Source organism: uncultured Campylobacter sp. (assembly GCF_938039205.1).
Classification (GTDB): domain Bacteria; phylum Campylobacterota; class Campylobacteria; order Campylobacterales; family Campylobacteraceae; genus Campylobacter_A.
The window spans coordinates 113,801-168,791 of the sequence record NZ_CALHVM010000056.1 but is presented as its reverse complement, the minus strand read 5'-3'; the positions used below and the strand labels follow the sequence as shown (position 1 = coordinate 168,791).

At 42.6% G+C, this 54,991-nt stretch carries 65 protein-coding genes and 1 tRNA gene (1 of these 66 only partly in view); 39 read left to right on the top strand and 27 right to left on the bottom strand.

What is annotated here, in order from left to right; all coding sequences use genetic code 11:
* The 11 genes from Q0394_RS08760 to Q0394_RS08710 all read right to left on the bottom strand — a co-directional run.
* Positions 1-596: the 5' portion of a leucine-rich repeat protein gene (locus tag Q0394_RS08760; protein WP_298946870.1), read on the bottom strand. Its footprint begins 79 nt before the window's first position; 596 of the gene's 675 nt are visible here — the first part of the coding sequence; the start codon lies at positions 594-596; the stop codon falls past the left edge of the window.
* Positions 596-1,579, bottom strand: coding sequence for a hypothetical protein (locus Q0394_RS08755; protein ID WP_298946868.1), 984 nt, complete (start codon positions 1,577-1,579; stop codon positions 596-598). The genes Q0394_RS08760 and Q0394_RS08755 overlap by 1 nt, the downstream gene beginning before the upstream one ends.
* A 26-nt stretch (positions 1,580-1,605) precedes the next feature.
* Entirely contained in the window at positions 1,606-2,247 is a 642-nt protein-coding gene (locus tag Q0394_RS08750) for a hypothetical protein (protein ID WP_298946866.1), read from the bottom strand.
* Between the two features lie 38 nt (positions 2,248-2,285).
* Positions 2,286-3,212, bottom strand: coding sequence for a DUF5309 family protein (locus Q0394_RS08745; protein WP_298946864.1), 927 nt, complete (start codon positions 3,210-3,212; stop codon positions 2,286-2,288).
* Positions 3,213-3,227: 15 nt separating this feature from the next.
* On the bottom strand, positions 3,228-3,761 hold the full coding sequence (locus tag Q0394_RS08740) for a hypothetical protein (RefSeq protein ID WP_297938213.1): 534 nt from the start codon (positions 3,759-3,761) through the stop codon (positions 3,228-3,230).
* Complete coding sequence (locus Q0394_RS08735) at positions 3,761-4,294, bottom strand: hypothetical protein (RefSeq protein ID WP_298946862.1); 534 nt, start codon at positions 4,292-4,294, stop codon at positions 3,761-3,763. Before Q0394_RS08735 ends, Q0394_RS08740 begins: the two co-directional genes overlap by 1 nt.
* Positions 4,295-4,396: 102 nt before the next feature.
* Positions 4,397-6,079 carry a hypothetical protein gene (locus Q0394_RS08730; protein ID WP_298946860.1) on the bottom strand — a complete coding sequence of 561 codons (1,683 nt, stop codon included), beginning with the start codon at positions 6,077-6,079 and terminating at the stop codon, positions 4,397-4,399.
* A 64-nt stretch (positions 6,080-6,143) separates the two neighbouring features.
* On the bottom strand, positions 6,144-7,187 hold the full coding sequence (locus tag Q0394_RS08725; protein WP_122871288.1) for a hypothetical protein: 1,044 nt from the start codon (positions 7,185-7,187) through the stop codon (positions 6,144-6,146).
* Positions 7,188-7,211: 24 nt separating this feature from the next.
* Positions 7,212-7,652, bottom strand: coding sequence for a thermonuclease family protein (locus Q0394_RS08720; RefSeq protein ID WP_298946859.1), 441 nt, complete (start codon positions 7,650-7,652; stop codon positions 7,212-7,214).
* 15 nt (positions 7,653-7,667) lie between these two features.
* Positions 7,668-8,195 carry an excalibur calcium-binding domain-containing protein gene (locus Q0394_RS08715; RefSeq protein WP_298946857.1) on the bottom strand — a complete coding sequence of 176 codons (528 nt, stop codon included), beginning with the start codon at positions 8,193-8,195 and terminating at the stop codon, positions 7,668-7,670.
* On the bottom strand, positions 8,196-8,585 hold the full coding sequence (locus Q0394_RS08710; protein WP_298946855.1) for a helix-turn-helix domain-containing protein: 390 nt from the start codon (positions 8,583-8,585) through the stop codon (positions 8,196-8,198).
* Positions 8,586-8,715: 130 nt separating this feature from the next.
* Here Q0394_RS08710 and Q0394_RS08705 point away from each other — a divergent pair, with 130 nt between their 5' ends.
* From Q0394_RS08705 to Q0394_RS08640, 14 genes are all read left to right on the top strand, one after another.
* The gene (locus Q0394_RS08705; protein WP_298946852.1) at positions 8,716-8,976 is read left to right on the top strand and encodes a helix-turn-helix domain-containing protein; all 261 of its coding nucleotides are present in this window, start codon (positions 8,716-8,718) and stop codon (positions 8,974-8,976) included.
* Positions 8,977-9,086: 110 nt separating this feature from the next.
* Positions 9,087-9,473 carry a hypothetical protein gene (locus tag Q0394_RS08700; RefSeq protein WP_298946850.1) on the top strand — a complete coding sequence of 129 codons (387 nt, stop codon included), beginning with the start codon at positions 9,087-9,089 and terminating at the stop codon, positions 9,471-9,473.
* Complete coding sequence (locus tag Q0394_RS08695) at positions 9,473-12,391, top strand: phage/plasmid primase, P4 family (protein ID WP_298946848.1); 2,919 nt, start codon at positions 9,473-9,475, stop codon at positions 12,389-12,391. The genes Q0394_RS08700 and Q0394_RS08695 overlap by 1 nt, the downstream gene beginning before the upstream one ends.
* Positions 12,392-12,823: 432 nt before the next feature.
* Complete coding sequence (locus tag Q0394_RS08690; protein ID WP_122871280.1) at positions 12,824-13,405, top strand: hypothetical protein; 582 nt, start codon at positions 12,824-12,826, stop codon at positions 13,403-13,405.
* Positions 13,386-13,556, top strand: a complete 171-nt coding sequence (locus Q0394_RS08685; RefSeq protein ID WP_163026397.1) for a hypothetical protein — start codon at positions 13,386-13,388, stop codon at positions 13,554-13,556. Before Q0394_RS08690 ends, Q0394_RS08685 begins: the two co-directional genes overlap by 20 nt.
* Before the next feature lie 10 nt (positions 13,557-13,566).
* The gene (locus tag Q0394_RS08680) at positions 13,567-13,740 is read left to right on the top strand and encodes a hypothetical protein (protein ID WP_163026396.1); all 174 of its coding nucleotides are present in this window, start codon (positions 13,567-13,569) and stop codon (positions 13,738-13,740) included.
* Between the two features lie 13 nt (positions 13,741-13,753).
* On the top strand, positions 13,754-13,954 hold the full coding sequence (locus tag Q0394_RS08675) for a hypothetical protein (RefSeq protein WP_122871279.1): 201 nt from the start codon (positions 13,754-13,756) through the stop codon (positions 13,952-13,954).
* A gap of 4 nt (positions 13,955-13,958) precedes the next feature.
* Positions 13,959-14,228, top strand: coding sequence for a hypothetical protein (locus Q0394_RS08670; protein ID WP_298946846.1), 270 nt, complete (start codon positions 13,959-13,961; stop codon positions 14,226-14,228).
* Complete coding sequence (locus Q0394_RS08665) at positions 14,225-14,596, top strand: hypothetical protein (RefSeq protein ID WP_298946844.1); 372 nt, start codon at positions 14,225-14,227, stop codon at positions 14,594-14,596. The genes Q0394_RS08670 and Q0394_RS08665 overlap by 4 nt, the downstream gene beginning before the upstream one ends.
* 9 nt (positions 14,597-14,605) lie before the next feature.
* Entirely contained in the window at positions 14,606-15,055 is a 450-nt protein-coding gene (locus Q0394_RS08660; protein WP_298946842.1) for a hypothetical protein, read from the top strand.
* A gap of 11 nt (positions 15,056-15,066) precedes the next feature.
* Positions 15,067-15,318, top strand: a complete 252-nt coding sequence (locus Q0394_RS08655; protein WP_298946840.1) for a hypothetical protein — start codon at positions 15,067-15,069, stop codon at positions 15,316-15,318.
* Entirely contained in the window at positions 15,305-15,718 is a 414-nt protein-coding gene (locus tag Q0394_RS08650) for a YopX family protein (protein WP_298946838.1), read from the top strand. Before Q0394_RS08655 ends, Q0394_RS08650 begins: the two co-directional genes overlap by 14 nt.
* A gap of 172 nt (positions 15,719-15,890) precedes the next feature.
* The gene (locus Q0394_RS08645; protein ID WP_298946836.1) at positions 15,891-16,343 is read left to right on the top strand and encodes a hypothetical protein; all 453 of its coding nucleotides are present in this window, start codon (positions 15,891-15,893) and stop codon (positions 16,341-16,343) included.
* Entirely contained in the window at positions 16,340-16,540 is a 201-nt protein-coding gene (locus Q0394_RS08640) for a helix-turn-helix domain-containing protein (RefSeq protein WP_122871271.1), read from the top strand. Before Q0394_RS08645 ends, Q0394_RS08640 begins: the two co-directional genes overlap by 4 nt.
* On the opposite strand, the gene Q0394_RS08635 is transcribed toward Q0394_RS08640, so the two are convergent.
* Both Q0394_RS08635 and Q0394_RS08630 read right to left on the bottom strand, forming a co-directional pair.
* Positions 16,537-17,736: an integrase arm-type DNA-binding domain-containing protein gene (locus Q0394_RS08635; RefSeq protein ID WP_298946834.1), complete on the bottom strand. Its 1,200-nt coding sequence runs from the start codon at positions 17,734-17,736 to the stop codon at positions 16,537-16,539. The genes Q0394_RS08640 and Q0394_RS08635 overlap by 4 nt on opposite strands.
* A gap of 234 nt (positions 17,737-17,970) precedes the next feature.
* Positions 17,971-18,047, bottom strand: a tRNA-Arg gene (locus Q0394_RS08630).
* A 389-nt stretch (positions 18,048-18,436) separates the two neighbouring features.
* On the opposite strand from Q0394_RS08630, the gene Q0394_RS08625 reads away from it, so the two are divergent.
* Genes Q0394_RS08625 through Q0394_RS08610 form a run of 4 tightly spaced genes read left to right on the top strand, consistent with a single transcriptional unit; the run spans position 18,437 to position 21,690 of the window.
* A complete protein-coding gene (locus Q0394_RS08625) occupies positions 18,437-19,903 on the top strand; it encodes an acetyl-CoA carboxylase subunit A (RefSeq protein WP_002950241.1) in 1,467 nt (488 codons plus the stop codon).
* A complete protein-coding gene (locus Q0394_RS08620; RefSeq protein ID WP_002947719.1) occupies positions 19,896-20,117 on the top strand; it encodes a hypothetical protein in 222 nt (73 codons plus the stop codon). The genes Q0394_RS08625 and Q0394_RS08620 overlap by 8 nt, the downstream gene beginning before the upstream one ends.
* The gene (locus Q0394_RS08615) at positions 20,111-20,833 is read left to right on the top strand and encodes an arginyltransferase (protein ID WP_298946832.1); all 723 of its coding nucleotides are present in this window, start codon (positions 20,111-20,113) and stop codon (positions 20,831-20,833) included. Before Q0394_RS08620 ends, Q0394_RS08615 begins: the two co-directional genes overlap by 7 nt.
* A 35-nt stretch (positions 20,834-20,868) precedes the next feature.
* Complete coding sequence (locus tag Q0394_RS08610) at positions 20,869-21,690, top strand: adenylosuccinate lyase (RefSeq protein WP_298946830.1); 822 nt, start codon at positions 20,869-20,871, stop codon at positions 21,688-21,690.
* Positions 21,691-21,875: 185 nt separating this feature from the next.
* Here Q0394_RS08610 and Q0394_RS08605 read toward each other — a convergent pair whose 3' ends face one another.
* Genes Q0394_RS08605 through Q0394_RS08590 form a run of 4 tightly spaced genes read right to left on the bottom strand, consistent with a single transcriptional unit; the run spans position 21,876 to position 24,502 of the window.
* On the bottom strand, positions 21,876-23,138 hold the full coding sequence (locus Q0394_RS08605; protein WP_298946828.1) for an RNA polymerase factor sigma-54: 1,263 nt from the start codon (positions 23,136-23,138) through the stop codon (positions 21,876-21,878).
* Entirely contained in the window at positions 23,138-23,866 is a 729-nt protein-coding gene (gene lptB / locus Q0394_RS08600) for an LPS export ABC transporter ATP-binding protein (RefSeq protein WP_002947715.1), read from the bottom strand. Before lptB ends, Q0394_RS08605 begins: the two co-directional genes overlap by 1 nt.
* Positions 23,859-24,260, bottom strand: a complete 402-nt coding sequence (gene tsaE / locus Q0394_RS08595; protein ID WP_298946826.1) for a tRNA (adenosine(37)-N6)-threonylcarbamoyltransferase complex ATPase subunit type 1 TsaE — start codon at positions 24,258-24,260, stop codon at positions 23,859-23,861. The genes lptB and tsaE overlap by 8 nt, the downstream gene beginning before the upstream one ends.
* Entirely contained in the window at positions 24,257-24,502 is a 246-nt protein-coding gene (locus Q0394_RS08590; protein ID WP_124851202.1) for a S4 domain-containing protein, read from the bottom strand. Before Q0394_RS08590 ends, tsaE begins: the two co-directional genes overlap by 4 nt.
* Before the next feature lie 166 nt (positions 24,503-24,668).
* Here Q0394_RS08590 and Q0394_RS08585 point away from each other — a divergent pair, with 166 nt between their 5' ends.
* From Q0394_RS08585 to Q0394_RS11980, 15 genes are all read left to right on the top strand, one after another.
* Positions 24,669-25,892: an argininosuccinate synthase gene (locus Q0394_RS08585; protein ID WP_009494474.1), complete on the top strand. Its 1,224-nt coding sequence runs from the start codon at positions 24,669-24,671 to the stop codon at positions 25,890-25,892.
* A 13-nt stretch (positions 25,893-25,905) separates the two neighbouring features.
* Positions 25,906-26,352 (top strand): 50S ribosomal protein L9, encoded by a 447-nt coding sequence (gene rplI, locus Q0394_RS08580; RefSeq protein WP_002945216.1) that lies wholly within the window; start codon positions 25,906-25,908, stop codon positions 26,350-26,352.
* Positions 26,353-26,886, top strand: coding sequence for an ATP-dependent protease subunit HslV (gene hslV / locus Q0394_RS08575; RefSeq protein WP_002947707.1), 534 nt, complete (start codon positions 26,353-26,355; stop codon positions 26,884-26,886). It abuts the gene before it with no gap.
* A gap of 7 nt (positions 26,887-26,893) precedes the next feature.
* Positions 26,894-28,216: an HslU--HslV peptidase ATPase subunit gene (hslU, locus tag Q0394_RS08570; protein ID WP_298946824.1), complete on the top strand. Its 1,323-nt coding sequence runs from the start codon at positions 26,894-26,896 to the stop codon at positions 28,214-28,216.
* Positions 28,213-29,082 (top strand): GTPase Era, encoded by an 870-nt coding sequence (era, locus tag Q0394_RS08565; RefSeq protein WP_298946822.1) that lies wholly within the window; start codon positions 28,213-28,215, stop codon positions 29,080-29,082. Before hslU ends, era begins: the two co-directional genes overlap by 4 nt.
* 107 nt (positions 29,083-29,189) lie before the next feature.
* Positions 29,190-30,701, top strand: a complete 1,512-nt coding sequence (locus Q0394_RS08560) for a hypothetical protein (protein WP_298946820.1) — start codon at positions 29,190-29,192, stop codon at positions 30,699-30,701.
* Positions 30,701-31,351 (top strand): type 4a pilus biogenesis protein PilO, encoded by a 651-nt coding sequence (pilO, locus tag Q0394_RS08555; protein WP_298789456.1) that lies wholly within the window; start codon positions 30,701-30,703, stop codon positions 31,349-31,351. The genes Q0394_RS08560 and pilO overlap by 1 nt, the downstream gene beginning before the upstream one ends.
* On the top strand, positions 31,330-31,758 hold the full coding sequence (locus Q0394_RS08550) for a hypothetical protein (RefSeq protein WP_298789458.1): 429 nt from the start codon (positions 31,330-31,332) through the stop codon (positions 31,756-31,758). The genes pilO and Q0394_RS08550 overlap by 22 nt, the downstream gene beginning before the upstream one ends.
* The gene (gene mshL / locus Q0394_RS08545; protein ID WP_298946817.1) at positions 31,736-33,337 is read left to right on the top strand and encodes a pilus (MSHA type) biogenesis protein MshL; all 1,602 of its coding nucleotides are present in this window, start codon (positions 31,736-31,738) and stop codon (positions 33,335-33,337) included. Before Q0394_RS08550 ends, mshL begins: the two co-directional genes overlap by 23 nt.
* The gene (locus tag Q0394_RS08540) at positions 33,327-34,148 is read left to right on the top strand and encodes an ATP-binding protein (RefSeq protein WP_298946815.1); all 822 of its coding nucleotides are present in this window, start codon (positions 33,327-33,329) and stop codon (positions 34,146-34,148) included. The genes mshL and Q0394_RS08540 overlap by 11 nt, the downstream gene beginning before the upstream one ends.
* The gene (locus tag Q0394_RS08535) at positions 34,141-35,040 is read left to right on the top strand and encodes a transformation system protein (RefSeq protein WP_298946813.1); all 900 of its coding nucleotides are present in this window, start codon (positions 34,141-34,143) and stop codon (positions 35,038-35,040) included. Before Q0394_RS08540 ends, Q0394_RS08535 begins: the two co-directional genes overlap by 8 nt.
* 40 nt (positions 35,041-35,080) lie before the next feature.
* The gene (locus tag Q0394_RS08530; RefSeq protein ID WP_298946812.1) at positions 35,081-36,838 is read left to right on the top strand and encodes a GspE/PulE family protein; all 1,758 of its coding nucleotides are present in this window, start codon (positions 35,081-35,083) and stop codon (positions 36,836-36,838) included.
* Entirely contained in the window at positions 36,835-38,082 is a 1,248-nt protein-coding gene (locus Q0394_RS08525) for a type II secretion system F family protein (protein WP_298791492.1), read from the top strand. Before Q0394_RS08530 ends, Q0394_RS08525 begins: the two co-directional genes overlap by 4 nt.
* Positions 38,083-38,106: 24 nt before the next feature.
* The gene (locus Q0394_RS08520; protein WP_002947680.1) at positions 38,107-38,610 is read left to right on the top strand and encodes a PAS domain-containing protein; all 504 of its coding nucleotides are present in this window, start codon (positions 38,107-38,109) and stop codon (positions 38,608-38,610) included.
* Positions 38,611-38,620: 10 nt separating this feature from the next.
* Positions 38,621-39,883: a methyl-accepting chemotaxis protein gene (locus Q0394_RS11980; RefSeq protein ID WP_314786330.1), complete on the top strand. Its 1,263-nt coding sequence runs from the start codon at positions 38,621-38,623 to the stop codon at positions 39,881-39,883.
* Between the two features lie 382 nt (positions 39,884-40,265).
* Here the strand turns inward: Q0394_RS11980 and Q0394_RS08510 are convergent, their stop codons facing one another.
* Positions 40,266-40,703: a GatB/YqeY domain-containing protein gene (locus tag Q0394_RS08510; protein WP_298791494.1), complete on the bottom strand. Its 438-nt coding sequence runs from the start codon at positions 40,701-40,703 to the stop codon at positions 40,266-40,268.
* Between the two features lie 130 nt (positions 40,704-40,833).
* Here Q0394_RS08510 and Q0394_RS08505 point away from each other — a divergent pair, with 130 nt between their 5' ends.
* On the top strand, positions 40,834-42,378 hold the full coding sequence (locus Q0394_RS08505) for an inorganic phosphate transporter (protein WP_298946809.1): 1,545 nt from the start codon (positions 40,834-40,836) through the stop codon (positions 42,376-42,378).
* Positions 42,379-42,822: 444 nt separating this feature from the next.
* Here Q0394_RS08505 and brnQ read toward each other — a convergent pair whose 3' ends face one another.
* Positions 42,823-44,154 (bottom strand): branched-chain amino acid transport system II carrier protein, encoded by a 1,332-nt coding sequence (gene brnQ / locus Q0394_RS08500; RefSeq protein WP_298946807.1) that lies wholly within the window; start codon positions 44,152-44,154, stop codon positions 42,823-42,825.
* 174 nt (positions 44,155-44,328) lie between these two features.
* Between brnQ and radA the strand changes: the two genes are divergently transcribed.
* The 3 genes from radA to Q0394_RS08485 all read left to right on the top strand — a co-directional run bounded on the left by radA (position 44,329) and on the right by Q0394_RS08485 (position 47,298).
* Positions 44,329-45,669 carry a DNA repair protein RadA gene (gene radA / locus Q0394_RS08495; protein WP_298946805.1) on the top strand — a complete coding sequence of 447 codons (1,341 nt, stop codon included), beginning with the start codon at positions 44,329-44,331 and terminating at the stop codon, positions 45,667-45,669.
* A 47-nt stretch (positions 45,670-45,716) separates the two neighbouring features.
* The gene (locus Q0394_RS08490) at positions 45,717-45,971 is read left to right on the top strand and encodes a hypothetical protein (protein ID WP_298946804.1); all 255 of its coding nucleotides are present in this window, start codon (positions 45,717-45,719) and stop codon (positions 45,969-45,971) included.
* A 376-nt stretch (positions 45,972-46,347) separates the two neighbouring features.
* On the top strand, positions 46,348-47,298 hold the full coding sequence (locus Q0394_RS08485; protein WP_298946802.1) for an acyltransferase: 951 nt from the start codon (positions 46,348-46,350) through the stop codon (positions 47,296-47,298).
* Positions 47,299-47,338: 40 nt separating this feature from the next.
* Here the strand turns inward: Q0394_RS08485 and Q0394_RS08480 are convergent, their stop codons facing one another.
* From Q0394_RS08480 to ybaK, 5 genes are all read right to left on the bottom strand, one after another.
* Positions 47,339-47,950, bottom strand: coding sequence for a sugar transferase (locus Q0394_RS08480; protein WP_298946800.1), 612 nt, complete (start codon positions 47,948-47,950; stop codon positions 47,339-47,341).
* Positions 47,947-49,068, bottom strand: coding sequence for a glycosyltransferase family 4 protein (locus tag Q0394_RS08475; RefSeq protein ID WP_298793130.1), 1,122 nt, complete (start codon positions 49,066-49,068; stop codon positions 47,947-47,949). The genes Q0394_RS08480 and Q0394_RS08475 overlap by 4 nt, the downstream gene beginning before the upstream one ends.
* An 11-nt stretch (positions 49,069-49,079) precedes the next feature.
* A complete protein-coding gene (locus Q0394_RS08470; RefSeq protein ID WP_298946797.1) occupies positions 49,080-50,423 on the bottom strand; it encodes a mannose-1-phosphate guanylyltransferase/mannose-6-phosphate isomerase in 1,344 nt (447 codons plus the stop codon).
* A 2-nt stretch (positions 50,424-50,425) separates the two neighbouring features.
* Positions 50,426-51,826, bottom strand: a complete 1,401-nt coding sequence (locus Q0394_RS08465) for a phosphomannomutase/phosphoglucomutase (protein ID WP_298946795.1) — start codon at positions 51,824-51,826, stop codon at positions 50,426-50,428.
* Between the two features lie 67 nt (positions 51,827-51,893).
* The gene (gene ybaK, locus Q0394_RS08460) at positions 51,894-52,367 is read right to left on the bottom strand and encodes a Cys-tRNA(Pro) deacylase (protein WP_298946793.1); all 474 of its coding nucleotides are present in this window, start codon (positions 52,365-52,367) and stop codon (positions 51,894-51,896) included.
* 60 nt (positions 52,368-52,427) lie between these two features.
* On the opposite strand from ybaK, the gene fliL reads away from it, so the two are divergent.
* Together fliL and acpS are read left to right on the top strand one after the other, a co-directional pair.
* Entirely contained in the window at positions 52,428-52,961 is a 534-nt protein-coding gene (gene fliL, locus Q0394_RS08455) for a flagellar basal body-associated protein FliL (RefSeq protein ID WP_298793137.1), read from the top strand.
* A complete protein-coding gene (gene acpS / locus Q0394_RS08450) occupies positions 52,958-53,311 on the top strand; it encodes a holo-ACP synthase (RefSeq protein ID WP_122873853.1) in 354 nt (117 codons plus the stop codon). Before fliL ends, acpS begins: the two co-directional genes overlap by 4 nt.
* A gap of 149 nt (positions 53,312-53,460) precedes the next feature.
* On the opposite strand, the gene Q0394_RS08445 is transcribed toward acpS, so the two are convergent.
* The 3 genes from Q0394_RS08445 to Q0394_RS08435 all read right to left on the bottom strand — a co-directional run bounded on the left by Q0394_RS08445 (position 53,461) and on the right by Q0394_RS08435 (position 54,960).
* Complete coding sequence (locus Q0394_RS08445) at positions 53,461-53,778, bottom strand: DUF1963 domain-containing protein (protein WP_298946790.1); 318 nt, start codon at positions 53,776-53,778, stop codon at positions 53,461-53,463.
* Between the two features lie 204 nt (positions 53,779-53,982).
* Positions 53,983-54,306 (bottom strand): DUF1963 domain-containing protein, encoded by a 324-nt coding sequence (locus tag Q0394_RS08440; RefSeq protein WP_298946788.1) that lies wholly within the window; start codon positions 54,304-54,306, stop codon positions 53,983-53,985.
* Between the two features lie 42 nt (positions 54,307-54,348).
* On the bottom strand, positions 54,349-54,960 hold the full coding sequence (locus Q0394_RS08435; protein WP_122873850.1) for a TRIC cation channel family protein: 612 nt from the start codon (positions 54,958-54,960) through the stop codon (positions 54,349-54,351).
* Positions 54,961-54,991 lie beyond the last annotated feature (31 nt).

Sequence of the window (54,991 nt, the reverse complement as noted above, 5' to 3'; positions counted from 1 at the left end):
ATTTGACTTAAGGATGTTAAGCCTTTAAAATTATTCGCCCCACTAATTTTTACTAATTTCCTCATCGTCAAATAAAATACGTTAGATAGGTTGCAAAAATTACCTGCCCCGGTTATAGTATGCAAGCTTGGAAACGTAAAATCATTGACCGTCATAGAGTTGTTTGAAAAGCAGGTATTCTTAACGGTTTCTAGCAAAGGCGCGTCTATCTTTGTTAGCGCAGTTGTGGAAAAACTGTCATTCGCTTCTCTTAGCAAGGGGACTTTCAAGGTTCTTATATCCCCGCTTAGATTGTTAAAGCAGCTAGCCCCAAGCGTCTGTAACGCTTTTAAATTTAGCTCCGTCATACCAGGAGCGACCAAAATTAGAGAAAAATTATTAAAATTGTTTGCCCCGATTTTCGTAAATTTGCTAAAGTCTAGTTTGTTTTTGTGGTAGTTAGGAGCCTCGCAAATGTTTTGATACGTCCGCGTAAAACTATTCGGAACCTCCTTCCCCCACAAAACATAGTCTAGCCCGCCTTCTTTGACTATCTTTGTTACTTCGGGGTAGGATGCCTCGCCCCCGCCCCCGAAAAAAAATGCGCCTTTTAACATTATGCGGCCTTTATGAAAGAAATTAGCACTTTGTTGTCGCCTGGGCGCACAAAGTAGCTAAAAAATACATATCCTTGCCCATATGTCGCTTCGCTTGGGTTTAGGATTACAAAGTCGCTTGAAAAGCCGGATACGCCGTTGCCGCTAATATACACTAGCCCGCTTTGACCCGCCTCTCTAGACCCTGCCGTTATTTGCCCGCTTACGCTACCCGTGAAATTTACGCCTTGCATAAAATCTATCGTATTACTCGCGATGTTTTGCGCTTTGGTGTATTTATTTAGCGCAGTCTGCGTGACGGCTGCGGCGGCGAGCGTAGATATTTTGTTCTCAAATGCCGTTGCAAGCCCCCCAATGGCAGAGTTTAATGTAGTTGTATCTATTTTATTGCTTACAGCATTAGTTACATCAAGCTTGGTTGCTAGTGTTTTTTTATCTTCCTCGTATATAGTTGTCGATAGTTTGTCCGCCAGCTCATCTTTGTTTGCCAAATTTGCAGCTTTTGCGTCGATTAGCTCGTTTACTTTAGCCTCGTCCACCCCGCTACTTACAGATTCGCCTTTTTTGAGAAAGGTATCCTCTATCTTTTTGCTTGAATACGTTTTATCTACCGCCGCAGCCGCGTCGTCGATAGGCGTTTTTTGCTTTAGCTCTTCTACCGCACTCGCGAGCTCGCTCACGGCCTCGTTTATTAGTTGTTTTGCCTTTTCCTCGCTTACGCCGGCGCCGCCGTTTTCTTTGATTTTAGCGAGGATCTCTTCAGCCTTGGCCAAAGACTGCTTTAGCGGCTCCAGCCTTTGGGCTACGGCGTTAAATTCGGCTATCTTTGCGTCCATCTCGCCGCTTTTGTCGTCAAAGCTGTTTTTAGCCAGCTTTATCTCCACCGAGATCGTTTCCAAGCGGCTCAAATTTAGCTCTTTAACCTTCTCGCTAAGAGCCAAAATTTCCTTACAAATTTGCGTAAATTCTTTTTCGTTTTGCATTTTTTCTCCTTGTGTTTTTTGGGCGGCTACGGTCTTATCCTTGCCCTCATTACTCTGTCCAGATCTGCTAGATCGGCCCTGTCTTGATATTTGCCGTTTTGAAAATCCATAAATTTGTATATGAACTTTCTACAACTTAGGCCTTTACATTTCACGCGGTCGGCCATATAAAAGTCTAAATTATTTAAAAACTCCTCATCCCAAAGAAAATACGTCCCGACTTCGGAACCTATCTCGTACGGCTTAGCATACCCTTTGGCTCCGAGCGCGCTTTCCAGGTCGCAACTTAGGTCGTCAAAGTTGCTTGTTTCGTATTCGCAAAGAGATTCGAGATATAGTTTGTTAAATCTGAGACGATCCTTGTCGTCTCCGGCTCTTGCCGCGGCGATGCCGTAGCCTAGAGCCGCCAGCAGGCTCTCGTCTTCGTAGTCCATCTCGTCCGTCCCTGCGCGAGGAGGACGAAATTTAGCTACGAAGTATTTTTTTGAGAGATAGTAGTCTACGCCTATGTTTCTATCGTCCGTTTCTATTTTTTCCAGGACGGTTATGGCGCGGTGTATTTTTGCGGCCGTCCGGGCCATTAGTAGACGAAATTCATCGTCGCCGCATATTTTTACGCCGCGACGAGTATTGATTTCGTATATATTTTTGAACTCCGAAAAAGTCATCTTTACTCCTCAGCCAAGCCAAGACCGTCGGCCTCCGCTTAAACTTTCAGATTTTTAAGCCAAGCAAACGCTACCGGCGTGCACACGCGAAGCGTAAGCTCGGTTAGTATTTCTTTTTTGATCTCGTCGTTCTCGGTAGGCAAGTCTTTTTTCTTCGTCATTCTCCAGTAAACTGCGTAAATATCCTCGGATCTATAGGCTATTATCTCGTTGTTCGCGAGCTCCGGCGACAAAAGTAGCTTTACATTCTCGCCGTATTGGGAGTTTATCGCCGTAATCTTGTCGTGCAGATATTCTACGGTGTAGTTGGCTTGCTTGTATTTATCGAGCAGATCCATCACTCTATCCATTTGTTTATCGGGCAAAAGTATAAAATCGTAAGGCAGACCCCTTAAATGTCCGATCTTAAGCAGATCTCTAATAAACTGCATAGACATATCCGCCCCTGTGGCGTCAAAGGTATTGGTCGCGGTAGTAAAGCTTTTTAGTCCGCCGAGCTTTCCTTCTTTTTTAACGCCGGTATTGACCCTTTGAACAGCAGTTTGATCGGAAAGCAGTATCTTTTCTAGCGTTTTTTTATGCCTGATCGCCTCCATCTCGCCGTTTTTGGTTAGGATCAAATTTCCGTCCACCCTTTTGCTATCCTCTTCCGTACCCGAAACGCCGTAAGTATTTTTTACGATTTGGTATTGGTTTTTTAGCTGTCCGCCGGTAGCGTATTTCAAAGCGGCCGGAGCGCCGCCCTCTAAGTGCGCGTTATCGGCTTCGCCGTCGGGCGTTTCATCGTAAAACCACGTGTGCCCGGCCGCCGCGTTCGTGCTCCTATCTACCGGAGCGCCATTTTGGATAGACGTCAAAAACGGCGTCTGCTTCCACCCCATCTCTTTTATCGTGTTCCAAAACTCGGTGCCTCTTCTTCCGAAAGCCTCGTCGCTGGTCATTATTCCTTGTCTAACAATAGGCATCTTTTATCTCCTTTTTTAGTTAAAAATTTTGCTTAAATACGCGTATTTTTCGCTCTGGCTTATTTCGCCTTTGTTTATGCGTCTCATCATCTCCGATCTGTCGACGCCGCCGCCCGTTCCTCGCGCTATGTCGAATTCATCCTCCGTCTGCTCCTGCGCCTTACCGTGGAAAAATTTTAGATAGACGTTTTCAAGCCCGACAGGAGTAAGTAGCGCGTCGCCTGCGCCGGGGTTTTTCTCGTCGATCTCTAAAATCTTATCCGTGATTTTTTGCATATCAAAATCGGGATAGCTCTTCCTAAAATCCGTCTCCATCTGCGAAAGTTGCGCAGCTTGACGCATTCTTTGAAAGTCCGCGTACTCTTCTTTATTGAGCTTTACGGAGTCGTCCGTGCTCGCCTCGGCTCGCGACTGGGCCTGGGCGGACGTTTTGTTTTCCGCCTGTACCTGTGGTTTGTCCGCGGCTTTTACGGCTGCCTGGGCTTCTTGCGCTTGCGTCTCCTCTGCGGCCGCTAGCCCCTCCAAATCCTGATCATATACGTCCGGCATTATTCGTTACCTCCTAAATTTAGACCTTGCGGCTCATTTGCCTTAGGCGCATTATCTTTGCTCTTCTCTGCCTTCTTGGCCGCCTCTTTTAGCTTTTTATTCTCGGCCTCAAGCTGCGAGACTTTTTGCGACAGCACCATATTTTCGCCTGCAGCTTCGCTTATGCGGTCTTGCAAATTTGCGCACTCCTCTTTGAAACGCTCCGCCTCGCCTTTGGCCTCTAAAATTTCAGCCTTCAAGCGTTCGATCTCGTTTTTGGCTTTAGCTAGCTCGGGAGCGAGATTTTTCGCACCGGATGCGGCTTGCTTCATCTCGGCCTCGGCGGCCTCGTTTTGCGGCATAGCTTCCCACTCCTGCTCGCCTATGATGCTCACGGAGGCAAAGCCATCCTCGCCCTTAGTCCTAACCACGATATCGCCGATGCTTCCGCCGCTGATTTGCCCTTCGTCATCGCCTTTTTTGTAGACGCTAAGCCCGTTCGTGGCCAAAGCGACGATAACGCCCAAAACCTCGTATTTGTCCCTATACGCCATGTCTTCTCCTTTAAAATTTTTATTATTTTATTTATCGCCATCCTAAAAAACATACAAAAACTCCTCGCGCGAATATGTTTCGCACTTAGGGCAAGGCCTGCCCTAAATCCCGCCGTTTGCCAAAGCCGCCATCTCCATCTCCTCCTCGCTAACTTCGCTTTGCGCCTGTTCTTCTTGCCCCGCTTGTTCCTGCGCCATTTGCGCCCGCTCTATAGCCTGAGCTTGCATCGCCGACATCTGAGCCATAGCCTCGTCCACCTGCTCTATCGGCGCGTTTTCGCCCAGGATCAGAGTTAGCACCTCTTTGATTATTTCGCCCGTTATTTGCGGTGAGCTTATTTGATTTTGGGCCAGCACACCCAGTAGCCCGTTTAGTTGATTGATCTTTACTTCGTTTGCTATCGTCGTGCCGAAATTTACCGAAACGTCAAAATCCAGGCGGTTCGCCTTTCTTTGCGCAAGCGTGCCGATCACGTCTATCACGTTCTCGTCTTCGGTGATTTTTACGAATTCGTCGTCGCTTACGAAGCGATACAGCAGCTCTACGAAATGCTGCGCATAGCTTGAAAGCATAGTTTCTAGCAGGGTTTGCATCATGCTTTCTATTCTCATCGAGCTCGCGGCGTTTACCGTTTGTAGCGCGCCCATAGCGCGGCGATCGCTCGGGCTGGTTTGCCCAGTCATTACGCTATTTACGCCGGTTGCTATCTCGTACTCTTTGCCGAGCATATTTATCTCTTCGCTTAGCTGATACGTAGGCGGCACAGGAAACGGCATTATCACGTCGCTCACTCTAGCGCCCATGTCCGTTTCTACCCTGATGACCTTTTTCTTTGCCATCACGTCGCTTACTGCCACCGCCCCCCTGGTTTTATCTACCACAAACGACGGGTCTATCTGATTTTCGGTGATGTCGATTTTTTGATTACGCTTGATGTTGTATTCTTCTTGGATCTCTTTGACGATTTCCGGCACGCACGAGCCGTATACGGCGTTTTCTTTTTCACGCATGCTCTCCTCGACGCTAGGCATCGCGTCTATGCAGTAGCCGAAGTGAAACGGCAGAGTCGAAAATTTCGTCTCTCTTACCAAGAAGTCATTAGCGAAGCTCTTTAGCTCCCACATCTGACGGCCGTTTACATAGACCTTTTTGTAGATATCTTTCATCTGCACTCGCTGGCTCCACTCTACCTTTGAGCCCAGGATGAGATCTTTGTCTTTGCCTTTATAAAATTTCGTTTTGATTTTTTCTTCGACCTGGCGCACGGATTGACGCCATTTGTAGCAGACGTATTCTATGTCGTTGATGTCGCTTGCGTATTTGTCAAAGGCTAGATCAGTGATAGGGATGAAGCGTGTAGCGATGTCGCCCTGCTCTTTGTCGTAGAAAAGATTTACTATGCCCAGAGGCAGATATAGCGCGCTTAGGACTGCCTTACTGAGCCCTACGCGGTGCTCTTTTTTCTTCCAACGGTTTTTTAGTACCGCCGTGAGTGCGTTTTGCAGGACTAGATCGTCGTCGCTTCTGCGTCCGACGCGAGTGATCTCGATCGGGCAGCGATCACTCATAAAGCTTGTTTTAAATATCGCATGTATGATAAAAACGGTAGTTTTGATTAGCGGTACGTAGAGTTTAGAACGGCTGCGCTCGGAGTTTTTGAGCTTGCTCGTTCGTTTGTCGTCTTTGTATGTGGCGAGAAACGCCGCTTCGCATTTTAAAAATCTATCTTTGTGGGTTTCAAGATCTCTAAATGCTTTTTCGATTAAATTTAAGTCGTTATCCATCTAAACTCTCCGCTTTTTTTGCGGATAGTTTAGATTATGAGTTTCCTAAAAAACGTATAAATCGCTAATTTTTTGCGATATTAAGAATATCACTTATCTTGTCATGAAGCTTTTTTAGCAACTCAAGAGGTAGCACGTCGACAATTCCTTCCAAAAAAGTCAAAGTTGGTATATTGCCTCCAGATGAGCCTATTTTATCGCTAGGATTTATTTTTATAGCATCAAAGGTCATATCTAGTAGTTTTTGCTTTCTTTCTTCATCTTCTTCTCCATCTTGCCTGTACACTTCTTTTCTCCAGCCTATATATGCCGTGCTTAGAGACTCTTTATATCTATATTCGGTTGCTATTCTTTTGTATTCAGATATTTGCTTTGTAGAATAATAAATAAAAAATCCGCTAAAAACCCAAAGCGGCAACACTCTTAAAAAGCTACTAAAGTTAAAATCCTTATTGAATGTCATTATAAAATATAAAAAGCATATCACAACAAACACTATATTGGAAGTTGTAAAAATTTTATTCCATGTTTCTAAAAGTTTTTCAGTATCTTCTCTCTGTTCTCTAAAAGATTTTCCTAATTCTGCCGCCGCTATTCCAGGCAATATCTTTTTTGCATCCTCGAATACTTTATTACATTCTTCTTGCAAATTTTTACCAATATTTCGAACGCCTTCAGCCAATTCTTCAGCCTTGGACTTATTGTTCTCCATATCTTGTATGGTTTCGTGCATTTTTTCAACGCAATCCTTACCACCACTGGTTCCATATAAAACATTATGGTATTCTTCAATTTTTTGTATTTTTTGTATTATTTGAGCGTCCATCAAATCATTTAAAATCAATTGCAGTGCATTGCGCTTATCTTCACTTTGCAACAACTCATAAAACTGTATAAACTCATGCGATCTAATAACGTCATTAACCTTATCCTGCAAAGATACTCCATTTACTTCTTTGTTGATTACCCTGTAGTCGTCCAATACTTCTTTTAAGGTCATCACATCTTCTATATTTGCAACATTCAAAACAGCCTCTAGTGCCTTTGCCTTATTTTCATCTTTAAGTATCTCCGAAATCCTATCTAAAACTATTTTTTCTTCTTCCATTTTTTCTCCTTTGAAATTTTATTTTTATATAGTTTTTCGCCAAATTTCAGGCTTTATCGGATTTTTATCACGCCACAATCCAAGCCCTTTGCTTCGCGCTTTCCACTCTTGCGATTCATAAATTTTGGAGTATTTCGTAAAAGCCCATGCGTAACCGTTTAATACCAAAATTTCGTTTACGTCTTTACCGTTCAGATACACGATCCCCAAAACACGCTTATACCTATCCTTACCAAGCTCCTCTATTTGCACGGTTTTACCGACGATCAGATCCGACAAATATCGTTTTGCGGCTGTGCCGTAAGGTTGCTTTTTCTCCGGCGCATCTATGCCATATAGCCTCACTTTGATTTGCTGCCGCTCGAATGTTAAAATTTTGACCGTATCGCCGTCCGTTACACTTATCACTTTGCCCTCGAGCGCAAACAAAAAAAGAGGCACTAAAAAAATGGCCAAAAATTTCACACTCTCACCCTATTATTACCTACATAAATTTTCACAAGGTATTCCATCTTTATCTCTGTCAAGGCTAGAACATCCGCATTGGTTTAGTAAAAAATACGCCTCCGCACAACTTTTTATTTCACTGCAATATTTGCAACCACTGCATTCTATTCTCCTGCCATCAATAATCTTTGAAGGTTTTTCTTCTACCATTTCTTTAACAGCCATAAATATTACAAAAAGCGTTATCGCTAGCCCCAATACGTTCATTATTTTATTAATCGGCTCTTGTTCGCTAAAATTTTCAAATAAACCTCGAAAAAAAACAAACCCTAGTAAAATAGCTATGCATCCTATAAAAATTATAAACACCCATGATTTAAAAAAAAATACCAGCAACACAAATATAAATCCACATATTATATCAGGGCGTTTTTTCAAAAAACTTGCTACACTATCGCCGGTTACGTATTCTATAACTAGCCAAACCAATGCAACAACCAGCACAAAAATAACAACACAAAGTATGACTATAGGTATGGCGTTGCTGTTGTCCACATACATTTATTTCTCTATTATTTCTTTAATTTTTAATAAACTCTCCGTCCATTGTTTTAGCAATTCGCTATTGCCGTATTTTTTAAACAGCTCCGCAAATTCCATAAATTCGTCGCTTACTTTTACCTGATGCCCATTTACTATACTTCCGTTATTGCTGCCGTTTACGACTACGGAGTTTGTATTGTTTGATATGTTTACTCCGCTTTCTAAATACTCGGTCGTTACGTTTAGTTTGGTGGCGATTTCCAAAAACCTTCCTTTTGGAATTTTTTTTCTAACCTTCCACATATCCAATGTGCCATAAGGAATATCAAGAATTTCGCACATTTGTTTATCCGTTTTTACCCCGAGCACGGCACGCATTCTCGCCAAAACAGCCTCCAAATTTTCCATTTTTTATCCTTTTAAGGTAAAATTTGTTAGTATAACCATTGACATTACAAACAATTGTTGGTATAATCACAACATTATTTAACCAAAACGTTAAAATGCTTTAACATTATAGCGTAAAAAGGGTTTTTAAATGGATAAAAAACAAAACACGGCGTGCGATATCGTAGCGGTTACGCAGCGTATTGATACAGCCAGGAGGCTGCTTGACTACGGCAAAAACGACTTCGCAAAGCGAGTGCTTAACACCACCAGAGTTTCTTACTGGAGCATTATCAAAGAAAACAGACCGCCTTTATCGTGGATAATACTGCTTGCGGATCAATATGGCTTTTCGATCAAGTGGTTGTTATTCGGCGAAGGCGAAATTTTTACAAAAAAGGATAGATTATGACTATGCAACTTACACTTAGCATTGTCGCTATCGCGGTTTGCTCCTTCACTGGAGGGGCTATTTTGGCTTTGGCCGCAACGGGGCTGTTTATGCCCAAAGAGGACTAGACTATGACTGCGACGAGGGATTATGTCCGCGTAGACCACGCTAGCATTCTTGAAACTTGCAAGAAAAACCTACAAAATTTAAGCTACCTAGACCGCAAAAACGACCGTCACGATCGTTTTTTGATTTTGGAGCATGCCCTCTTCGTCAAGCAAAACTACCTTTGTCCGCACTTTGACGAGGTAGCTGATTGGTATTACAAGGCTCTTGAATGCGCCGCCAGCGAAAGCGAGCTAGCGGCCTACGTAGCCAAACATACCGGCAAAAGCAAGCTTACGATCTATTTCTATTTTAGGCGTTTTCGTTTCAAAAACCCCGATTTCGCACGCGAAGTCGTGGAAATTTTAAAGAAATTTATTAGAGAAAATAACCTTTTTGCGGATGTGGAATAATGAGCGGCGATAGCATTTTTCAAACAATAAAGCAAACGGTATCGAAACACGATTTTAAAGATTTTATCCAGAGCGTTTATAACATCGAGTTTAAAGGCGGCAATGCGTTTTGTCCGTTTCACGATCACGGCCATGCCACGCCTAGCCTAGGCATTAACTCCGACGCTAGCGGCGCGTATTTCAAGTGCTTTGCTTGCAATACTAGCGGCGATATCGTGAGATTCGTCGAGCTAAAAGAGCAAATTTCGCCGCTTCAAGCAGCCAAAAGGGTTTGCGATCACTTCGGCATTCCAAATGCGATAAACGCAAAAGAGATGACCGAAGAAGAAAAGAAGGCCTACGAAGCGCACCAAGCCCTGCTAAAAGCTGAAAATGAAGCTCGCATGAAAAAAGAAGCCGCCGAGCGCGCGAACAAGGAAGCCAAGCTTAAATTTAGGTTGTCCAAAACCGCTCCGCAGCTTGTAGAAAATAAGCTAAAAAATTATGATTTGATCAAAGATCAAATTTTGGCTCTATTTCCGACGCCTAGCGATATCTTTGATGCATATAGCCGCGAACTTATCGGTTATAGCTTCGAGCACAAAAGCCTGGTTATCATCATCAGAGACGCGGACGGCGCGCCCGTGAACGTAAAATATAGAGAGAAATTTACTTACGATGCGGGAAAAGGCGAGCTAACTAGCGAGCGAATGCCCGGCAAATGGATCGGCGAGAGCGGCGCACATGCTAGCCCGTTCCCGCTAAATTTTTACACCGACTACAAAGGCGATAAAGTAGTTATTTGCGAAGGAGAAAAAGACGCATTAAATTTGATGTGTTTTGGTATATGCGCTTTGACTCTTGGCGGCGTAACGGCAAGCTGGGAAGAACACAAAGAGCTTTTGCTAGACAAGCACGTTTTTATCTGGTTTGACCACGATGAGGCGGGCTACGAAAACGCTATCAAGAAATTTTACGAGCTAAAAGACGTGGCCAAAAGTATCCGCATCGTACTCTTTTATATGATAGGCAAGAACTTTTCAAAGGGTTACGATATTAGCGACTATCTTTACGAACACGCTTTTAAATTTCAGGACGCTAGCCCACTCGACGTCGTTGCCTTTAGCTGTTTTGAACCGACCAACGTCGTCATTGACGAGATATGTGAATACTTCCCGAATCTTTCGGCAAAGCTAGATAAATTTAAACAAAACCTGCCTGTCAAAGAATTTCGCCAAATCAAAGCCGAGATAATGGCGCAAGATATCGAAGGCAACTTCATAAACATTTTCCCGGTCAAGGGCGAGCTCGATGACAAATACGTCGACGAGGTGCTAAACGCAGCAAAAGAGCTGGAAAGAAAAATGGGCGATCGATACGAGGAATTTAAAAAAGCCTATATCCAAAGTTTCCTTTTGACTGAGCAAGAGGAGCAAAATTTCGAGCGTTTTTCAAAGGCTTTTAGCGATGCCTTCCGCATAAACAAAACTATGCGCACGAACTATCACCAAACGCACATCACAGATATGACGGCAAGTTTAAATCAAACGTTTTTAAAACTAGGCTATCGCCTTGGCGAGTATAAAAAGAATTTGCACGTCTGGGCTAGCAACCACTTCATGCAGATAGATACCAATGCGCTAGCCAAATTTATCCACACGCACTGGATGGTTGCGGCATACGTAGATAAGAAAAAGCAAAGCCGCGAGAACGTAAATAAAATCGTAGAGGATCTAACAAGCCTGTCGCTAAATTTAGACGAGATCAAAGCACACGAACCGCGCCGCGTCATAAATTTGCTAAACGGTACGATCTTTATCAGCAAAAACGGCGTCATCACCTTTAAAGAAAAGCACGACTATAAAGACGCCGCGACGAATATCTTAAAATTTAACTACGATACCTCGGCCAAATGCCCGAAGTGGACTAAATTTTTGCGCGATATAATGAGCGACGAGGATGACATAAAAACGCTTATGGAGTTTATCGGCTACTGCTTTATGCCTAGCCACGAATTTGAAAGCTTTTTGTTCCTCTACGGCAAAAGCGGCGCAAACGGCAAGAGCGTTATACTTGATACCATCAGAAACTTTTTTGGCGAGGACAACGTCTCATCCCTGCAGCTTCAACAGTTTGAAGGGCACCAGCTTTGCGCGCTTACAAATAAACTATTAAATATCGGCTCAGAGATCGACAAAAACGGCACCGACAAGGGACAATTAGCAAATCTTAAAGCTATCGTTAGCACCAAAGACGCGATTACCATAAACCCAAAAAACGAAGAGCCTTATTCACTACTTCCTAGCGAAAAGCCTAAGCTTGCGTTTGCCGGTAACGAAAAGCCAAAAAGCGGCATCGATAACGGCGTATTTAGGCGCATGCTGCTTATAGTATTTGATAAAGAGGTAAAAGATAATCAAAAGATACGCGGCCTTAGCGATCGCTTCAGCGATGAGTTGGCCGGCATTTTCAACATGGCACTCGAGGGGCTAAAACGCCTCATTAAACAAAACAAATTTACCCGCTCTAAACGTATGCAAACAGAACTCGAAGAGTACAAAGATAGCGTAAATCCGCTTCGCACATTCGTTAAAGACGCGATCATTGCGGACGCAAACTACTTCGTGCCGTCGGTAGCGCTTTATAAAATCTATCTAGCGTATATGAATGATAAAGGCGGCAAGCCTATAGCGCAAAAAAACTTTGCCCAGGCTCTACGCGACGAGCTTACGCTTGCGGGTATCGGCTGCTCTTACGGCCAAAAACGAATGCCGGTAAATTATGCAGGCGTAGGAGAAAGGCCTAGGTGCTTTTTCGGTTTTAGGGTTAGCAGCGACAATCTCGACTTTGACAGCGTAAAGATAGAAAACGGCGGCGAAATCATAATAAATCAAATGAGCTATTATCAAGCAGGCGGAGCTAAATCCGATGAAAACTAATATTTCTTTGTGGCTCACGATGATTTTAACTAAAAATATCTACAAAGCGTCCTATTTTAGGGCGTTTGATAGATGTTTTACATCTGGGTGGCTCACTTCTGGCTCACGATTTTTATTTTTCTTGAGCCAACGAAAAGCTGTATTTTTGGGGCTTGGCGTGCTGTTGGCTCACAATCTCGCCATTTTTGCCCCTATATCGGTTTGAAATCGTTTTTGTTTTTCAAAAATTTTTTTTAGAACCTATATATAAAAAAAATGGTGAGCCAAAGAGAATTCTTAAACTATTAAACATCGATAAAATCGGGTTTAACTGCTGGCTCAAGTTGTTTAAACTTATGAGCCAAAGAGTTTATAAGATTGCGTATTTTAGGGGCTTGGGGCGGCTCACGGTTTTTTGAGGATTATGAGCCACGCGAGACAAAAAGGAAAATCATGAAACAGATGAACGAAACGCAACAAAAAGCCTTCGAGATATATCTTGATAGCGCGACGTTTGAAACGGACTATAAACCCATCAGCGAGGAGCAGCTAGCCTCAAAGTTAGACGCGCTAGGGCTAAAAGGCTCTAGCAGTTCGATAAATCGCTGGAAAAAGGATTTTAACTGGGCGCAGGCCCTGCAAAACAAAGTTACTCTAGCTATGAGCGAGGACAAGCAAACTAGAAATTTATTGCAAAAGTCAAGCTTAGAAACCGTGGTTAAAAACACCAAGGTAGATATCGAGCGAAATAACGTCTTGCTAGCAGCTAGCTACGAGATCATGGAGGGCGAGGCGCGCCGTATCGTAGCTAGGCAGCGAGAGACGGGCATGGTTAGCGCCGATGACTTTGAGAGGGCAAAATTTATCTCTACGCTTTCAGCGGGCAGAAGCGACAAGATGCTAGACCGCATGGCCATCATGCCACCAGAGGCCGTATCAGCTCAGCAAATTTTATCTCGTTTAAATGGGATTAAGGTTGAGTTCGAGGATGATGTCATTGACGCAGAGGTGCAAGATGAAAAAAGTAGCGATTAGAATTTACGACGCCGCTGGCGTGCCGCGCCGCGCTCTGGGCAGCCCTCCGTCTTTGGGGCGCGTTTTGTTTATCCGTGGGGCTAAAAGGTTTTTAGCGGCCTTGGGGTTGGTTTTAGTTTTAGCGATATGTCAAAATTTAGCAAATTTATAAAGGAGAAGATATGAGCATTGTTTTAAAAGTGCTTTTATGGGTCACAGTCGTATTTTTTGTCCTAAGAATAATTGGGCAATTCAGAAATTCAGAGATAATTAGGCTTGCAGGACTAAAACTAACCTTTGCAAGGGATTGGGCATTAGTGCTATTGTGCCTTTTTGGAATATATTTTATTGGCTAAAAAGGAGAAAAAGATGGTTTTACCTATTTTAAAGATACGCCCTAGCGGCCAAAAACTCGTTTACGATGTTTTGATGCTGGACTTAGCGGCAAAGAGGGTTAAATTTATGCTGGATCCAAAAAAAGAGATGTCTATGGAGCGCGCCATCGAGGACGGCGACGAGATATTCATGGATGCCGCGGCGCCAAAAGAACGAAGCTTATTTGAGGAGTAAGAAGATGACTGTAATCAAAGAGATAGGCGTAGAAGTCGATATAGACGATATTATAGACGACTGTGGTGCACAAGAAGTATTAAAAAAGGTGGATGTGGACGATATTATAAATTTTATTGCTGACCAGGATATGGATGATTTTGCAGAGAGTATCGGCGATAAGATAAACAACTTTAGTGAAGACGCTCTTAAAATGATAGCTTGCCAACTTAGCGACGAAACGGCAGCAACTCTTATCAACGCCATTACAATTTATCATAGGGATTTTGCATGAGAGGCGTTATTAAAATTTACATTTGTAGCCCATATTCGGTATTCGGCGACGATAAAAAAACAGCGCGCGAAGTAGCGATCAAAGCTCTAGCCGAAGCCAACGAGTTTTTTAACGGTGACGAGAAATACGAGCTATTTAGCCCGGTACTAAACAATGCGCGATATAGAAACCTAGACTATGACGAAGTTATGAAAATTTGCCTAAAGCAGCTTGATTCTTGCGGCGCGATATTTGTGCCTAGCCAGAAAACCTGCGACCCCGACATCATACAAGATTCAAAAGGTATTTTGATGGAGATGAATCACGCTTTGCTAAACGGCTATGTGATTTACGACCCTGGCGCGCTATTTGGGGCGATTGAGATATAGGATGAAGTGATGACCACGGCGGAACTAAAAGACGCGGCTATTTTTGTTATGGCATACAGCTATCTAAAAAGGGATAGCTCGCAGGAATTAGGGCTATTCATAAACAAAAAGGCGAGTAAATTTATCGACGAGCTTTTAGCGGCGATGTTTCCTATCGTTGAGTACTACTACGAATACAAGAAACGTATCGACATACAAACTGATGCGCTTAGCAACAAAGCCGCCGTTAGAAAAGAAAACTTCGGCACGACAGCCCCACAGCTAGCCTGCGATCTGCTTTATCTGCGTTTCGCGCCGAACGAGCGCAAAGGGCAAAAGCTAGCTCCGATACTAGCCGAGTTTTACGCGCTCAATAAGGACAAAATAGCATACATAGCAAACAAAAGCTACGACACGAAGTATCGCAAAGAGGCGGAGGATAGCCAACGCCTGGCGTATTTTTACATTGAGAATATTTAAAGGGCGCAAATATGTTTTGGCGAAAAACTGATAAAGAGAAGCTAGTAGAGCTTTTGGAGTGGTTTTTAGGCCACGATTGGAAATTTCTAAAAAGTGATTATAGAAAACTACAAGATTTAAACACGTTGCTTTTAAGATTTGACACCCAGCCAACTTGGATAAATTTTTCGCTTTATAATTGCTTTTACCTCAAACAAGAAGAGCGAGAAAGGCTACTTGAGGCATACAAAAAATTAAAAGGCAAAAACAATGAGAGAGATTAAATTTAAAGCTTATTATAAAGCAGATAAAAGGATATACGAAGTTTTATATCTTGACTTTGCAAACAATGAATTAGGGCTATGGGATGAGGAGACGGAGATTGATTTCGAGTGCTCTTTTGAAGATGTCGAGCTTATGCAATACACCGGCTTGAAAGATAAAAACGGCGTTGAGATTTACGAGGGGGACCTTTTTAGGCCAGGGCCAGGTTACAACGAACATTCTTTTAGAGTGAATTGGGAAGATGAAGATGCAAGATTTCTCGGAATTGGGTATGGCAAAGACTCAGAACGTGCACCTGGTGAGAAATATGTCTGCTATGTAGGCGTGTATAACAAACTTAAAAACAATACAGTAGAAGTTATAGGCAATATCTACGAAAATACCGAGCTTTTGCAATGAACAAAATAGTGCAAGATTTGCGAGCAATAATCGAGGAATTAGCTACTCTTGAAAAGCGGCTCGACGCGCTAAAGCTAAAGATAGATTTGGCGCACGGGGCAAACAGAGAGCCGTACAAGTCCTGGATAGAGGACGTAAAAGAAATAAAAGAAATAATTGAAAGGATAAGACGATGAATACAGACGAAATGATCGAAGTAATGCAAGCCCACACAAGGGGCGAAGCGATAGAGTTTTGCGATCTTGATCGCCCCGATATTTGGTTTGATGTAACCGATACCCCGCAATGGGCGTGGGATTTAAATAGCTACCGAGTGAAGCCTAAAAAGCCGAAATTCAAGGATACTGATTTTGATTTAATGATTTGGAAGACAAGCGAAGCTGAACCACTGCACCCGAAAAACGATTTTTATCAGAGCTCATACATAAAAGAAAGAGGCGATAAAGATGTAAATAACTATGTTTATTTTGACGACGTGCTTTGGTATTGGGAATTCAAGATGTCCGACGGCTGGCATATCAGCCAAACAAGGATGACGAGAGCGCAGGCGCAGGCATTTGTCGGCCAGAGCGTAGAAATCGCCCCGCTTTATGTGCTTGGGTTTAGAGCGAAGGACACGAAATGATAGGACAAGAATACATCACCACCAAAGAAGCAAAAGAGATGCTAGGCGGAGTTTGCGACGCTACGCTTTGGCGCTACGTCAAAGAAGGATATATCGAGAAGCTCAAGTTAGGAAAGAAAACGGTAGTTTATCCTAGGGCTAGCATCGAGAATTTTATAAAAAGCGCGGTCAAAACCGCCCCTATGCAGACGGCTTAAGCGATTAAGCCGTCTAAATAATCCGCCCACCACTGCATCAAACCTTTCATATGCGACAAATTTGCCGCCCTATTATACGCCGCCCTTACCGAGTTTGCGTCTTTGTGCGCTAGACATTTTTCGATGATCGCTTCGGAGTAGCCGTGAACGTGCGTGTTTTCGTTGCAAACGGTGCTAAAGCTTGAGCGAAACCCGTGATATACTATCTCGTCTTTGGTATAGCCCATGCGCCTAAGCGCTACGTTTAGCGTATTTTCGCTCATATACTTCGTTTTGCTAAAGTGGTTAAAAAATAGATAATCGCTGCGCCCGGCAAATTTGCGGTATTCAAGCAGCAACACCTTAACCTGCCTAGATATCGGGAGTTTAAAAACTTCATCCTGCTTCATCTTCCCCGCTTCTATACTCCAAATTTCTTTGTCGAAATCAAACTCGCTCCACTGCGCCGCGCGTATGTTAAACGACCGAGCCGCCGTATAAAGCCCGAGTTTTAGCGCGACCTTTGTTTTATACTCGCCGCCGTATTCGTCGATAGCCAGCACCAGCGCGCGTAGATCGTTATCGTCCGTTAGCGCCGGGTAGTTTTGCTGCTTTTTAGTCTTAAACGTGTATTTAAAATCTATATCCGCGATGATGTTGTGAGACGCTTTGCCGCTAACTACGGCGTATCGCCATAGTTGCCCGCAAAATTGAAATAGCTTTTTTAACACGCTTAGGCTGCCGCTGCTCTCGACTTTTCGCAGGACTTCGATTATTTCGGCGGCCGTAATGCCCGATATATCTCTTTTACCGAGATACGGGAATAGATATTTTTGCGCGTTTCTAGTTTGATTTTGTGCCGTCCACTCTTTGATTATTTCGCTTTTTTTATCTATCCACTCCATGGCCAAACGCTCAAAATTTCTACTCGTATCGCTACTTTTTGCGTTGAGAGGATCGACTCCGTCGTTTATTTGGCGCAAAAGCTCCATCCTTAGCTCTCTAGCCTTGGCCAAAGTCAAAAGCGGATAGTTACCCAAAGCCATGCGCCGCATCTTAAGCGTGAGAGGGCTTTTATATTCAAGCGCAAAAAATTTACGCCCGCCCGGCTCAATAAATATAAACAAATTTTGTCCGTCGGATTTTTTATAAATTTTGTCCTTAGGCTTTAAATTTTTTATGGCCGTGTCGGTTAGCGGGGGATTGATCTTTGGCATTTTTATCCTTTTGTATATCCGCAAGCCCCTAAAAATCAAGCAAAGATTTTTTACGGACAAAAGTTAACGGATAGAGATTTATCTGTAAAATTATCCGTTAAAAATCCTTAAAAGAAAAGAAATGAAAAGAAAAGCAAAGAAAACAAAAGAAAAGCAAAAATCAGGATAAAACCCGATAAAAACGAGCTTCGTGAAAAGAAAAGAATTAAAAAGAAAACTTAAGAAATGAATAAATGGTGCGCTCGAAGGAATTCGAATCCCTGACCTTTTGAACCGCAATCAAATGCTCTATCCAGCTGAGCTACGAGCGCACTTTAAAAGAAATGTGAAGTATAGCCAAAGGTTTCTTAAATCTTTCTAATTTTTGATATATTTGCAAAAATTTCGTTTTTTACCCACCCTACTACATCAAAATTTGCCGTAAGGCCATCAAATTTCAAATTTATGTACTAAATTTGCCACATTTAACCATCTATAAAAATCTTTATGTTATCTTATGTAGCAAATTTAATTAAAAACAAGCGCGCCTGGCTACCGAGCATTAAAATATATAGATAAAGGCAGTACAAGCTAAAAATTTAATAGCAAAAATAGCGAATTTAAAGACTGCATGCAAAGATCATGTTCTAAAAAAGCAAATTTCAAGCATCAGCAAGCAAAAAAGAGTAAAATTCAAAAAACGATAAGAAAGGAAAGCCAAGTGATACATAAAATTTTGATCGCAAACCGCGGAGAGATAGCCGTTCGCGTTATCCGTGCCTGCAAAGACTTACACATCAAAAACGTCGCCATTTACACCAAGCCCGACCAAGACTGCCTGCATGTCAAGATAGCCGACGAAGCCTACCAGATCGGTATCGATCCGATCAAGGGCTACCTAGACGCCAAGCGCATCGTTGAGGTAGCAAAAGCTTGCGGCGCAGACGCCATACACCCGGGCTACGGATTTTTGAGCGAAAACTACGAATTTGCCAAAGAGGTCGAGGATGCGGGTCTAGTTTTCATCGGGCCTACCGCCGACGTCATCCGCAAAATGGGCAACAAAAACATCGCTCGCTATCTGATGAATAAAAACGGCATCCCTATCGTGCCCGGCACCGAAAAGCTAAACAACGAAACGATAGAAAATATCAAGCTCTACGCCGAACGCATCGGCTATCCCGTCATCCTAAAAGCTAGCGGCGGCGGCGGCGGCCGCGGCATCCGCGTCGTGTGGAAAGAGGAGGAGCTAGAGTCTAGCTTTGAAAGCTGCACGCGCGAGGCTAAGGCATTTTTTAATAACGACGAAGTTTTCATGGAAAAATACGTCGTAAATCCGCGCCACATCGAGTTTCAGATTTTAGGCGACAAATACGGCAACATCATCCACTTAGCAGAGCGAGACTGCTCGATCCAGCGCCGCCACCAAAAGATCCTCGAGATCGCGCCCAGCCCAACTATGAGCGAAAGTCTGCGAAAGAGCATGGGCGTGACCGCAGTCGCCGCAGCAAAGGCAGTAAACTACACCAACGCCGGTACGATCGAGTTTTTGTTAGATGATTACAACAACTTTTATTTTATGGAGATGAACACTCGTATCCAGGTCGAGCACGGCGTGACCGAGGAGATCACGGGCGTGGATCTCATAGTGCGCCAGATCCGTATCGCGGCGGGCGAGATCCTCGACATGGAGCAAAGCGACGTCATCACGCAAGGCTTTGCTATAGAGGCGCGTATAACTGCAGAGGACGCGTGGCAAAACTTCATCCCAAGCCCTGGCGAGATCACCGGCTACTACCCTGCTCTGGGCCCTTCCGTGCGCGTCGATAGCCATCTATATAAAGACTATCAGATACCGCCGTTTTACGATAGCTTGCTAGCTAAGCTCATAGTCCGAGCCCCTAGCTACGATCTAGCCGTAAATAAACTAAAACGCGCTCTAGATGAGTTTACGATCGAAGGCAGTGTCAAAACCACGATCCCGTTTTTGCTCAGCATTAGCAAGGAGCGCGACTTTAGGCGAGGATTTTTCGATACGTCATACGTCGAAAACAAGATGCCTACCCTGCTAGAAAAGATGAAAACCAAAGACAACGAGGATAATGAAGAGGTGATCGCTGCAATCGCTGCCGCGATACAAAGGGTAAAAGACGCTAGAAAATTTAAAGAGGAGCACGCGGATGAATGATTTTTTCGATAGTTTAAAGGATATAAAAAAAGAGCTTCAAAAAGAGCAAAATGCAAATTTGAGCTCAAATTCAGCCGCCAAAAACGCCGCGAAGCAAAATTTAAAGCCTGAACCAAAAACCTTCAGCAAAGAAGAAGCCATCGCGCACAAAGAGCAAATTTTGCGCGACGAGTTTCTAGCCTACGTCAAGGACGCGGATATCAAAAAGTGCTAGTCGTGCCGTTTTCCACCCTGCCCAGCCCCTGCCCCTACCTAAAGGACAGGGACTCGCGCATGGAGTATCGCTACGTGGACGGCTGCGACTTTGCCGTAAACGACGCTCTTGCCAGGCGCGGCTTTAGGCGTTTTGGCAAGTATTTTTCCAAGCCAAACTGCGCGGGTTGCCACGAGTGCGTAAATATCAGGGTTGATGCGCTAAATTTTAAATTTAGCAAATCAGCCCGCCGCACGATGCGTAAAAACGAAAATACCAAAATCATCCTAACAAAGCCGCTCATAGACGACGCGCACGTGGCGCTATACAAAAAATACCATAAATTTATGCAAGAAAAGCGCGAGTGGAAGTACTACGAGCTGGACTTTCGCCGCTACTACGAGCTCTACGTCGCGGGGCACGCAGAGTTTGGCAAGGAGATAGCGTATTTTGCCGGCGGCCGGCTCATCGGCGTCGATCTCGTCGATATCCTTAGCGACGGTATCTCGGCGGTTTATTGCTATTACGATCCTGATTTTGCAGATCTTAGCATCGGCAGATACTCGCTCTATCAGCAAATTTTACTAGCAAGGCAGCTAAATTTACGCTGGATATATCTAGGCTACTACGTCAAAGACTGCCCTAGCCTAGCCTACAAGGCCGACTACAAGCCCTACGAGCGCCTGCGCGAATACGTCCCGCTAGACGAAACGCCCGTGTGGGAAAAAACGGAATAAAAAATGCTTTCAAATGCGTTTTATAAAGGCAAAATTTGATAAAAGTAAGTCAAAATCTAGAATCTCTAAGCATAGAAACATCAGACGCCGATCTATTTTTCGAGCTGCAAGCGCTCATAAAGCGAAACTTCGCCAAGACGCTGGGGCAAAAAGGCAAAGTGATGTCGTTTTACGACGAAAACGAGAAGGTTCAGCGCAAATATTTCGTCAAATTTCTAAAAAAACTCTGCCAGAGGTACGAGCTAAAAAACGTAAATTTAAACTTCGCCGAGTATAAAACGATCAAACTCCACTACATCCAACCAAACTCGCTAAAAGCCATGGTTTTCGTCGACGTCGCCTTCGTACGTGGCGGAGCGATATTTAGCTTTGATCGCTCAAACGAGTACTTTATCTCGCACATCATCAAGGGGTTTGAATCAAAGCAAATTTTATCCGCCGAGGGTCAAATCGCCCTAAATATCGCAAATTTGGATGAGTGCGCGCGCCTCGAGGAGCTGTTTAACAAGAGCGAGTATATGAAATTTTCGATCATCTTTAACTATAACGAAGAGGAATTTGAAAAATTTAAAAAACAGATCAAAATCTGCGCCAAGAAAAACAAGGCCAAATTTGCCGCGCTGGCTAGCCTTTTCGAGGACCATTTTACGGTGCTTGGGTGTGATAAAAACGATAGCTTTGAGGAGGTGCGAAACCGCTATCTGGAGCTCGTCAAGGCCTGCCACCCCGACTTTCACGCCGCGCTTAGCCCCGAGCTTTTGGACGAGTGCAAAACGCAGTTTCAGCGTATCCAAAATGCCTACGAGAGCTTGAAGCCTTATTTTAAGGAGCTGGAAGCGGGGACGGAGAAAATTTGATTTTTCAAATTTGAGTAAATTTTACGCTAAATCAAATTTGCGTTTTAGCCGCTATCGCTTTTGAGAATATTTTTGACGACATCGCTAATCTATACATTATTATTGCAAAATTTAAAAGCATAAGCCGTATCTAAAACCCGCTCAAATTTGACACTAATCGCAAATTTGCGCTCATTTGGTTAAATTTACTTCCCCGATTGCAGCAGATAGGTCTTTTTACGTTCGCTGGAGCTGCCGATATTTAGCGCGAGGCGGTATTTGGTTATCGTGCGGCGGACGACCTCGACGTTAAATTCCTTCTTTATAAACTCCAAAATTTTTAGATCGCTAAGCGGCTTGGCGGGGTTTTCGTTTCGGACGAGATTTGCCACGAAGTCCTTGATAGCCTTGTTTGAGACATCCTCGTCGATCGCAGCGGAGAAAAAGCTCTTTATAGGCACGAGTCCGCGCGAACACTCGAGGTATTTATTTGAGATGCCGCGCGAAATGGTCGATGGGTTTCGCCCCAGATCCTCGGCGATGTCCTTTAGGCGCATGGGCTTGATGTCGCCGCCAAAAAAGTAATCGTACTGATACTCCACTAGCATAAGGGCGATCTTTCGCAGCGTGGCTTTTCGCATATCAAGCGCGTCTATGAGGTCTTTTGCTTCTTTTACGCGGGAGGCTACGAAGCTCTCTTTTTCGTCCAGCCCCTCGACGTCGATGACGATCTCGGGGTAAAAGTCGTCGTTGATCCTCACCTCGATACCACCCGAACTCGTGTCGATGACGATGTCGGGAATGATCGCAGCAGCCTCGCTCATATACTCGATAGCGGGCGGATTTTTTAGCCTCTTGATGACGGCGAGTGCTTCATTATAGAGCGGGATTTTGCGCATTTGAGAGAGATTTTCGAAATTTAGCGCAAGCTTTTTTGCGCTTTCAAAAAGCTTTTCGTCCAAATTTAGCTCCTCAAGCTGAAACAAAAAGCTCTCTTTGTAGTCCTTTGCGCCGATGCCCGCGGGCTCGAGGTAGGCAAAGCGCTTGCGCACCGACTCGATCTCCGCCTCGCTAAATTCGTCAAATATTTCAGGCTCGTAGTAGCCCTCCTCGTTTATACACTCGATTATTTTCATCGCGATTTTTTGGGATTTTTCGGTCGGAAACAGAGGCTTATCTATCTGCTCGATTAGCTTGTCGTAAAGCCCCGTTTTAGCCACGCTAAAGCTTTCGATACTATCGGTTACGCTGTTTTTTGATATTTCTTTGAAGAAATTTTTATCTTTTTTGGATGGCGCGGCGCTGGGTAGCTCGCTCAAATTTCGCTGCTGCACGCTAGCAAACGGATTATCCGCTAAAAACGGCTCAAGCGTCTCCTTTAGCTCCTCGACGCTGCTGCTTAGTATCGGCAGCCACGATCGCAACGTGTGCGAGAGCTTATTTTTGGGAGCTTGAGTTTGCTTTAGCATTATTCTACAAATTTAAACTCTTCGCCCAGATAGTGGGTGCGCACGAGTTTGTTGTTCGCGACTTCGTTCGCGCTGCCGCTAGCTAGCAGGCTACCGTCCTTGATCACGTAGGCTCGGTCGCAGATGGCTAGCGTCTCGCGGACGTTGTGGTCGGTGATGAGCACGCCGATGCCAAGCTTCTTTAGATCTCGAACGATACTTTGTATGTCGCTAACGGCGATCGGATCGACGCCGGCAAAAGGCTCATCCAGGAGCAAAAATTTAGGCGTAATGATTAGGCTTCTAGCGATCTCGCAGCGTCTGCGCTCGCCGCCGCTTAGACTCACGCCCTTTCGCAGGCGTATGGGCTCGATATTTAGCAAATTTAGCATTTCATTTACTTTTTTCTCGCGGACGGCCTCGTCTTTATATAGGATCTCGGCGCCGAGCAGTAAATTTTCCTCGACGGAGAGGTCTTTAAATATACTTGATTCTTGCGGCAGATAGCCGATACCCATATGCGCGCGCTTATGCAGCGGCACCTTCGTCACGTCTGCGCCATCTAAAAACACGCTACCGCTAGAGGGCGAGATGAGCCCGCATATCATATAAAACGTCGTCGTTTTGCCCGCGCCGTTTGGGCCCAGCAGACCCACTACCTCGCCGCTTTTGACCTCCAGCGAGATACCTTTTATGATATTTGTTTTTTTGATCGTTTTTTGTAAATCTTTAACTTCTAATTTATGCACCGTAAACCTCGTATTTTCGCCCTTTTTGGCTAGGCGAGATGACTATCTTGACGCATTTTTCGCCCAAATTTGCCAGCGCCTTTTCCAGTCGCTCGTCGCCCCACTCTACCAGGTGAAGCCCCTCCTCTAACAAATTTTCAAAAAGTCCGTTTTGTAAAATCGCGTCAAGTCCGTTTTGATAGATGTCGTAGTGATAAATTTTATCCCCGTAATTTTGCATAACCGAAAACGTAGGCGAAGTAACCTCCGCATCGATGCCGCGAGCCTTTACGATAGCTTTTACTAACGTCGTTTTGCCGCTAGCCAAATTTCCTTGCAATATAACGATGCCGCTTTGGGGTAAAATTTTTACCACCTCGCTAAGCTCGTCAAGTCCTAAATTTAGCTCTATCATAGCTCTTTTACGTATAGCGCTTGGGCTGATTTTGGGATGCTTTTGGTCTCCGGGATCGCCAGCACCTCGTAGCGCGCCTCTCTCGTTAAAAATTTGATCGTAATCACGTCGCCGATCTTGACCTCTTTGGCCGGCTTGGCGACAACGCCGTTTACACTCACGACGCCGCTTTTACACATATCTTCGCTGACCGCGCGCCTTTTCGTTATATTTACGGTATTTAAAAACTTATCTACTCTCATGGCGGCGATTTTAGCCAAATTTGGCTTAAATTTTTAATTCCTCGCCGCTACATATTAAATTTAATGTAAATTTGACGTTTAGCGTACGCGATTTTAGCGGAGATATTTATAACAAATTAATCAAATTTGGCTAAAATACGCGTCATCTCAATATAAAGGATAGAGAATGAAAAAAGACGTGAAAAAAGTCGTTCTCGCCTATTCGGGCGGACTTGATACGAGCATTATTTTAAAATGGCTACAAGACGAGTATAAATGCGAAGTAGTAACCTTTACCGCCGATATCGGTCAGGGCGAGGAGCTAGAACCCGCACGCCAAAAAGCGCTGGAGCTTGGCATAAAACCCGAAAATATATTTATAGAGGATTTAAAAGAGGAATTTGCGCGAGATTTCGTATTTCCGATGTTTAGAGCAAACGCCGTTTACGAGGGCGAATACCTACTAGGCACCTCGATAGCTCGCCCGCTGATAGCTAAAAAACAAGCCGAAATCGCCGCCAAAGTAGGCGCCGACGGCGTGAGCCACGGAGCGACCGGCAAAGGCAACGACCAAGTGCGCTTTGAGCTAGGCTACTACGCGCTGGGAGATAACCTAACCATCATCGCCCCTTGGCGCGAGTGGGATCTAAACAGCCGTGAAAAACTACTAAAATACGCCGAAAAAAACGGTATCAAAATAGAAAAGAAACCGGGCAAAAGCCCCTACTCTATGGACGCAAATTTGCTCCACATCAGCTACGAGGGCTTGGTGCTTGAAAACCCGGCTCACGCTCCGGAAGCCGATATGTGGCGCTGGACTGTAAGCCCCAAAGACGCTCCAAACGAAAGCGAGATAATAGAAATCGGCTACGAAAAAGGCGACCCCGTTAGCATAAACGGTAAAAAAATGAGCCCTGCGGCGCTTCTAGCCGAGCTAAACCGCCTAGGCGCAAAACACGGTATCGGCAGACTCGACCTCGTCGAAAACCGCTCGGTCGGCATGAAAAGCCGCGGTTGCTACGAAACTCCGGGCGGCACGATAATGCTAAAAGCTCACCGCGCGATCGAGAGCATCACGCTAGACCGCGGCGCGGCACACCTAAAAGACGAGCTAATGCCTCGCTACGCAGAGCTCATCTATAACGGCTACTGGTGGTCGCCTGAGCGTATCATGCTGCAAGCGCTCATCGACAAAAGCCAAGAAAACGTAAACGGCACGGTCAAAGTCGAGCTCTACAAAGGCAACGTCATCGTTCTAGGACGCGACAGCAAAACGGACAATCTCTTTAGCGAGGCGTTTTGTACGTTTGAAGAAGACAGCGTATTTGACCAAAAAGACGCGAACGGATTTATCAAACTAAACGCGCTTAGATTTATCATCGGACGCAAAAACGGACGCAAATTTAACTAAATAAAGGATAAAAATGAAAGTACTACTAATAAAAGACGTAAAATCGCTCGGAAAAGCCGGCGAAATCAAAGAGGTAAAGGAAGGCTACGGAAATAACTTCCTAATCGGCAAAGGCTTTGCTAAAGCCGCGACTCCCGATGTTTTGCGCCAGTACGAAGCCGAACAAAAACGCAAGGCCGAGGAGCTAAAATACGAGATCGCAAATATAGAAAAACTAAAATCCGAGATCGAAAAAATCACGCTCAAAGTTAAAAAGCCGCTCGGAGCAAACGGCGCGCTATTTGGCGCGGTAACGAAGGATGAAATTTCAGAAGCGCTAGAAAAAAATCATCATCTAGTCGTAGATAAAAAGGCGTTTGATTTTGCGCACACTATAAAAGCGACCGGTATCTACGAAGTGGACGTCAAGCTCGGCCACGCCGTACGAGCTACGCTAAAACTAGACGTCGAGGGCGAATAAGTGTTTCACGCGACTACCATTTTAGCCTACAAAGGCAAGAATAAATCGGTCATCGGCGGCGACGGACAAGTGAGCTTTGGCAACACGGTGCTAAAAGGCAATGCGGTAAAAATACGCAAAATCCACGGCGGCAAGGTCCTAGCGGGCTTTGCCGGCAGTACCGCAGATGCGTTTAATCTCTTTGATATGTTTGAAAACAACCTCGAGCACGCCAAAGGCGACCTGCTAAAGGCGGTGATCGAGTTTAGCAAAGAGTGGCGCAAGGATAAATACCTGCGCAAACTAGAAGCCATGATGCTGGTGCTTGATAGAGAGAAAATTTTTCTTTTGAGCGGAACAGGCGACGTTGTAGAGCCCGAAGACGGCAAAATAGCCGCTATAGGAAGCGGCGGAAACTATGCTCTCTCCGCCGCAAGAGCGCTGGATAAATTTGCCCAGATCGACGAAGAAGAGCTCGTAAAAGAGAGCCTAAAGATCGCTGGCGAAATTTGCATTTATACGAACACGAACATAAAAACCTACGTTTTAGAATAGAGAAAAGATGAATTTAACCCCAAAAGAGATAGTGAAATTTTTAGACGATTACGTCATCGGGCAAAAGGACGCCAAAAAGATCATCGCCATCGCGCTACGAAACCGCTACCGCAGGATGAAGCTAGATAAAACGATGCAAGACGATATCATGCCAAAAAACATCCTGATGATAGGCTCGACGGGCGTGGGCAAAACCGAGATCGCAAGGCGTCTGTCAAAGATGATGGGCTTGCCGTTTATCAAAGTAGAAGCCAGCAAATACACCGAAGTGGGCTTCGTCGGACGCGACGTAGAAAGTATGGTGCGCGACCTGGCGGCTGCGTCGGTAAATTTGGTCAAAGCCGAACAGCGCGAGAAAAATCGCGAGAAAATCGACGAATATGTAAAAGATAAGATAATAAAAAAACTCCTGCCGCCTCTACCTACAGGCGCAAGCGAAGAGAAAAAAGCAGACTACGAAAAAAGCTACGAAAAGATGATGAGTAGGCTCGAAAACAGCGATCTAGATGATCTAAGCATCGAGATAGAGATCGTGCAAAATAGCTTTGACGCGGGTGCGAACGTACCGCCCGATATGGCGCAAATGCAAGAGAGCTTCGTCAAAATCATCGGCCTAAGCAACAAAACCGTCAAAAAAGAGATGAAGGTAAAAGACGCAAAAGAGGCGCTCAAAAACGAAGCTAGCGATAAAATTTTAGATATGGAGAGCATCAAAACCGAAGCCGTGCGAAGAGCCGAAAACGAGGGCATAATCTTTATCGACGAGATCGATAAAGTCGCGGTGAGCTCCGGAAACTCGGGCAGGCAAGATCCGAGCAAAGAAGGCGTGCAACGCGACTTACTACCTATCGTGGAGGGTTCGACGGTGACGACCAAATTCGGCGCCATAAAGACCGACCATATCCTTTTTATTGCTGCAGGCGCCTTTCATATCAGCAAGCCAAGCGATCTAATCCCCGAGCTTCAGGGGCGTTTCCCGCTGCGAGTTGAGCTTGATAGCCTAGATGAAAACGCGCTGTATCAAATTTTAACTCAGCCTAAAAATTCGCTGCTGAAGCAGTACCAAGCGCTTTTAAAAACCGAAAACGTGGAGCTTAAATTTACGGATGATGCCATAAAAGCTATCGCAAAAATCGCTCAAAACGCCAACGAAAAAATGGAAGATATCGGAGCTAGACGCCTACATACCGTGATCGAGCGCGTGATCGAAGATATTAGCTTTGAGGCTAACGAGCACGGCGGCGAAACAGTAGAGATAGATAAGGCTCTCGTAGAAAAGCGTCTCTCAGACGTCGTCGAGGATCAAGACCTGGCGAGATATATCTTATGAAATCAGGCTTTGTAAGCATCATAGGCCGTACGAATGCAGGCAAAAGCTCGCTTTTAAATTTTTTGCTTGATGCGAAAATCACCATCGTCTCGCACAAGCAAAACGCCACGAGGCGCAAGATCAGCGGTATCGTGATGAACGGCGAAGATCAGATCGTTTTTACCGATACGCCTGGACTTCACGAGAGCAACAAGACGCTAAATAAACTAATGATAAACGAAGCGATAAAATCGATGGGCGACTGCGAAGCGATCGTGTTTTTGGCGCCTATTCACGACAGCATAGACGATTACGTTAAATTTTTAAATTTAAATCCACAAAAACCACATATCTTGGTGCTCACCAAGGTTGACGAAGTCTCAAACGCCAAGGTGTTGGAAAAAATCACACAGTATCAAAAATTTCAAGACAAATTTACCGCACTTTTGCCTTTTAGCGTCAAAAAGCAAACATACAAAAAGCCGCTTTTAGATGAAATTTGCAAGCTTTTGCCAGAACATGAGTATTTTTACGATCCGGAATTTTTAACGCCGACAAACGAAAAAGAAATTTTTCGTGAATTTATCCTAGAGGCACTCTATGATAATCTAAGCGACGAGATCCCCTACTCTACCGACGTGCTCATAGACAAAGTCAAAGAAAAACCAGATATAACTGAAATTTATGCCACCATAATCACCGAACGCGAGACACATAAGTCTATAATTATAGGAAAAAATGGTCAAACTATCAAAAGAATCGGGATAAATTCAAGAAAGTTAATATCAAATTTTACGGGACAAAAAATCCTCGTAAAGCTCGTTGTAGTCGTTAAAAAAGACTGGCGCAAAGACGAAAAAACTATAAAAAGCTTGAATATTTTATAAATAATTATTAAGTCATATATTTTTATGGTATAATGAATGTGGCAAGTTGCCTAGTATAGGGCAAAACTAACTTAGAATTTGAAGTTTATATTGAAGGATGCTTAAAAATGGCAAAAAATAAAAATGAAGTGGCAAACATAGTAACGCATGATCCGTATTTGCAAACTTCATATGCCTTTTCGGGTAATAAAATTTCCCAAATAGACCTAAGCAAAGCAAATAAAAATAGTTTTTTTATGTCGTATATCAAATATAAAGATATCATGTCGGGTAGTGTAGAAATACCGCTATCAACGGACGAGGATGATATATCAAATTTAATAACAATCAAGGCTTATGAGCAGTTTGGTCTAGATCCGTCTTCTGAGTATAAAATTGTGTATAACGAAACTTTAGGCATATCGTCTGAAACTAAAATTTTTAACGTATTTATATCTGACATTTTATCAACCGATCAATTATTCTCTTTGGCTCTTAAAAAAATTCCGTATATAGACTATGTGGTGGCTGCCCCGCTAATGTTTCATGCGCTTTATAAAAAAAATATGCTTTCAGCCCAAAATACCGATGCTTTCGTGGTGTTGCAGGATGATGATGCTTTTATAGCTATTTATCAAAACGGAGAGTATGTTCAATCAAGACCACTTAGGTATTCAATAAAAAATATTAGCGAAAAATTTGCTACTTTAAGCGGCAATAAGCTAAACGATAATGTTTTTTTAAATATTATAAAAAATGGAACAAATACTCAAGATGATAGAAGTAGGGATTTTATAGTTGAAATATTTGATGAAATTTCCTATTATATAGGAGACTTAATAAATAGTTTAAGTCGCTTTCTAGGATCAAATGTTTCAAATATAAATTTAGTAACTGACGTAAAAATGGGTAATTTTGCAGAATTTATACAAGAGAAAGTAAGTATACCTACTAATTACCTTGATCTAAATATTGCCATAAATTCAAAAGAGGTTGAAGTTGATAATATTCACAATATTATGGCAATCAATTCACAATATTACAAAGAAACGCAAGAAAACGATTTTAACTTTTCCAATTTTCTACGACCACTACCGCTATTTCAACGCAATAGCGGTAAATTAATACTATATACACTGCTTGGGCTACTAATTGGATTACTATATCCATTGTATCTTTATGTATCAGGAATTATTACCGACGTAGACACTGCCGATAAAAAAAGCGAATATGAAATCAATAATGCAGATAAAATAAGGATAGAAGGGGCAATAGCAGCCCTTGAACAACAAATTTCAGGCGTATCAAAATCTATCGAGGAAGAACAAGTTGTAATTGATTTTAGAAAAAATACTATTAAAGAAATTTATGATAAAAAAGTTAGTTATCCGATGAAGGGCGTTGTGTTATTTGAGCTCAGCAATCTAATAAACAACAAAGATATACAAACCGCAAGAATAAATAACTCAAATAGAGACATGAAAGTTACATTAGTAAGCAAAGATGAAAAAAAGTTAACGGAGTTGATGCAAAATATAAATACCTCCGATAAATACTCTATATTAACAAAAGAAATTTTATTAGATAAAAAATATGGGGTACCCTCATATGAAACAAATGTTACTATAAAGATTAAATGATGAAAAAAGATAATACACTTACAAAAATCGATAACTATTTTGATGAAAAAAAACCTAGCGAAGTAACAATGATGTTAATTGTTGCTTTTTTCTTATCTGTTGCAATAGCATACTATGCGGTAATACCATATGCGCAAAATTATTATGATGACTCAATAAGGGAAAATGATCGAATAACCCAGGATCTAAACAAGGTAAACTCTTATTTGAGCACCGTTAGCCAAGGTAACGATAGAAATTTTATGATAAATAAAAAACAAAACGAGTTATTACAACAGCAAAATAAGCTCGCTGATGCCCAAAACATGAATCAATATTTTGATAATAAGTTAAAAGAGCTATCATATCTAATTTTTAATGAACAGAGTTGGGCTGATTTTTTAGATAATTTAGCATTTTTAGCAAATAAGAATAATGTAAAAATAACAAAAATAATAAATACATTTAAAGAACCTAATGCTCAGAAAATAGAGCAAGTACTTGATGTAAATATATCTGTCGACGGTGATTATAGGGATATCGTAAGCTATATAAATGCTATTGAAGAATCAAAATTGGTAGTAGATGTGAATAATATAGATATAAATTCTACAAATGGCAAACTAAGAGGAAATATGGGAATTTATATATGGGGGATGAAATATCAATGAAAACTTGTGCTTTGTTTTTTTTAGCGATATTTTGCTCTATATCCATGGCGGATAATTCTCAAGAAGAGATAGAGCATTATAATCAGTTATTCGGCGCGATAAATGAGCAACGTAAAGGCTTAAATGAATCCGAACTAAAAACCATATCTGATCCTTTTTTAAAAACAAAAGCCATTAGCATTGAAAATAACAATAATGTTTCGGATAATCAAACTTTTGATTTACAAGCAATATTTAGCAACAAAGCTAAAATTAGCGGACATTGGTATCGGGTAAAAGATAAAATAGGTGAATATGAACTGGTAAACATTGGATCCAAAAGTATTACTTTAGCAAATAAAGATGAAAAAATTGACTTAAATTTAACAAAAGGGGCAAATAAAAATGTCATTATCAAAATTAAATAAATTATTTAAAATATCTATTATAGCCGCAATATCGTTAACATCAGCATATGGCAATGGTTGTGAAAAAAGGGTTTTTAATCTTAAAATTAATGAACAAGTTTCAGTTCAAGAGGTGTTGACGCAACTATCCGATATGTGTCATTTTAGTGTTGTTACAAAAGATCAATTTGCTAAAGACGCCATAAGCGAACCTCTTTTTGGAATCAATATAAAAGATAAAACATTGAATGAAATTTTTAGCCTTTTACTATCTGAAAAAGATATGAGCTATACCTTTTCTCAAGATATATTAAAAATTTCATCCCTTCAGACAAAAACTTTTAAAATTGATTATATAACATCCGTAAGAGAAGGAACCGCTATAACAAAAGCCTCTGTTGATTCTGCCCCAATAGAAGTAGGAGAGAGAGAAGAAGATAGTGGATCTACAGATATTACTAAGGGCGGTGGCAAGCTTGATAATATAATAAGAACAGTTGAAAAGTTTGATTTTTGGGAAAAATTAGATACTGAAATTAAAGCGATACTAAACAATACGACAGAAAGTATCGTTGCGCCAGATCCTATCATCAATGCCAATGCAGGATTAGTCACTGTAACCGGCACAGCAGCACAGCTTAGGAGAGTTTCTGAATACATTAAAGATATTCAAGAAAGACTTAAAAAACAAGTAGTCATAGATGTATCTATAATATCTGTAGAGCTTGCCAATAGCTACACAAAAGGTGTTGACTGGAGTAAATTTAATATAGGTTTTAAAACCGGATTATACAATCGTACGGTTGTAACTGGCGTAACTGAAACAGTAGGACAAGACGCCGCTGGTAATCCTACGACCACTTTAAGCAGAACATATGGAATGATTCCGGCAAATGACCTATTTTGGTCAAATAGAGGAAACGGTCTTGGCGGTGGTTTTTCTCAAAGCATGAATTTGATTGCAGGTTTTAATTTTAATTTAGACGGCGTTTTAAATTTTCTAGAAACAAATGGAAGAACAAAAGTTGTTTCAAGCCCGAAAATTACAACTTTAAATAATCAACAGGCCCTAATTTCCGTGGGAGATAATGTAAACTATAGAGTTCAGGAAGAAAGTCAAAACAATAACGCTTTAAATGGTAAAACCACTATAACCTATAAGCAATATTCTGTTTTTATAGGAATTTTGCTTAACATTTTACCAGAGGTTTCAGACGATAATAAGATTATGCTCCGTATTAATCCATCTCTTAGCAGCTTCAAATACAATGAAGATGATGTTAGGCAAAGTACAACCATAAGAGAAATCGCACCAGATACTATACAAAAAAAGCTTTCTACTGTTGTGCAGGTAAATAGCGGTGATACAATCGTTTTAGGTGGGCTTATAGCTCAGTCTAAAGGCAAGGAAAATACAAAGGTACCATTCTTGGGAGACATCCCTGTGCTTGGACATGCATTTAAAAGCACAAAAGATAATCTTAGGACAACAGAACTTGTATTTATTATAACCCCAAGAATAGTTGACACATCAAATACTACACCAATCAATCAGTCTCTTAAAGATTTAGGTTTTTCGAGGTCAACGTATGAGCAATAAATATACTACTCTAAAAAATATATTTATTGATGTAGCACAAGAAAATAACTACATAAATTTAGATAAGTCTATTATTGCATATAAAAAAATTTTAGATTTGTTACAAAAGCCTGTCAAGTTAATTTTATTTTACGGCAAGCCTGGGTGCGGAAAAACATTCTTGCTAAAAAAAATTGTCAGCGATCTTAAAGATCGTAGTGACATTATTTTTTTTCCATATCCCTTTTTCAATGAATCAGAATTTGTAAAATCATTGTATGAAGGTATTTTTAGAAAAGAATCTCAGGAAAAAATTGAAAGCTATGAGCAGTTTATTAAAATATACGAAGCTAAAATCGAAGATAGTCAAGATAAAAAACCAGTAATAGTTATTCTTGACGAGTCACAGCTTTATCCTGAGATTTTACTAGAAAAAATTCGTATAATGTCAGATAGCGGTCTATTTAAATTTGTTTTCGCCACGCACGAAACGATTGATAAAGATGTACTATCGAGAGATTACTTTAAGTCAAGAGTTTGGGAAAGTATAGAGATGGGCTCTATCGATACAGAGGAGATGAAAGTTTATTTGGAAAATAAGTTACAAAATAGTCAGTTTTTTTATATTTTTTTAAAATTTACCGAAGAACAATTTCGTCTTCTAAATGAATTAAGCCAGGGAAATTTAAGAATGCTAAATAAATTAATGTTTAATATTTTTGAACTTTACGAATATTTTGATGCAAATCAACCAACTATAATAGGCGGTGACAAAATGGTAACAAAAATTTTAGAGATGGCAGCCATCAAATCGGAGCTTATAGATGCTTGAAACATATGAAATATTGGAGCTAGAAAGGCGATGGAGAGCCTACGACAAAAAGAGAAAAGAGTTTAAGTTTTCGGATAAAAAAAACTATATATATGCTATTTCAGCTGTTTTAGCTATATCTGTTTCTGTGTCATCGCTTACTTTTTATTTATTAAAAGATTCACTAATAAATAATACAAATAACACAACAATTAGTAATGATACCAGGGAAAATAGTCAAAAGATTATAAAACATTCTGAAAATATTGAGCCTGAGCAGAAAATCGATCCAAGTAATAATACATTGCTAAATTCTGATAATTTTGGCGGAACCGAAAGCACGCCAAACACGCAAAATAGTAGCATTGCAAACGAAGATACTTCAGATAATATAAATACAGAAATTCAGCAACACGGCTGGGTAAATGCAAGCGATATACAACAAGATACACAGAGAGCTAGCAATACTCAAAAAAATATTGGCGGAAAACAAGTGGCAGTAGCCACTCCAACAGAAGAAAAACTAAATTTTGATTCTGAAAAACACATACCCGCAAAGAGTATTGGTGGCTTGCAAAATATAAACAAATTCCAAATACAATCTTCTGGTTCTGAAGTTTCGGTAGATGAATTAACAGCAAAATTTGAAAAATCAAATAGCTCTGACATTGCACTACTTATTGCAAGAAGATACTATGATGTTAAGGACTATAAAAATAGTGAAAAATGGGCGTTGATAGCAAATGAGCTTGATAGCAATAATGAAGAGAGCTGGATAATATTTGCAAAGTCAAAATATAACCTAAAGCAAAAAGATGATGCTATAAGTGTTCTTAAGATATATAACGATAAGGCAAATTCTGCAAATATCGAGGATCTAATGAGACAAATAGAAGACGATACAGCTTTATAGAATAAAAGCATTATTATTTAATAAAGAGTAAAGGTATTTAATGAATAAATTTTATGAACTTTTTATGGCGACCATCTTAAAAAATAATTTAATAACTGATATCCAACATCAAAATATATTGTCTTTATTAAAGACAAACACGGATTTTGAACATGCGCTACAACAGGAAGTACCAAATTTTTCAACAAAATATATATATGATGTTCTTGGTGAACTATACAGAAGACAGCGTATTACAATTAATGAAATAACTGAAAATTTTGTAATAAATTTAAAAAATTTTTTAGAGTACGTTGCAAATAAATTTAAGCTTGAATATATTGATTTAGATGATATTGATATAGACTATAAACTTTGTGAAAAAGCTCCTTTAAATCATTTAAAAACCTATAGTGCTCTACCTATTAAGGAAGATGAAATTGCCGTTTATGTTGCTTTTAAAAATCCATTTGATATGTCTGCGCAAGATAGACTGCAATCTATTTTTAATAGAAAACTCTTAAAAATAGTAATAACCGATCCATCCAAAATAGATAAATATTTAAGTAAAATAGAGCTAAATGATAGCGTAAAAGGCATAGTTACCGAGATAAGAAAGGAGCTATCCTCTACTGCGGTAGTAGGTGGAAATACAAATGAAAATAGCTCCGGCATATTAAAATTGATCGAAGTTATTTTACGAACCTCGATAGTAAGTCGCGCAAGCGATATACATATTGAAGCCACCACCACAAACTGCGTCGTACGAGGCAGGATTGACGGTATGCTAGCCGAACTTTTTATTTTCGATAAGGATCTTTTTCCTCCTCTGGTATCGCGTATGAAGCTACTTTCAAATATGGATATAGCAGAGCGAAGAAAGCCGCAAGACGGTCGTTTTTCGGCTCAAGTAGCCGGCAAAGAGTATGATTTTCGTATTTCAACCTTGCCGATACTACACGGCGAAAGCATAGTTTTGCGTATTTTGGATAAATCAAAAGTTCTAATTAGTCTTGAAAATTTAGGTATGCATCCAAGTACTTTTGATAAATTTAATAAAGCAATGAAAGCACCTTACGGCATTATATTAGTGACAGGGCCAACTGGGTCTGGTAAAACAACAACTCTTTATGCTGCATTAAATGATATAAAAAGTGTAGAGACAAAAATAATAACCGTCGAAGATCCAGTAGAGTATCAGCTAAATATGATCCAGCAAGTCCACGTAAATGAAAAAGTCGGACTTACCTTTGCTTCAGCTCTTCGATCCATTTTAAGGCAAGACCCAGACATTATAATGATAGGCGAGATCAGAGATCAAGAGACTCTTCGTATAGCTATCCAAGCTGCACTTACCGGTCACTTGGTATTTTCGACGCTTCACACAAACGATGCAATAAGCGCCGTCACCAGAATCGCCGATATGGGAATAGAGCCGTATTTAATTAGCGGCGCATTGGTGGCGATAGAGGCCCAAAGGCTTGTTAGAAAACTATGCCCAAACTGCAAACAAAAAACCGTTTTGCCGCCAAATTTACATGAACAATTTCAAGACTTCTTGCCGCAAGATTATCAGTTTTATAAACACGTTGGTTGCGATCAATGTTCTCAAACAGGCTATGTAGGGCGAGAGATGATAAGTGAAGTTTTACCGATAAGCGATAGAATTTCAGCGATGATAGCAAACGGCACTACAAAAGAGGAAATAAAAAAAGTAGCATACGAAGAGCATTTTATAGATATGTTTAAAGATGGTATTATTAGAGCCGCAAGGGGCGTAACAACGATAGATGAAGTATTTAGGGTAGCTAAGGTATGAAATTTTTTGAAGTTGAGTATATGGCCAACGGTCGTCGCCAGAAGATGACTTTAAAGGCAAACAATAGAAGCGAGGCGCAAGCCTTAGCAAAAACAAAAAAAGCCGGCGTAATAGTAAAAGTAGGAGAAACAAAAAGCGTCCCGCTAGAAGAACAATTTGCTGACATGATAAGCAAGGCATCGGTCCTTTTAGGCGGTTCAAAAATAAAAATAAATAATTTAATTGCAGCTTTTAGGCAATTAAGCGTTATGACAAATGCAGGAATTTCAATCCACGACAGCATCAAGGAAGTATCTAAATCAACAGAAGACAAAAGGCTTAAGGCCATATTTGCAACCCTAAACGATGATCTCAACCAAGGTCAAAGTCTAACAGATGCCATAACCAAATTTAAAGGCGAGCTTGGTGACGTAGTTATTGCTATGGTAAAGCTTGGCGAAAGCACAGGTAATATGTCTGAGTCGCTCCATAAACTATCAGATATTCTACAGGAAGTTTGGGAAAATCAGAGAAAATTTAAAAAAGCTCTCAGATATCCGATTATAGTAATGTCTGCTATGGCGATAGCTTTTATTATACTGATGATATACGTTGTTCCTCAGTTTAGGGAGATATTTGAACAACTCGGAGCTAAACTGCCTCTTCCTACAATTATTCTTCTTTCTATCGAGAGTGCATTAAGTAATTACGGTTTATATATATTAGTCGGTTTTATAACCATAATATATGCTATCAGATATTTATACAAAAGCAATGATGATTTTAAATATAAATTTGACAAATTTATGCTAAAAGTTTATCTAATCAATAAAATTATATTCTACTCAACAATGAACAGATTTAATCTTATTTTTACAGAGCTTGTAAGAGCAGGTATTCCAATTGCTGATGCCCTTGAGACGGCAACTTTAACAGTAGAAAACCAAGACATACACGATAAGCTTGCCACAATCAAAATTGCTGTTCAAAGAGGCGTATCATTGACGGAAGCTTTTCGGGATACTCAGCTTTATGAGAGTATGCTTATTCAGATGCTAAGCGCAGGCGAAAAAGGCGGTGCAATAGATGCTATGCTTGAGAAAGTAACCGATTATTACAAAGCTAAATTTAGCGACCTGGTTGATAATATTTCAAGCTATGTGGAACCGATTATGCTTTTATTTATGGCGGGCATGGTTATACTTCTAGCGCTTGGTATTTTTATGCCTATGTGGGATCTTGGAAATGCAGTTCAAGGACGATAATTAAAACAACAATTAAGGAAAGAAATGCAAAATAATTTACATGAACGTCAAGTTAGTGCAGATGCGTTTTTGGTTTCAAAAACCGATACGAAGGGAAAAATAACTTATTGCAATATCCCTTTTGCTCAAATAGTCGGTGCAAAAGGTAATGAGCTGATCGGGAAACCGCATAATATCGTGAGGCATCCAGATATGCCGCGCGTTGTTTTTAAAATTTTATGGGAGTATGTAAAAAATAAAAAAGAGGTTTTTGCCTATGTTAAAAACAAGAGCTTTGACGGTTCATTTTACTGGGTATTTGCAAACGTTACCGCTTCTCTTGATCAAAATGGCAACATTATCGGTTATTATTCGGTTAGACGAAAGCCGAATCCAAAAGCCTTAGAAATCATTATCCCGCTTTACAGGCAGCTCTTGGAAGCTGAAAAGAGCGGTGGCATGGAAGCCTCATCTAAGCTTCTTGATAATATTTTAAAAGAAAAAAACAAGAGCTATGACGAGCTAATGAACGACTTACAAAGATTATAAAAGGAAAATCATGTTTTTTAAAAAAGAAAAAGTAAATTACGATGAAATTTTAAATGTGGTCGAACAGGCTAGAAACGGCTTTTTGGAACCTAGAATTTTACAGATAGATCCAAACTCTCAAATCGGCAAAATAGCGCTTGGGATAAATGACTTACTCGATCAAATCGAAGCTCTGCAAAGAGAGATGGGTACTTGCGTCAAATCGGCCGAAAGCGGGATAACTTATAGAAATATCTTCACAGAGGGTTTTCGCGGTCTTTTTAGAACCAACGCCATATCCATGAGCGAGGGCGTCGAGGGTATAAAAGCCGGGCAAAAAGGTAAAACCAGAGGCATACTCTCCGAAAAATTTAGCGAGCTCGGCAACGGAAACGACGGTATTTTAGAAGTACAAAACGATCTAAATCAGAGCATTAAAAATTTAACCCAAATTTCAACCATGGCGCAAGATACTTCGGTAAAGGCCAACGAAAGCATGTCGGCCGTAAGTGAACTTAGCCAAAATATGGGCAACCTAGAGCATCTCATCACAGAGTCTACCGAAGCTATTAAAAATTTAACTCACAGAACCGAGGAAATCTCATCGGTCGTAAATTTAATCAAAGACATTGCCGAGCAAACAAACCTACTCGCCCTTAACGCAGCTATAGAAGCGGCACGCGCCGGCGAGCACGGACGAGGCTTTGCCGTAGTCGCGGACGAAGTGCGAAAACTAGCCGAAAATACACAAAAAGCTACAAGCGAAATCGGCATAAATATCCAAACCTTACAACAACAAACAAACGATCTAAACGACAACTCCAACAAAATCACGCAAATAGCGCAAGTCGCAAACGTAAGCGTGTCTAAATTTAGAGATGCCGTGAACGTATTTAGCCAGGGTGCTACACAAAGCGCAAAAATCTCAAAATACGTCGAAAACAAAACAATCGGTATCATCGGCAAGATCAACCGAGTAACGTATCTGCAGACCGCATACGGAAACGTCATCAACGAAAGAGGCGATGACGAAAATATGCAAAAACAAACGCAAAATTTAAACGCATGGTACGAGAGTGCGGCGGCGTATTTTGCAAATTCAAAAAGCTTCGAGAAGGCAAGCGCTCCCGCAAAACAAATAAGCGATCTAGTAAAAGCTAACCTAGACGACTCAAAAAATGGTTACAATATGAACGATATCCAAAAATTTGTCGATAGATTCGCCAAGGTCAAACAAGCAAGCGGTGAGATATTTAAGATAATAGACGTAACGATCGAAGAAAGCGTAAAGTAACGTTATACAAAATTTGAGCCAAAAACATTTGGCTCAAATTTTGCTCTTTAGCATTACTTTAAACCAAAAATCCATTCTATAAAATTTTGCAAAAACCTATTTTTGAAAGCTTTACATCATCAAAAACTATAGAGCAAATTTACGCCCTCTATAAACACAATTGGCTTCAGCAAAATTTATACTAGATATCGCAAACTTAGCAAATTTACTTCGCGCCAATCACAAGCCGCACGCTATAAGCTCTCCAAATTTGACCAAAAACAGCAATCATTTGCCGTGTTGCGTCAAATCTCATAAAGGCAAACCTACCTAAAAGCAAGCTTGCCCTTCTATAAAATTTGACCAAACCCCAAAGCAAATTCGGTCAAATTTAAATGCAAATTTAGCCCAGTAGCCTCTTTGCGCACTCGCTTATACTCTTGCCGTCGCTTCTAGCGCCTATTTTTTCTTTCGCAGCTTTCATCACGGTGCCGATATTTGCACCCTCGCCTAGCCCGACGATGATCGCTTTTATCTCAGCCTCCAGCTCGTCTGCGCTTAGTTGCTTTGGCAGATAGCCGCTTATAATATCGATCTCTTTTTGCTCGTTTTGCGCCAGATCGTCCCTGCCGCCGTTTTTGTACTGCTCGATAGAGTCCATGCGGCGTTTGATCTGGGTTTGTAGGATCGGTAGCACCTTTTCGTCGGTCATCTCGATACGCTCATCAACTTCGACTTGTTTGATGACTGAGTTTATGAGCCTTAGCGTGTCGCGGCGAAAGTTATCTTTTTCTTTCATCGCAGTCTTGATATCGTCTAAAATTTTCTCTCTGATAGTCACTTTTTCTCCTTTAAATTTAAGTGGGCAAATTATAACGAAGCTAAAATTTAAAGCTAATAAAACCGCCTAAATTTGGCTTGCTTAAGAAAAATATAGCTATAATTAACCATTCATTTTTAAAAGGACTTGCTTGAGAAGCGACAATCTTTTTGCCTTTGCGATCTTCGCTATTACCGCGTTTGGATTTTTCGTTTGGGGCTATCAGTACATCCCGACTCATCACTTTTTGCTTTTCAGTATCGCTAGTATTTTCGGTATCTTTATGGCGTTTAACATCGGCGGCAACGACGTCGCAAACTCCTTTGGAACGAGCGTAGGCGCCAAGACCGTCACGATAAAGCAAGCCTTAGTTATTGCCGCTATTTTCGAGCTTAGCGGCGCGATATTCGCCGGCGGAGAGGTAACCAAAACCATCCGCGAGGGCATCGTGAGCTTCCCGCAGGAGGGCACCGAGCCGATGCTTTTCGTGCTGATTATGATGTCAGCGCTTTTGAGCTCTGGTATCTGGCTTTTTATCGCGTCTAAAAAGGGTCTACCTATCTCTACGACGCACTCGATCGTAGGCGGTATCGTCGGCGCCGGGCTTACGATGGGCTTTACGACTATGGGCGGGGATAAGGCTCTGGCTATGGTTTCCTGGGGCGAGATAGGCAGGATTGCAGTTAGCTGGGTCATCTCGCCGCTTCTAGGTGGCATCCTTTCTTACTTCATTTACGGCTACATAAAATCTAAAATTTTGATCCCAACTCGCAAATTTACCCTAGAGCTAAAGGTACTAAAACGCGAGCGTAAAGCCTACAAAGAGCGCTATTTGCAAGAGCTAAAAATAAAACCCGAAAGCGAGCAGATAAGGATACTAAGCAAGATCGCGGTCCTTGACGAGGATGACGTCGAAAGCGGCGAACGCAGCGAATACAAGCTCGCGATCAAAGCCATGAAAGAGCGCGAAAAAGAGATCGACACGTCAAAAGCCATGCGTAAGCACATCCCGATGGTGGCCGGCATCGGCGCGATCATCATCTCCTCGATGATGCTGTTTAAAGGCCTAGCACACCTAAATCTCGACATCGGCTTCATCGGCACGATCTGGATCATCTGCGTCATCGGTATAGTCACATATCTCGCCACGCTTGCGATGATAAACGTGATGAAAAAAGATAACGCAGAAAAGAGCACGAATCGCATTTTCTCGTGGTTTCAGATATTTACGGCCTCCTCGTTCGCATTCTCTCACGGAGCCAACGACATAGCAAACGCCGTGGGCCCATTTGCCGCTATCCTAGACGTACTAAAAACAGGCTCCATAAACGCCACCGCGCCGGTACCGGGCATCGCGATGGTGACGTTTGGCATCTCGCTCGTGGTAGGGCTTTGGTTTCTAGGCAAAGAGGTCATCACTACAATAGGCAGCAAGCTAGCCGAGATCCTACCTACGACGGGCTTTAGTGCCGAGCTAGCCGCTAGTACCGTTATCCTGCTAGCTACTAAGCTAGGTATCCCCGTCTCCTCGACGCACATCCTCATCGGTGCGGTGCTTGGTATCGGTATATTAAACCGCGATGCCAACTGGAAAATGGTCAAACCTATCGTGCTTGCATGGGTTATCACTCTACCGATCGCGGGCGGCTCGGCGGCACTTATTTACATGCTTCTAAAGACTATGTTAGGCTTGTAAATTCGACTATTCGCGAGCCGTAACTGGCCGATTTGTTTTGCCAAAACTTATAAAGTTAGTCTTGGTTTTTACCATAAAGTCACAGCAGTGCTCGGCAAATTTGAGCTAGTTTTGTTCAGGTATTATTTAAACTATGGTTTTATATAATTCTAAGCCTTTGGGCTGACTGCTTAAATTTGATGTCTATAACGATAATGTCTGCCTTACCAACTATTTTTTACAACAAACTCAAACAATCAAATAAAGGCTCTTGCAACTAAATTTTATAAAATTTAGCAAGCTATTTTTTATTTATGTATTCCGCAAATTAAATTCAGTAAATATAATAGAGTAGTCAGGTTTTTACTAGTTAAATCAACAATTTGACGGCTGGGTAAATTTAGACGCACGGGGAATTTGACAAAGCGCCGAACTCTTACAAGCTCGGCGCTTTGTCGCAAGCGGTTAAAAAGTATTTTCTCTTTTTTCTAGCACGAGATGCAGTATATAAGTCACCGCAAACGCGACTGCGCTAGGCACGATCCAGCCCAGCATCGAGTCGTAAAACGGCAGCTTTTTGACGAGATCGGTCACTAGTGGTACGGAGACGCCCGCGATATCAAGGCCGTTTATCGTGCCGACGACCACGCAGACGTAGACGCAGGTGCGGTAGACGAGCTTGCTCGAGTCAATCAGCGGGTTGATGAGCGAAAGGATGATGAGCATGATGGCGATCGGATAGATGGCGATGAGCACCGGTATGGAACCCTTGATGATGGTCGTGAGGCCGAAATTCGCCACGCCAAAGCCGATCAAGCACCACGCCGCGACCCAAATTTTGTATTTGACTCGTCCGCCCGTTAGCTCCTCGAAGTATTCGCTAGCAGAGCTGATGAGTCCAAGCGTCGTCGTGATACAAGCTAGGAAAAACGCCGAACCCAGCACCAAAACGCCCGCCTTGCCGAAATAATGACCGCTAATGCGAGATAGCAACTCAGCTCCGTTTATCTCCGGCGCGTCTTTAAACAGCTCCGCCGATGTCGCACCCAAGTAGCCCAGCATCAAGTAAATCACCATCAAAATCACGCCCGCCGTCATGCCTGCCTTTATCGTCGATGAAACCAGGTGGCGCTCGTCTTTTACGCCCACGGTTCTGATAGCGTTTATCACGATGATACCAAACGCCAGCGACGCTAGCGCGTCCATCGTCTGATAGCCTTCTACAAAGCCCTTAGCCGCTGCGCGCTGCGCATAATCTCCGCTAGGAGCGACGAACTCGCCGATCGGGAACAAAAATCCCGCTCCAAAAAGTAGCAAAATAAGCGCCAAAAGCAGCGGAGTTAGGTATTTGCCGAGTAGATCGACTAGTTTTGACGGATTCATACAGACGTAATAATTTAATGCAAAATACGCCGCTGAGTAGAAAAACAGCCAAATTTGCAAATTTTCAGCTGCGATAAACGGCTTAACGGCGATATCAAAGGGCATATTTGCCGCACGAGGTATCGCAAAAAGCGGCCCGATCGTAAGGTATAAAAGCGCGGTAAAAAGTACCGCAAACACGGGGTCTATACGGCGCACTAGGCTTTGAAGCCCCTTTGCTCTAGCGATGGCTGCTACGCCAAGCACCGGCAAAAGCACCGCCGTGGCGCAAAAAAACATGATTGCAACGTAAAAATTCTGCCCAGCCTCTCGCCCCAAATTCGGCGGAAAGATGAAGTTCCCCGCGCCGAAAAACATGGCAAAAAGCGTGAGCGAGATGACTAAAAACTGATTTTTGCTAAGCTTTTGTTTCATTTTCGCTCCATTTTAGTTTTAAATTTGACAAATTGTATTTAGATAAAGTTGAATTTTCGTTGATTTGAGTTAAATTTGCTCATTTTTCGCGCGCGCGTGTTTCGATTTGAAATTTAGTCGCGCAGCTGGAGTAAAATTTAAACATTTTAAAGTATAATCGCGCAAAGGAAAAAAATGGCAAAAACTAAAACCGTATTTGAGTGTCAAGCCTGCGGCAATCAGCAGAGCAAATGGGTCGGCAAATGCCCTCAGTGCGGGGCTTGGGATAGCTTTTTAGAACTAAACGCGCAGCAGATCGAAACACTAAAAGAGATCTCTAAAAGCACCGCAAAACCTAGCCTCGCAAAGCAAATCAGCGAGGTCGAGATCGAAAAAGTCACGCGCATCAGCACGCAAAATAGCGAATTAGACTTAGTCCTTGGTGGCGGCGTCGTGGAGGGCTCGCTGGTGCTAATCGGCGGAAGCCCCGGCATCGGCAAGAGCACCTTGCTGCTAAAAATCGCGTCAAATTTCGCCGTCCAAGGCAAAAAGACGCTCTACGTGAGCGGCGAAGAGAGCGCGAGCCAGATCAAAATGCGCGCCCAGCGCCTAGACGCGGTCAAAGACGGGCTATTTCTGCTTACGGAAATTTTACTCGAAAACATCCTCGCCGAAGTGCGCAAAAACGAGTATAAAATCCTAGTCATCGACTCCATACAAACCCTTTATAGCGAAAAAATTGCCTCCGCACCGGGCTCCGTATCGCAGGTGCGCGAGATCACATTTGAGCTTATGCGCCTAGCCAAAAATGAAAATATCTGCGTCTTTATCATCGGACATATCACGAAAGACGGCTCGATCGCGGGGCCTCGAATTTTGGAGCATATGGTGGACGTAGTGCTATATTTTGAGGGGGACTCCAGCCGCGAGCTGCGTATGCTGCGGGGTTTTAAAAACCGCTTCGGCTCGACTAGCGAAGTGGGGATTTTCGAGATGAGCGAAAACGGACTCATCAGCGCCAATGACGTTGCGGGCAAATTTTTCACGCGAGGCAAGGCTACTAGCGGCTCGGCAATAACTATCACAATGGAGGGCTCTCGCGCGCTTAGCGTCGAGATCCAGGCGCTCGTGTGCGAGAGCGCGTATCCTAAACGCAGCTCCACAGGCTTTGATAAAAACCGCCTGGATATGCTGCTAGCGCTACTTGAGCGAAAATTAGAGATCCCGCTGGGCCACTACGATGTTTTTATAAACGTGAGCGGCGGCGTCAAGATTAGCGAAACTGCGGCCGATCTAGCCGTAGTAGCAGCGATCATCTCCAGCTTTAAAAACCGTCCGATCAGCAAAGAGAGCGTATTTATGGGCGAGCTTAGCCTAAACGGCGAGATTCGCGAGATATTTAACCTCGATCAGCGCCTAAAAGAGGCCAAAACGCAGAAATTTAAAAACGCGATCGTGCCGTCTAAGCCGCTTGACGCTCAGGGGCTAAAATGTTTCGTCGCAGCCGACATCACACAGGTTTTGGAGTGGATGTAAAATTTTGCCGCCAAAACCCGCTCCGCAAAAACGCAAAAGGAAAAAACATGGAAAATCTAAAATGGAAGCTCTCAAAAACGCTAAAAACAGCGATGAGACAAAGAGATATCGATACTTTTACGCTGGCTAAAATCGCCAAGGAGACCTATGCAGCGGCTCATGCGGACGGCGATTTGGACGTAAGGCAAGAAGTTTTTAAGGTTATCGACGAATACGCGAGCGAGGTAAATTTAGAAATTTTAGACTTGGTTTGCAAAATTTTAGGCTCTAGCGTTAAATTCGGCGAAAGTGGAGATTTTTAAATTTACGCTGTTTTGCCGCGGTTTTTATAAATTTTCCCCAAAATTTTAAGCTACTATAAAAACCAAAATGTACAATTTTACGGTAAAATCAAAACCAAAATAAACGCAAAAACGGCAAAACTTGAGACGTTTAAATTTTATGCATACTTGGGCAAAATGCAAATACGGACGGCGAATTTTACATAGCTATCCGGCCAAAAAAGGCAACAATCGCCTTTGCATAAAAAAGCTCGGCAAAAGGCGTCATTTTTGGTAGGTTGCAACGGTCGAGCTCCAAAAGAGCAAGGCGGCGAAATTTACGAAAAAATAAATCGCGCCTCAAAATCAGGTTAGTTGCAGCCAAAAAATGCCGTAAAAAGCAAAAATTAGGAACAAAATGTTTGGTTATATTAGATTTATTTTAGCGTATTTCGTATTGCTTTCGCACGTTGGCATCGGGCTAGCGGGCAAAAACATCGGCGTTTTTGCCGTCGTGATTTTTTATATCCTAGCAGGGCTGGTTACATCAAAGGTTTTTATCAAAATCGCACCGCAAAACGCGCAAATAAGCTACTTTATAAAAGATAGATTTTTGCGCATTTATCCCGCATTTTTCTTTGCATTTGCGCTGACGGTACTATTTTTTTACGTGACGTCTTATTTATATCCAAATTTTAGCGTGAAAAATTTGCTTCTAAATGCTCTCATCGCGCCGTTAAACTACTTTTTTTGGCTCGACGTTTCCGTCATAGACGCGCCCGTTGGGCTAAATTTCCTCATACCGCCGGCTTGGTCGCTAGGAGCCGAGCTTCAGGCGTACGCCCTGCTCGTACTCGCGATCAAATTTAGACGGCTAGGCTACGCGCTAGCTACCGGCTCGCTAGGCGTTTATGCAGCGGCAAATTTAGGCTTTATAAACGCCGACATTTACGGATACAGGCTTGTTTGCGGCGTATTTTTTATGTTTTACACGGGATTTTTGATCTATCAAAAAGAGCTTGGCAAGCTCGCCGTTTTTTACGCGGCGGTAGCGGCGCTGGCGGGCTATCTTTTTTACTCGCACGAATTTAGCGCTTTTGGCGCAGAGACGATGCTTGGATACTTGATCGGCGCAGCCATCGTTCTAGCGCATGAGAAGTTTAAATTTAAGCTCAAATTTAACGATATCGCAGGCTCGCTTTCATACGCGATTTTTATCAGCCATTTTCTTTTTATTTGGCTCAGCGAATTTTGGCTGAGGGGCGTAAATTTAGCCTTCGTGACGGCCGGTTCGGTCGTGTTTGGATTCGTAAATTTCTATCTTATTGAACAAAAGATAAACAAAATAAGATTTAGAAAGCAAGCTTAAAGTCAACCAAAAAAGGTATGAAAAATACTGCGAGTAAAATTTATTTTAAAACCACGAAAATCGTACGAAAAAGTATCAAAAAATCCCTAAAAATCGAAAGATTATCAACGTATGCACACTCCATTTTCACACGCTCGTCAAATGAAATTTCATTCCTGCCGCTCACCTGCCAAAGCCCCGTAAGCCCCGGCCTGACCCTTGTTATCTTGCCTAAGTTTTTGCCGATTTGCCTTTTTTCGTAAAACATATACGGACGCGGTCCGACCAAACTCATCTCAAGCTTAAGGACGTTAAAAAGCTGAGGTAACTCATCAAGCGAAGTACGCCTGATAAATCCGCCGACTTTTGTTATGCGCGGATCAAATTCGTATTTGTGAAATTTGGCAAAATGCTCGACCTCTGCGGGATTTTGCTCGAGATAATCGTCTAAAATTTTACGCCAATTTTTATGCATCGATCTAAATTTATAGCAGCTAAACGGCTTGCCAAAACGCCCTATTCGCTTTTGTTTAAAAAAGATGCTCTCGCCAGGCTCATTTATCTTTATGACTGCTGCTATAACGGCGACGACCGTAAGCCAAATCGGCGCAGTAGCGACAACGATGACGTAATCGATCACGGCTTTTAGCAAAATTTTAGAGCGCAGACTCATAGCTCGCCCTCTAAAAATCTCTCGTAACTACTCTCCACGAGCTCCTTTATCTCTCGCTCAAAGCGCTCTTTTGAAAATTTTAGCGCATTTTGCCTGATCGCTTGCGGATCAAATTTGTCTCTTATTTTTTCAAATTTTACCACCGCTTCGTTTAGGCTAGTTTTGCTTTGCTCGCTAAAATAAACGCCCGTGACGCCGTCTATCACGCTCTCTTTCGCACCGCCCTTACCCAGGCAGATGACTGGAGTCCCGCAGGCCTGAGCTTCCACGGGCGCTATACCAAAATCCTCCACCGCCGCAAAAACGAAAGCTTTTGCTTTACCCATCAGCTCCGCCGTTTCACGCGCACTTCGAAAACCTAAAATTTCAACATTGCTTTTAGCGATATTTTTGATTTCATTCATCTGCTCGCCGTCACCCACTACGACTAGCTTTTTGCCGCTTTCGTTAAAGGCGCGCACGATTAAATTGATCTTTTTATAAGGCACCATCCTTGAAACCGTGACGTAAAAGTCCTCTTTATTTTCGTTTAATTTAAAATTTGCAGTATCGACAGGCGGGTAGATCACGGCGGCGTCTTTGCTGTAAATTTTACGTATACGGCGAGCGATAAAATTTGAATTTGCGACGTAAACGTCGGCTCTGTTTGCCGCGGCGATATCCCACAGGCGAATTTTATGTAAAAAATATCTAGCTAGCGCCGCTTTTAGTCCGCGCTCTAGTCCGTTTTGGCGCAAATAGTCAAAATACATATCCCAAGCATAGCGCATCGGAGTGTGGATATAACTTATATGAAGCTGGTTTGAATGCGTCAAAGCGCCCTTTGCTACGGCGTGCGAACTAGACAGCACGACGTCAAATTCGCTCAGATCAAACTGCTCTATCGCTAGCGGAAAAAGCGGCAGATAGCTCCTAAATTTGCTCTTTGCAAACGGTAAATTTTGAATAAAACTGGTTCGAGCAAATTTGCCATTTAAAATCTTTTGTCTATCGTCAAATTTAAGGTAATCAACAAGGCTAAAAACCTCAAAATCATCCCAAATATCCGTAAAACTCTGCACGCAACGCTCAGCTCCGGCATAGTTTTCCAGCCAGTCGCAAACCAGAGCTTTTTTCATCCGCTCCGCTGCTACTTTCTATCGTAGTCGTCGCTGATACGAACTATATCGTCCTCACCCAGATACTCGCCCGTTTGCACTTCTATGACGATGAGATCGGAGTTTGCCGTATTTTCCAGTCGGTGAATCTGCCCGCTTTTTATATATATCGACTCGTTTTGTTTTAGTGGTGCTTCGTTGCCGTCTATCGTTACTAGCGCCTCGCCCTCGACGACGACCCAGTGCTCGTTTCGCTTAAAGTGCTTTTGCAGACTCAGCCTTTTGCCGGGCTTAACCACGATCTTTTTCATCTTGTAGCCGCTACCCTCACCCAGCACCTCATAGCTGCCCCACGGACGATACACGCTCGTGTGCGTTTCGCAAATTTCAGGCAATGAATTTGAAAAGTGCTTATAAACCTCTTTTACCTTTTGCGAGCTACCTTTTTTGGCGATCAAAAGCGCGTCTTTGGTGTCTACTACGAGCAAATTTTGCACGTCTACTAGTGCGGTCGGTTTTTTAGTTAGGATGAAATTTTCGCTCGCGCCGATTTGCAACGACTCGCCCTCGTTTTTTATCTTTTTACTCAGCTCGTCAAAGCTACCCATATCGCTCCAACCAGCATCAAGAGGTACCATTTTGATATTTAAGCTTTTTTGCATTAGGGCGTAGTCGATACTGATATCCTCGATCTTATCCATAAAATTCGGACTTATTTTTAGCAGGCAAGGCTCGTTTGCCGAGCCCTCTATCGCCGCCGCAACGTCCTTTACGATACTTGGCGCATATTTTTTCATCTCGCCCAAAAACACGCCCGCCTTAAAGCAAAACATACCGCTGTTAAAATAATACCCGCCCTCTTTTATAAATTTCGTCGCGGTTTCAAAATTTGGCTTTTCGATAAATCGCTCTACGTCGCCGTTTTTATCGGCCTTGATGTAGCCGTAGCCCGTGTTTGGTTCGTTAGGTTTTATGCCAAACGTCACCAAAAAGCCCTGGTTTGCATAGCTTTGCGCGATCAAAAGAGCCTTTTTGTATTCAGTCTCATCCTCAATTAAATGATCGCTCGGTGTAACGAGCAAAATTTCGTCCCCATCGCAGCAAAGCGCCGCAAAAGTAATCGCCGCGGCGGTGTTTTTACCAAATGGCTCAAGAATAAATTTATCTATTTTTTTACTACCGCATTCGTCAAGCGCCAAAAAATAGTGCGCCTCGTTGCAAACGATGATCGTTTTTTGTGCATGCACATTGCGTCTAAGCGTAAGGTCAAAGAGCGATTTGCCGTTAAAAAGCCTAATAAATTGCTTTGGCATTAGCGTTCGCGACAACGGCCAAAGTCTCGTGCCCGAACCTCCGCAAAGTATAACGTTTGTCATTTTTATGCCTTTTGCTTTAAATTTTCGACCAAATTTAAAAATGTTTCTTGAAGCTGCACCAGTAAATTTTGATCCTTGGTCTCAAATCTCGTAACGATAACAGGCGTCGTATTTGAGGCTCGCACTAGCGCCCAGCTACCGTCCTCAAATCTCACTCTAACTCCGTCTATGTCGATGATTTCGGCTATTTTACCTAGGCCTGCTAGCAAATTTTGCGCGTCGCCATTTTCGTAAATTTCAACCAAAACCTCTTTTAGCTTTGTAACTAGTTTAAATTTCTGTGCGTCGGTCGTTTTTATCTTTATCTCGTCGGTACTGAAAACTTTTGGCAGTTTATCTAGCTCGCCATCTAGGTTAAAGCCCTTTGCAACCAGCTCTAGCGCGCGAAACATCGCATACGTCGCGTCGTCAAAGCCAAAATACCGCTCCTTAAAGAAAATATGCCCGCTCACCTCGGCCGCCATGTCGATATTTAGCTCTTTCATCGCCTTTTTGATGTTGCTGTGGCCGGTCTTGCCCATGAAGCTTTTGCCGCCGTGCGCGTCGATCTCGTCGTACATATTTTGCGAGCATTTGACCTCGCCCAGCACGCGCGGATTTTTCATCGCGAGGCTATATAGATATGCTAGCTCATCGCCTTTTATGTTGCGTTTTTTGGTCAGAACCGCGATACGGTCGCCGTCGCCGTCAAAGCCAAATCCTATGTCAAATTCGCCCTTTAGCGCAGCTTTTAGATCGATTAAGTTTTTCTCCTCGCTAGGGTCTGGATGATGGTTTGGGAAGTTTCCGTCGGGCTCGGGGTATAAAATTTTCGCATCCAAATTTAACGCCTCACAAATTTCGGGTAGCACTGCTCCAACTGCGCCGTTTGCACAGTCGATGACGATTTTAAGCGGTAAGGCTTTTAGATGCCCAAACTGCTCTATAAGAAAATTTTTATAAGGCGTCGCGATATCGAATTTTTCAGCCCTCGGATCATCCGGTATTTTCGTTTTTGCCGTGATATCAGCCAGTACGGCGATTTTTAACTTTTGCAAATCCTCACCAAAATAGCTATCTTTAAAAATCGTGATTTTAAAGCCATTGTACTCTTTTGGATTATGAGAACCGGTTATCATTATATTTGCGTCAAATTTGTCTGAAAACACGCTAAAATACCCAACCGGAGTCGGTAGCAAGCCAATATCGTAGACTTTCATACCGGCCAAATTTAGCCCGCTAACTAGCCAGCCGAAAATCTCATTCGCGCTTAGTCTAGCGTCATATCCTACGCTAACGTTTTTTGCGCCTCGGCGTAGCATCTCTCGACCCAAATTTAACCCGATCGCTTTGACGCTGATTTCATTTAGATCGCGCTCGTAAATACCGCGTATATCGTATTCTCTAAAAATTTCGTCTATCAAAATTTTACCTTTATAAATTTATTTTATTTTAAGACGGCGTATTTTAGCATTTTTGGGTTAAATTTTACTAAACGGCGACGTCTCCAAGCTTTGCGTTGACAGCTTCTATCAAGCTTTGAGGCGCAATTTTGATCTGTTTTCCGCGCACCCCGGCACTCACGTAGACGTAATCTTGCTTTAAAATCCTCTCGTCAAAAAACGTCTCGAACGCCTTTTTCATCGCTATAGGCGAGCAGCCGCCCCTGATATAGCCCGTCACTTTTTCAAGTTCTCTTAAGTTTAAAAGTTCGCATTTTTTATGCCCGCTAAGTCTAGCCAGAGCCTTTAAATTTAAGCTCAAATCGCCCTGTATGCACGCCACGACGTAGCCTTTAGGCTCGCATTCGCAGACGATGGTTTTATATATTTTTTCTATTTGCTTGCCGCAAACGGCAGCTACGTGAACGGCGCTCAGATCGCTCTCATCCACTTCGTATTCAACTAGCTCATAAGGGATATGTTTACTGTCTAAAAACCTCGCGGCATTTGTTTTATGTACCATTGCCTTCTCATTTTTCAAAAATTTAAGATATAATTATAGCTAAAATTTTAAGGAGAATAGATGGCTGAAGAAATTTTAGAAAATCAAGGCAAAAAGGGAAACGGGCTGGTTCTTATCATCATCATTGTTATTTTACTGCTTCTTTTGGTAGTTGGCGGACTTTTGGCGTTCTTGCTAATGGGCGGCAATGAAGAGAACGCGCAAGCGCAAACGGCACAGGTTCAAACCGAGCAAGTCCAAGCCGCAGCACCTAAAAATACGGCGGGCAAGCGATCAAACGATTATGTAAATATGGGCCCGGTTTATCCGCTAGATCAGTTTATCGTAAATTTGCTTAGCGAAAGCGGCTCGAGATACCTAAAAACGAAGGTTGATCTAGAGCTTAGCGCCGATACATTAACGCCTGAAATCGATAAGAAAAAGCCGCTAATAAGGGATATCGTCGTATCTACACTCTCGTCTAAAACGTACGAAGAGGTAAGCACTCAAAAAGGCAAAAACCGTCTAAAGGACGAGATAGTCGACCGCCTAAACGAGGTTTTGGCCGACGGTCATATAAAAAACATCTACTTTACCGACTTTGTGGTGCAATGATCGGCATAGATATCGTAGCGATCTCGCGTATCTCAAGGCTTAAAGAGCGGCGAGGCGAGGATTTTTTGAGATATTTTTTGAGCGACGACGAGATAAATATCGCAAAAACGGACGCTACGATAGCGGGATTTTTCGCAGCTAAAGAAGCTATCAGCAAGGCTCTTGGCTGCGGGATCTCGGCTGAGTTTTCGTTCTTTGACGCTCAAATTTACAAAGACGAGAAAAACGCTCCAAAAGTAAAGCTCTCAGAAAAAATCATTAAAAATTTTAATCTAAAAGACGCACAAATCACCATCAGTCACGACGGCGGCTTTGCGATAGCTGCAGCGATACTGCAAAAAGCGGATTAGGCTTTCAAATTTGGATCTAATTTACTAAATTCCGCCTACCACGTCTTTTGCCCGACAAACACAAGCCAAATTTGTGTGTTTTTTAACCCGCGAAGATTTAGCACAGCAATCGTCAAATTTGATCCCGAGAACCCGCCATAGCCGCAAATTTAATCACACTGAAGCACTAGCCAGCTTTTATCAAATTTCCTCTCGCGTAGATCGCTTTTTCTGATCCACAGATAAATTTTACCGCAATCACACCACATCATCTCGTTTTCGTCGTTACTTCCGATTTGTAGTAGTAGCGTCCACTCGCCGATATTTTGCCGCAATTTTTTAAACTCCGGCCCGCTATAATCCTCATCGCCGCCGCAATAAAAGCCGTTTGTCACAAGCTCGCACTCTAGCTCCATGCCGCCTTGGATATTGCCTGAATGTCCTAAAATTTTATTTTCACTGCGCTGCTCACAAAAATCATCCGCCATCTACCAATACGCGTCGATTTCGTCATCGCTCATCTAGGTGTCGCCGACCAAATCGCTCTCCAAATCCGGCAACTCGGTCGTATTTGCAAATTTTAAAGAAGTCGCCGCAAACGCTTCGTTGTTTTCAAACGGCGCGACTTTGCGTTCCAGCTAGCTCGTATCCTCCGCATAAATCACCTTTTTGAAAGCGCCGTCTTTTGGACCCTATCCCCACGGCATCCCGGCGCAATCATAAAATAGATAGAGCATGCCGCGACTCGGCAACTCGCTCTGGGTATCAAACTCTGAAACTTCGCTAAAATTTATCTGCGCTATAAAATGAAGCGGCTCGCCGGTTTGCTCATTTACGGGCCACGGCTCGTTTCGCGGTAAATCTAGTGGTCCCCCAAATTTTGACGCGCCTATCGGTATTTGCTGATCGTCGCTTACTTTTAGCGAAATTTCCACCGCATTTTTAGCATAGCTTTTTATCTCTTCAATTATACGCTCAGATCCGTATTTTTCATATCTTGCGCGTAAATTTTGCAAATTTTCAAATTTAACGCATTGCGGTAAAAAGTTAGATAAATTTCACTTCTGCAAAGTCGGCAGATGCCAGCCGAGATAATACGCCGCAAGCCTAAACACGACGCCAAACGCAAAAAGCCCCATCACCCAAAATACGCTCGTAAATCCCGCATAATCCATCGCGAAATAAATCAGCCCCACGACGATGCTAACCGTCGCGTAAAGCCCGGTTTTTAGGCACCAAGGGATCTCGTTAAAAAGCACATCGCGTATCATGCCGCCGCCCACGCCGTTACAAAGCGCGAGTAGCACGACGCCAAAGACGTTGTAGCCAAACTGCAGCGCCACGATCGCTCCGACGATAGAAAAGCTCACCAGGTCTACGGCGTCGGTGGTGACGAAAAGGAATTTTTTCTCGATGTCGCTTCGCTTGTGCAGGCGCAAAAACGCCGAGAGAAAGAGCATCGCCATCACGATGATGCACGGAGCATAGTGCGTAAACGAATACGGCGGGCGCGAGACGATAGCGTCGCGCATAAATCCGCCTCCAAGCGCGGTTAGAAGCGCGGCGATAAAGATACCCAGCCAGTCGCAGTCGCGCTTAACCGCGAAGATAAATCCGCTCGTGGCTGCGGAGGCTATGCCGATGTATTCGGCGACGAGGAGCGCAGTCATTTTTAACCTTAAGTTTTTAAACGAGATTTTA

Excerpts from the sequence above, each read along its gene's own strand:
- radA (WP_298946805.1), top strand. The coding sequence starts at position 44,329 with ATGGCAAAAACTAAAACCGTATTTGAGTGTCAAGCCTGCGGCAATCAG.
- Q0394_RS08525 (WP_298791492.1), top strand. The coding sequence starts at position 36,835 with ATGAAATTTTTTGAAGTTGAGTATATGGCCAACGGTCGTCGCCAGAAG.
- Q0394_RS08680 (WP_163026396.1), top strand. The coding sequence starts at position 13,567 with ATGAGCATTGTTTTAAAAGTGCTTTTATGGGTCACAGTCGTATTTTTT.
- Q0394_RS08695 (WP_298946848.1), top strand. The coding sequence starts at position 9,473 with ATGAGCGGCGATAGCATTTTTCAAACAATAAAGCAAACGGTATCGAAA.
- mshL (WP_298946817.1), top strand. The coding sequence starts at position 31,736 with ATGTCATTATCAAAATTAAATAAATTATTTAAAATATCTATTATAGCC.
- Q0394_RS08445 (WP_298946790.1), bottom strand. The coding sequence starts at position 53,778 with ATGGCGGATGATTTTTGTGAGCAGCGCAGTGAAAATAAAATTTTAGGA.
- era (WP_298946822.1), top strand. The coding sequence starts at position 28,213 with ATGAAATCAGGCTTTGTAAGCATCATAGGCCGTACGAATGCAGGCAAA.
- Q0394_RS08725 (WP_122871288.1), bottom strand. The coding sequence starts at position 7,187 with ATGGAAGAAGAAAAAATAGTTTTAGATAGGATTTCGGAGATACTTAAA.
- Q0394_RS08650 (WP_298946838.1), top strand. The coding sequence starts at position 15,305 with ATGAGAGAGATTAAATTTAAAGCTTATTATAAAGCAGATAAAAGGATA.
- tsaE (WP_298946826.1), bottom strand. The coding sequence starts at position 24,260 with ATGATAGAGCTAAATTTAGGACTTGACGAGCTTAGCGAGGTGGTAAAA.
- Q0394_RS08655 (WP_298946840.1), top strand. The coding sequence starts at position 15,067 with ATGTTTTGGCGAAAAACTGATAAAGAGAAGCTAGTAGAGCTTTTGGAG.
- Q0394_RS08675 (WP_122871279.1), top strand. The coding sequence starts at position 13,754 with ATGGTTTTACCTATTTTAAAGATACGCCCTAGCGGCCAAAAACTCGTT.
- Q0394_RS08585 (WP_009494474.1), top strand. The coding sequence starts at position 24,669 with ATGAAAAAAGACGTGAAAAAAGTCGTTCTCGCCTATTCGGGCGGACTT.
- Q0394_RS08755 (WP_298946868.1), bottom strand. The coding sequence starts at position 1,579 with ATGCAAAACGAAAAAGAATTTACGCAAATTTGTAAGGAAATTTTGGCT.
- Q0394_RS08705 (WP_298946852.1), top strand. The coding sequence starts at position 8,716 with ATGGATAAAAAACAAAACACGGCGTGCGATATCGTAGCGGTTACGCAG.
- hslU (WP_298946824.1), top strand. The coding sequence starts at position 26,894 with ATGAATTTAACCCCAAAAGAGATAGTGAAATTTTTAGACGATTACGTC.
- acpS (WP_122873853.1), top strand. The coding sequence starts at position 52,958 with ATGATCGGCATAGATATCGTAGCGATCTCGCGTATCTCAAGGCTTAAA.
- Q0394_RS08745 (WP_298946864.1), bottom strand. The coding sequence starts at position 3,212 with ATGCCTATTGTTAGACAAGGAATAATGACCAGCGACGAGGCTTTCGGA.
- Q0394_RS08730 (WP_298946860.1), bottom strand. The coding sequence starts at position 6,079 with ATGGATAACGACTTAAATTTAATCGAAAAAGCATTTAGAGATCTTGAA.
- rplI (WP_002945216.1), top strand. The coding sequence starts at position 25,906 with ATGAAAGTACTACTAATAAAAGACGTAAAATCGCTCGGAAAAGCCGGC.
- Q0394_RS08620 (WP_002947719.1), top strand. The coding sequence starts at position 19,896 with ATGAATGATTTTTTCGATAGTTTAAAGGATATAAAAAAAGAGCTTCAA.
- Q0394_RS08605 (WP_298946828.1), bottom strand. The coding sequence starts at position 23,138 with ATGCTAAAGCAAACTCAAGCTCCCAAAAATAAGCTCTCGCACACGTTG.
- pilO (WP_298789456.1), top strand. The coding sequence starts at position 30,701 with ATGAAAAAAGATAATACACTTACAAAAATCGATAACTATTTTGATGAA.
- Q0394_RS08590 (WP_124851202.1), bottom strand. The coding sequence starts at position 24,502 with ATGAGAGTAGATAAGTTTTTAAATACCGTAAATATAACGAAAAGGCGC.
- Q0394_RS08520 (WP_002947680.1), top strand. The coding sequence starts at position 38,107 with ATGCAAAATAATTTACATGAACGTCAAGTTAGTGCAGATGCGTTTTTG.
- ybaK (WP_298946793.1), bottom strand. The coding sequence starts at position 52,367 with ATGGTACATAAAACAAATGCCGCGAGGTTTTTAGACAGTAAACATATC.
- Q0394_RS08480 (WP_298946800.1), bottom strand. The coding sequence starts at position 47,950 with ATGAGTCTGCGCTCTAAAATTTTGCTAAAAGCCGTGATCGATTACGTC.
- Q0394_RS08715 (WP_298946857.1), bottom strand. The coding sequence starts at position 8,195 with ATGTATGTGGACAACAGCAACGCCATACCTATAGTCATACTTTGTGTT.
- Q0394_RS08700 (WP_298946850.1), top strand. The coding sequence starts at position 9,087 with ATGACTGCGACGAGGGATTATGTCCGCGTAGACCACGCTAGCATTCTT.
- Q0394_RS08550 (WP_298789458.1), top strand. The coding sequence starts at position 31,330 with ATGGGGGATGAAATATCAATGAAAACTTGTGCTTTGTTTTTTTTAGCG.
- Q0394_RS08645 (WP_298946836.1), top strand. The coding sequence starts at position 15,891 with ATGAATACAGACGAAATGATCGAAGTAATGCAAGCCCACACAAGGGGC.
- Q0394_RS08665 (WP_298946844.1), top strand. The coding sequence starts at position 14,225 with ATGAGAGGCGTTATTAAAATTTACATTTGTAGCCCATATTCGGTATTC.
- Q0394_RS08740 (WP_297938213.1), bottom strand. The coding sequence starts at position 3,761 with ATGCCGGACGTATATGATCAGGATTTGGAGGGGCTAGCGGCCGCAGAG.
- Q0394_RS08475 (WP_298793130.1), bottom strand. The coding sequence starts at position 49,068 with ATGAAAAAAGCTCTGGTTTGCGACTGGCTGGAAAACTATGCCGGAGCT.
- Q0394_RS08490 (WP_298946804.1), top strand. The coding sequence starts at position 45,717 with ATGGAAAATCTAAAATGGAAGCTCTCAAAAACGCTAAAAACAGCGATG.
- Q0394_RS08560 (WP_298946820.1), top strand. The coding sequence starts at position 29,190 with ATGGCAAAAAATAAAAATGAAGTGGCAAACATAGTAACGCATGATCCG.
- Q0394_RS08635 (WP_298946834.1), bottom strand. The coding sequence starts at position 17,736 with ATGCCAAAGATCAATCCCCCGCTAACCGACACGGCCATAAAAAATTTA.
- Q0394_RS08485 (WP_298946802.1), top strand. The coding sequence starts at position 46,348 with ATGTTTGGTTATATTAGATTTATTTTAGCGTATTTCGTATTGCTTTCG.
- Q0394_RS08540 (WP_298946815.1), top strand. The coding sequence starts at position 33,327 with ATGAGCAATAAATATACTACTCTAAAAAATATATTTATTGATGTAGCA.
- Q0394_RS08710 (WP_298946855.1), bottom strand. The coding sequence starts at position 8,585 with ATGGAAAATTTGGAGGCTGTTTTGGCGAGAATGCGTGCCGTGCTCGGG.
- Q0394_RS08690 (WP_122871280.1), top strand. The coding sequence starts at position 12,824 with ATGAAACAGATGAACGAAACGCAACAAAAAGCCTTCGAGATATATCTT.
- Q0394_RS08530 (WP_298946812.1), top strand. The coding sequence starts at position 35,081 with ATGAATAAATTTTATGAACTTTTTATGGCGACCATCTTAAAAAATAAT.
- Q0394_RS08685 (WP_163026397.1), top strand. The coding sequence starts at position 13,386 with ATGAAAAAAGTAGCGATTAGAATTTACGACGCCGCTGGCGTGCCGCGC.
- brnQ (WP_298946807.1), bottom strand. The coding sequence starts at position 44,154 with ATGAAACAAAAGCTTAGCAAAAATCAGTTTTTAGTCATCTCGCTCACG.
- Q0394_RS11980 (WP_314786330.1), top strand. The coding sequence starts at position 38,621 with ATGTTTTTTAAAAAAGAAAAAGTAAATTACGATGAAATTTTAAATGTG.
- Q0394_RS08750 (WP_298946866.1), bottom strand. The coding sequence starts at position 2,247 with ATGACTTTTTCGGAGTTCAAAAATATATACGAAATCAATACTCGTCGC.
- Q0394_RS08640 (WP_122871271.1), top strand. The coding sequence starts at position 16,340 with ATGATAGGACAAGAATACATCACCACCAAAGAAGCAAAAGAGATGCTA.
- Q0394_RS08535 (WP_298946813.1), top strand. The coding sequence starts at position 34,141 with ATGCTTGAAACATATGAAATATTGGAGCTAGAAAGGCGATGGAGAGCC.
- Q0394_RS08660 (WP_298946842.1), top strand. The coding sequence starts at position 14,606 with ATGACCACGGCGGAACTAAAAGACGCGGCTATTTTTGTTATGGCATAC.
- Q0394_RS08735 (WP_298946862.1), bottom strand. The coding sequence starts at position 4,294 with ATGGCGTATAGGGACAAATACGAGGTTTTGGGCGTTATCGTCGCTTTG.
- fliL (WP_298793137.1), top strand. The coding sequence starts at position 52,428 with ATGGCTGAAGAAATTTTAGAAAATCAAGGCAAAAAGGGAAACGGGCTG.
- Q0394_RS08670 (WP_298946846.1), top strand. The coding sequence starts at position 13,959 with ATGACTGTAATCAAAGAGATAGGCGTAGAAGTCGATATAGACGATATT.
- Q0394_RS08470 (WP_298946797.1), bottom strand. The coding sequence starts at position 50,423 with ATGACAAACGTTATACTTTGCGGAGGTTCGGGCACGAGACTTTGGCCG.
- Q0394_RS08435 (WP_122873850.1), bottom strand. The coding sequence starts at position 54,960 with ATGACTGCGCTCCTCGTCGCCGAATACATCGGCATAGCCTCCGCAGCC.